Annotated in this window: 57 protein-coding genes, 4 tRNA genes and 1 riboswitch (2 of these 62 cut by a window edge); of the genes, 19 read left to right on the top strand and 42 right to left on the bottom strand. The window is 41.6% G+C overall.

Annotated features, from left to right (window positions below):
* Together L3V38_RS16440 and mgtE are read left to right on the top strand one after the other, a co-directional pair.
* Window positions 1-156, top strand: the 3' portion of a protein-coding gene (locus L3V38_RS16440) for an HPr family phosphocarrier protein (protein WP_062568552.1). The gene continues 117 nt to the left of window position 1, outside the view; only the last 156 of its 273 coding nucleotides appear in the window; its start codon lies off the left edge, out of view; the stop codon is at window positions 154-156.
* 210 nt (window positions 157-366) lie between these two features.
* Window positions 367-1,725, top strand: coding sequence for a magnesium transporter (mgtE, locus tag L3V38_RS16445; protein WP_237120043.1), 1,359 nt, complete (start codon window positions 367-369; stop codon window positions 1,723-1,725).
* A 40-nt stretch (window positions 1,726-1,765) separates the two neighbouring features.
* Here mgtE and L3V38_RS16450 read toward each other — a convergent pair whose 3' ends face one another.
* Window positions 1,766-3,943: a YgiQ family radical SAM protein gene (locus tag L3V38_RS16450; protein ID WP_237120044.1), complete on the bottom strand. Its 2,178-nt coding sequence runs from the start codon at window positions 3,941-3,943 to the stop codon at window positions 1,766-1,768.
* A 122-nt stretch (window positions 3,944-4,065) separates the two neighbouring features.
* Window positions 4,066-6,261, bottom strand: a complete 2,196-nt coding sequence (locus L3V38_RS16455; RefSeq protein ID WP_130149359.1) for an EAL domain-containing protein — start codon at window positions 6,259-6,261, stop codon at window positions 4,066-4,068.
* A gap of 256 nt (window positions 6,262-6,517) precedes the next feature.
* On the opposite strand from L3V38_RS16455, the gene L3V38_RS16460 reads away from it, so the two are divergent.
* Together L3V38_RS16460 and L3V38_RS16465 are read left to right on the top strand one after the other, a co-directional pair.
* On the top strand, window positions 6,518-7,024 hold the full coding sequence (locus L3V38_RS16460; RefSeq protein WP_130149358.1) for an SRPBCC family protein: 507 nt from the start codon (window positions 6,518-6,520) through the stop codon (window positions 7,022-7,024).
* Complete coding sequence (locus L3V38_RS16465) at window positions 6,993-7,880, top strand: TIGR03899 family protein (RefSeq protein ID WP_237120045.1); 888 nt, start codon at window positions 6,993-6,995, stop codon at window positions 7,878-7,880. The genes L3V38_RS16460 and L3V38_RS16465 overlap by 32 nt, the downstream gene beginning before the upstream one ends.
* A gap of 30 nt (window positions 7,881-7,910) precedes the next feature.
* Here L3V38_RS16465 and L3V38_RS16470 read toward each other — a convergent pair whose 3' ends face one another.
* The 9 genes from L3V38_RS16470 to L3V38_RS16510 form a co-directional block, all read right to left on the bottom strand.
* Complete coding sequence (locus L3V38_RS16470; protein WP_130149630.1) at window positions 7,911-8,678, bottom strand: TIGR04219 family outer membrane beta-barrel protein; 768 nt, start codon at window positions 8,676-8,678, stop codon at window positions 7,911-7,913.
* A 4-nt stretch (window positions 8,679-8,682) separates the two neighbouring features.
* Window positions 8,683-9,669 (bottom strand): DUF2333 family protein, encoded by a 987-nt coding sequence (locus tag L3V38_RS16475; protein ID WP_130149356.1) that lies wholly within the window; start codon window positions 9,667-9,669, stop codon window positions 8,683-8,685.
* An 8-nt stretch (window positions 9,670-9,677) separates the two neighbouring features.
* Window positions 9,678-10,184, bottom strand: a complete 507-nt coding sequence (locus L3V38_RS16480) for a copper chaperone PCu(A)C (protein WP_130149355.1) — start codon at window positions 10,182-10,184, stop codon at window positions 9,678-9,680.
* A gap of 80 nt (window positions 10,185-10,264) precedes the next feature.
* Complete coding sequence (locus L3V38_RS16485) at window positions 10,265-10,591, bottom strand: hypothetical protein (RefSeq protein ID WP_130149354.1); 327 nt, start codon at window positions 10,589-10,591, stop codon at window positions 10,265-10,267.
* Between the two features lie 9 nt (window positions 10,592-10,600).
* Entirely contained in the window at window positions 10,601-10,807 is a 207-nt protein-coding gene (locus L3V38_RS16490; RefSeq protein WP_130149353.1) for a PspC domain-containing protein, read from the bottom strand.
* Between the two features lie 10 nt (window positions 10,808-10,817).
* Window positions 10,818-11,492, bottom strand: a complete 675-nt coding sequence (locus L3V38_RS16495; RefSeq protein ID WP_130149352.1) for a PspA/IM30 family protein — start codon at window positions 11,490-11,492, stop codon at window positions 10,818-10,820.
* 236 nt (window positions 11,493-11,728) lie between these two features.
* Window positions 11,729-12,706: a tRNA dihydrouridine(20/20a) synthase DusA gene (dusA, locus tag L3V38_RS16500; RefSeq protein WP_237120046.1), complete on the bottom strand. Its 978-nt coding sequence runs from the start codon at window positions 12,704-12,706 to the stop codon at window positions 11,729-11,731.
* 236 nt (window positions 12,707-12,942) lie between these two features.
* Window positions 12,943-13,422 carry a hypothetical protein gene (locus L3V38_RS16505; protein ID WP_237120047.1) on the bottom strand — a complete coding sequence of 160 codons (480 nt, stop codon included), beginning with the start codon at window positions 13,420-13,422 and terminating at the stop codon, window positions 12,943-12,945.
* A 98-nt stretch (window positions 13,423-13,520) separates the two neighbouring features.
* Window positions 13,521-14,141 (bottom strand): MarC family protein, encoded by a 621-nt coding sequence (locus tag L3V38_RS16510; RefSeq protein WP_130149307.1) that lies wholly within the window; start codon window positions 14,139-14,141, stop codon window positions 13,521-13,523.
* Window positions 14,142-14,236: 95 nt separating this feature from the next.
* On the opposite strand from L3V38_RS16510, the gene L3V38_RS16515 reads away from it, so the two are divergent.
* The 3 genes from L3V38_RS16515 (at window position 14,237) to L3V38_RS16525 (ending at window position 15,637) form a co-directional block, all read left to right on the top strand.
* The gene (locus tag L3V38_RS16515) at window positions 14,237-14,671 is read left to right on the top strand and encodes a transcriptional repressor (protein WP_062568536.1); all 435 of its coding nucleotides are present in this window, start codon (window positions 14,237-14,239) and stop codon (window positions 14,669-14,671) included.
* 76 nt (window positions 14,672-14,747) lie between these two features.
* Window positions 14,748-15,215: a chemotaxis protein CheX gene (locus tag L3V38_RS16520; protein WP_130149306.1), complete on the top strand. Its 468-nt coding sequence runs from the start codon at window positions 14,748-14,750 to the stop codon at window positions 15,213-15,215.
* Window positions 15,212-15,637, top strand: a complete 426-nt coding sequence (locus L3V38_RS16525; RefSeq protein WP_063702752.1) for a secondary thiamine-phosphate synthase enzyme YjbQ — start codon at window positions 15,212-15,214, stop codon at window positions 15,635-15,637. Before L3V38_RS16520 ends, L3V38_RS16525 begins: the two co-directional genes overlap by 4 nt.
* Before the next feature lie 77 nt (window positions 15,638-15,714).
* Here the strand turns inward: L3V38_RS16525 and L3V38_RS16530 are convergent.
* The 4 genes from L3V38_RS16530 to orn form a co-directional block, all read right to left on the bottom strand.
* Window positions 15,715-15,790: transfer RNA gene (locus L3V38_RS16530), tRNA-Gly, on the bottom strand.
* 80 nt (window positions 15,791-15,870) lie between these two features.
* A tRNA-Gly gene (locus L3V38_RS16535) sits at window positions 15,871-15,946 on the bottom strand.
* Window positions 15,947-16,114: 168 nt separating this feature from the next.
* Window positions 16,115-16,190 (bottom strand) — tRNA-Gly (locus tag L3V38_RS16540).
* 106 nt (window positions 16,191-16,296) lie between these two features.
* A complete protein-coding gene (gene orn, locus L3V38_RS16545) occupies window positions 16,297-16,842 on the bottom strand; it encodes an oligoribonuclease (protein WP_054554138.1) in 546 nt (181 codons plus the stop codon).
* A gap of 123 nt (window positions 16,843-16,965) precedes the next feature.
* Between orn and rsgA the strand changes: the two genes are divergently transcribed.
* Both rsgA and asd read left to right on the top strand, forming a co-directional pair.
* A complete protein-coding gene (gene rsgA / locus L3V38_RS16550; protein WP_237120048.1) occupies window positions 16,966-18,024 on the top strand; it encodes a small ribosomal subunit biogenesis GTPase RsgA in 1,059 nt (352 codons plus the stop codon).
* Window positions 18,025-18,042: 18 nt separating this feature from the next.
* Window positions 18,043-18,909, top strand: coding sequence for an archaetidylserine decarboxylase (asd, locus tag L3V38_RS16555; protein WP_237120049.1), 867 nt, complete (start codon window positions 18,043-18,045; stop codon window positions 18,907-18,909).
* 73 nt (window positions 18,910-18,982) lie between these two features.
* Here the strand turns inward: asd and L3V38_RS16560 are convergent, their stop codons facing one another.
* The 8 genes from L3V38_RS16560 to L3V38_RS16595 all read right to left on the bottom strand — a co-directional run bounded on the left by L3V38_RS16560 (window position 18,983) and on the right by L3V38_RS16595 (window position 26,519).
* Window positions 18,983-19,738: a HesA/MoeB/ThiF family protein gene (locus tag L3V38_RS16560; protein ID WP_237120050.1), complete on the bottom strand. Its 756-nt coding sequence runs from the start codon at window positions 19,736-19,738 to the stop codon at window positions 18,983-18,985.
* Window position 19,739: 1 nt separating this feature from the next.
* Complete coding sequence (gene thiE, locus L3V38_RS16565) at window positions 19,740-21,263, bottom strand: thiamine phosphate synthase (protein WP_237120051.1); 1,524 nt, start codon at window positions 21,261-21,263, stop codon at window positions 19,740-19,742.
* Between the two features lie 15 nt (window positions 21,264-21,278).
* Window positions 21,279-22,061: a thiazole synthase gene (locus tag L3V38_RS16570; protein ID WP_237120052.1), complete on the bottom strand. Its 783-nt coding sequence runs from the start codon at window positions 22,059-22,061 to the stop codon at window positions 21,279-21,281.
* Between the two features lies 1 nt (window position 22,062).
* The gene (thiS, locus tag L3V38_RS16575) at window positions 22,063-22,260 is read right to left on the bottom strand and encodes a sulfur carrier protein ThiS (RefSeq protein WP_054554133.1); all 198 of its coding nucleotides are present in this window, start codon (window positions 22,258-22,260) and stop codon (window positions 22,063-22,065) included.
* 8 nt (window positions 22,261-22,268) lie between these two features.
* Window positions 22,269-23,273, bottom strand: a complete 1,005-nt coding sequence (locus L3V38_RS16580; RefSeq protein WP_237120053.1) for an FAD-dependent oxidoreductase — start codon at window positions 23,271-23,273, stop codon at window positions 22,269-22,271.
* A 68-nt stretch (window positions 23,274-23,341) separates the two neighbouring features.
* Window positions 23,342-25,294 carry a phosphomethylpyrimidine synthase ThiC gene (gene thiC / locus L3V38_RS16585; protein WP_237120054.1) on the bottom strand — a complete coding sequence of 651 codons (1,953 nt, stop codon included), beginning with the start codon at window positions 25,292-25,294 and terminating at the stop codon, window positions 23,342-23,344.
* Between the two features lie 144 nt (window positions 25,295-25,438).
* Window positions 25,439-25,539: riboswitch (TPP riboswitch) on the bottom strand.
* A gap of 65 nt (window positions 25,540-25,604) precedes the next feature.
* Window positions 25,605-25,940 (bottom strand): META domain-containing protein, encoded by a 336-nt coding sequence (locus tag L3V38_RS16590; RefSeq protein ID WP_346729920.1) that lies wholly within the window; start codon window positions 25,938-25,940, stop codon window positions 25,605-25,607.
* Between the two features lie 189 nt (window positions 25,941-26,129).
* On the bottom strand, window positions 26,130-26,519 hold the full coding sequence (locus L3V38_RS16595; protein WP_130149295.1) for an acyl-CoA thioesterase: 390 nt from the start codon (window positions 26,517-26,519) through the stop codon (window positions 26,130-26,132).
* 151 nt (window positions 26,520-26,670) lie between these two features.
* On the opposite strand from L3V38_RS16595, the gene L3V38_RS16600 reads away from it, so the two are divergent.
* Entirely contained in the window at window positions 26,671-28,770 is a 2,100-nt protein-coding gene (locus tag L3V38_RS16600) for a TonB-dependent receptor (RefSeq protein WP_237120056.1), read from the top strand.
* A 69-nt stretch (window positions 28,771-28,839) separates the two neighbouring features.
* On the opposite strand, the gene epmA is transcribed toward L3V38_RS16600, so the two are convergent.
* Together epmA and efp are read right to left on the bottom strand one after the other, a co-directional pair.
* Complete coding sequence (gene epmA, locus L3V38_RS16605) at window positions 28,840-29,814, bottom strand: elongation factor P--(R)-beta-lysine ligase (RefSeq protein ID WP_237120057.1); 975 nt, start codon at window positions 29,812-29,814, stop codon at window positions 28,840-28,842.
* Window positions 29,815-29,879: 65 nt separating this feature from the next.
* On the bottom strand, window positions 29,880-30,446 hold the full coding sequence (gene efp, locus L3V38_RS16610) for an elongation factor P (RefSeq protein ID WP_062568522.1): 567 nt from the start codon (window positions 30,444-30,446) through the stop codon (window positions 29,880-29,882).
* 41 nt (window positions 30,447-30,487) lie between these two features.
* On the opposite strand from efp, the gene epmB reads away from it, so the two are divergent.
* Window positions 30,488-31,501 carry an EF-P beta-lysylation protein EpmB gene (epmB, locus tag L3V38_RS16615; protein WP_237120058.1) on the top strand — a complete coding sequence of 338 codons (1,014 nt, stop codon included), beginning with the start codon at window positions 30,488-30,490 and terminating at the stop codon, window positions 31,499-31,501.
* Here the strand turns inward: epmB and L3V38_RS16620 are convergent, their stop codons facing one another.
* Window positions 31,502-31,714 carry a hypothetical protein gene (locus tag L3V38_RS16620; protein ID WP_062568520.1) on the bottom strand — a complete coding sequence of 71 codons (213 nt, stop codon included), beginning with the start codon at window positions 31,712-31,714 and terminating at the stop codon, window positions 31,502-31,504.
* Window positions 31,715-31,786: 72 nt separating this feature from the next.
* On the opposite strand from L3V38_RS16620, the gene L3V38_RS16625 reads away from it, so the two are divergent.
* Complete coding sequence (locus tag L3V38_RS16625; protein WP_054554123.1) at window positions 31,787-32,077, top strand: hypothetical protein; 291 nt, start codon at window positions 31,787-31,789, stop codon at window positions 32,075-32,077.
* 126 nt (window positions 32,078-32,203) lie between these two features.
* On the opposite strand, the gene L3V38_RS16630 is transcribed toward L3V38_RS16625, so the two are convergent.
* Window positions 32,204-32,707 (bottom strand): DUF3016 domain-containing protein, encoded by a 504-nt coding sequence (locus L3V38_RS16630; protein WP_130149289.1) that lies wholly within the window; start codon window positions 32,705-32,707, stop codon window positions 32,204-32,206.
* Between the two features lie 211 nt (window positions 32,708-32,918).
* On the opposite strand from L3V38_RS16630, the gene galE reads away from it, so the two are divergent.
* Window positions 32,919-33,932: a UDP-glucose 4-epimerase GalE gene (gene galE / locus L3V38_RS16635; RefSeq protein ID WP_237120059.1), complete on the top strand. Its 1,014-nt coding sequence runs from the start codon at window positions 32,919-32,921 to the stop codon at window positions 33,930-33,932.
* 136 nt (window positions 33,933-34,068) lie between these two features.
* Here the strand turns inward: galE and L3V38_RS16640 are convergent, their stop codons facing one another.
* From L3V38_RS16640 to L3V38_RS16650, 3 genes are all read right to left on the bottom strand, one after another.
* Window positions 34,069-34,491, bottom strand: a complete 423-nt coding sequence (locus L3V38_RS16640) for a hypothetical protein (RefSeq protein WP_237120060.1) — start codon at window positions 34,489-34,491, stop codon at window positions 34,069-34,071.
* On the bottom strand, window positions 34,488-35,012 hold the full coding sequence (locus L3V38_RS16645) for a hypothetical protein (protein WP_237120061.1): 525 nt from the start codon (window positions 35,010-35,012) through the stop codon (window positions 34,488-34,490). Before L3V38_RS16645 ends, L3V38_RS16640 begins: the two co-directional genes overlap by 4 nt.
* A gap of 151 nt (window positions 35,013-35,163) precedes the next feature.
* Window positions 35,164-35,240: transfer RNA gene (locus tag L3V38_RS16650), tRNA-Ile, on the bottom strand.
* A 271-nt stretch (window positions 35,241-35,511) separates the two neighbouring features.
* Between L3V38_RS16650 and hemN the strand changes: the two genes are divergently transcribed.
* Window positions 35,512-36,885 (top strand): oxygen-independent coproporphyrinogen III oxidase, encoded by a 1,374-nt coding sequence (hemN, locus tag L3V38_RS16655; protein WP_237120062.1) that lies wholly within the window; start codon window positions 35,512-35,514, stop codon window positions 36,883-36,885.
* 73 nt (window positions 36,886-36,958) lie between these two features.
* Here hemN and L3V38_RS16660 read toward each other — a convergent pair whose 3' ends face one another.
* The 3 genes from L3V38_RS16660 to L3V38_RS16670 form a co-directional block, all read right to left on the bottom strand.
* Window positions 36,959-37,474, bottom strand: coding sequence for a DUF2489 domain-containing protein (locus L3V38_RS16660; protein WP_130149284.1), 516 nt, complete (start codon window positions 37,472-37,474; stop codon window positions 36,959-36,961).
* The gene (gene yihI, locus L3V38_RS16665) at window positions 37,471-38,070 is read right to left on the bottom strand and encodes a Der GTPase-activating protein YihI (protein ID WP_237120063.1); all 600 of its coding nucleotides are present in this window, start codon (window positions 38,068-38,070) and stop codon (window positions 37,471-37,473) included. The genes L3V38_RS16660 and yihI overlap by 4 nt, the downstream gene beginning before the upstream one ends.
* Window positions 38,071-38,823: 753 nt before the next feature.
* Window positions 38,824-39,456, bottom strand: coding sequence for a c-type cytochrome (locus L3V38_RS16670; RefSeq protein WP_130149282.1), 633 nt, complete (start codon window positions 39,454-39,456; stop codon window positions 38,824-38,826).
* A 283-nt stretch (window positions 39,457-39,739) separates the two neighbouring features.
* Between L3V38_RS16670 and yihA the strand changes: the two genes are divergently transcribed.
* Complete coding sequence (yihA, locus tag L3V38_RS16675; RefSeq protein ID WP_130149281.1) at window positions 39,740-40,387, top strand: ribosome biogenesis GTP-binding protein YihA/YsxC; 648 nt, start codon at window positions 39,740-39,742, stop codon at window positions 40,385-40,387.
* Window positions 40,388-40,391: 4 nt separating this feature from the next.
* Here the strand turns inward: yihA and L3V38_RS16680 are convergent, their stop codons facing one another.
* The 3 genes from L3V38_RS16680 to polA form a co-directional block, all read right to left on the bottom strand.
* Window positions 40,392-40,910, bottom strand: a complete 519-nt coding sequence (locus tag L3V38_RS16680; protein ID WP_237120064.1) for a DUF1285 domain-containing protein — start codon at window positions 40,908-40,910, stop codon at window positions 40,392-40,394.
* On the bottom strand, window positions 40,910-41,497 hold the full coding sequence (locus L3V38_RS16685; RefSeq protein ID WP_062568508.1) for a YceI family protein: 588 nt from the start codon (window positions 41,495-41,497) through the stop codon (window positions 40,910-40,912). The genes L3V38_RS16680 and L3V38_RS16685 overlap by 1 nt, the downstream gene beginning before the upstream one ends.
* Window positions 41,498-42,069: 572 nt before the next feature.
* Window positions 42,070-44,805: a DNA polymerase I gene (gene polA / locus L3V38_RS16690; protein ID WP_237120065.1), complete on the bottom strand. Its 2,736-nt coding sequence runs from the start codon at window positions 44,803-44,805 to the stop codon at window positions 42,070-42,072.
* Between the two features lie 511 nt (window positions 44,806-45,316).
* On the opposite strand from polA, the gene elbB reads away from it, so the two are divergent.
* The 3 genes from elbB (at window position 45,317) to L3V38_RS16705 (ending at window position 49,298) form a co-directional block, all read left to right on the top strand.
* Window positions 45,317-45,967 (top strand): isoprenoid biosynthesis glyoxalase ElbB, encoded by a 651-nt coding sequence (gene elbB, locus L3V38_RS16695; RefSeq protein ID WP_237120066.1) that lies wholly within the window; start codon window positions 45,317-45,319, stop codon window positions 45,965-45,967.
* A gap of 171 nt (window positions 45,968-46,138) precedes the next feature.
* Window positions 46,139-46,531 carry a cytochrome c5 family protein gene (locus L3V38_RS16700; protein ID WP_062568504.1) on the top strand — a complete coding sequence of 131 codons (393 nt, stop codon included), beginning with the start codon at window positions 46,139-46,141 and terminating at the stop codon, window positions 46,529-46,531.
* A gap of 202 nt (window positions 46,532-46,733) precedes the next feature.
* Window positions 46,734-49,298 carry a diguanylate cyclase gene (locus tag L3V38_RS16705; protein ID WP_237120067.1) on the top strand — a complete coding sequence of 855 codons (2,565 nt, stop codon included), beginning with the start codon at window positions 46,734-46,736 and terminating at the stop codon, window positions 49,296-49,298.
* Here L3V38_RS16705 and rep read toward each other — a convergent pair.
* Window positions 49,288-51,300 carry a DNA helicase Rep gene (rep, locus tag L3V38_RS16710; protein WP_062568502.1) on the bottom strand — a complete coding sequence of 671 codons (2,013 nt, stop codon included), beginning with the start codon at window positions 51,298-51,300 and terminating at the stop codon, window positions 49,288-49,290. The two genes, L3V38_RS16705 and rep, sit on opposite strands and share 11 nt — an antisense overlap.
* 111 nt (window positions 51,301-51,411) lie before the next feature.
* Here rep and L3V38_RS16715 point away from each other — a divergent pair, with 111 nt between their 5' ends.
* Entirely contained in the window at window positions 51,412-51,675 is a 264-nt protein-coding gene (locus tag L3V38_RS16715) for an accessory factor UbiK family protein (RefSeq protein ID WP_054561163.1), read from the top strand.
* Window positions 51,676-51,724: 49 nt separating this feature from the next.
* On the opposite strand, the gene can is transcribed toward L3V38_RS16715, so the two are convergent.
* The 5 genes from can to ilvD all read right to left on the bottom strand — a co-directional run.
* Window positions 51,725-52,387, bottom strand: coding sequence for a carbonate dehydratase (gene can / locus L3V38_RS16720; protein ID WP_062568501.1), 663 nt, complete (start codon window positions 52,385-52,387; stop codon window positions 51,725-51,727).
* An 18-nt stretch (window positions 52,388-52,405) separates the two neighbouring features.
* A complete protein-coding gene (locus L3V38_RS16725; RefSeq protein ID WP_237120068.1) occupies window positions 52,406-53,584 on the bottom strand; it encodes a methyltransferase in 1,179 nt (392 codons plus the stop codon).
* 49 nt (window positions 53,585-53,633) lie between these two features.
* Window positions 53,634-54,629: an ABC transporter substrate-binding protein gene (locus L3V38_RS16730; RefSeq protein WP_237120084.1), complete on the bottom strand. Its 996-nt coding sequence runs from the start codon at window positions 54,627-54,629 to the stop codon at window positions 53,634-53,636.
* 137 nt (window positions 54,630-54,766) lie between these two features.
* On the bottom strand, window positions 54,767-56,320 hold the full coding sequence (gene ilvA, locus L3V38_RS16735) for a threonine ammonia-lyase, biosynthetic (RefSeq protein ID WP_237120069.1): 1,554 nt from the start codon (window positions 56,318-56,320) through the stop codon (window positions 54,767-54,769).
* A gap of 2 nt (window positions 56,321-56,322) precedes the next feature.
* On the bottom strand, window positions 56,323-57,671 hold the 3' portion of the coding sequence (gene ilvD, locus L3V38_RS16740) for a dihydroxy-acid dehydratase (RefSeq protein ID WP_237120070.1). It continues 508 nt past the right edge of the window; only the last 1,349 of its 1,857 coding nucleotides appear in the window; its start codon lies beyond the right edge, outside the window; it ends in the stop codon at window positions 56,323-56,325.

Below are 57,671 nucleotides of genomic sequence, written 5' to 3' on the forward strand. Positions count from 1 at the left end.
GACAAAGAAGCTGAAGGTGACAGTGTACTTGCTCTAATGTTATTAGAGAGCAGTCAAGGTAAAGAAGTTCGAGTTGTATGCGAAGGCCCTGATGCAACTGCTGCACTTAATGCAATAGGTGAATTAATAGCACAACGCTTTCATGAGCAAGAATAGCATTTGCTAAGCACGAAAGATTTACGTTAAACTTAACTTAGATATTTAAATTTCTCTTAAATATCTTACTTTTAAGTCATTCGTTCATCTTATATAACAAATATTCTTAATATAATGGTTGCTTTAAACGATAACTCAGCAAATTTATTATTGTGCAACTATGCTGTATTTATTTAGCCAGAGCTAACTTTTTTAGTTGTAAGGACGCCAATGCCAGAAGCCTTTGAACAAGATTACCCACTACAACAACTTAAACAGGTGACCAAGTCACTTAATAGTGGTCAATTTGTTCAAGTGCGCGGTATGCTAGCTAAAACAGCACCTTGCGATACAGCACTGTTACTTGAGTCATCTCCTCATAAAATCCGCCGCATGTTGTGGCAACTCGTTGATCCGGATGTACGTGGTGACGTACTTGAAGAGCTGTCAGAAGATGTACGTCTTGGTATTATTGCCCAGATGGAACCTGAGCATATTGCCGCCGCAACTGAGGACATGGACGATGATGACTTAGGTGAAGTACTTCGTAGCTTACCTGATACTGTCTATCAAGATGTTGTCGGGGCTATGGATACGCAAGATAGAGAAAGAGCGACTCAAGCACTTTCTTATCAGGAGCGCTCTGCAGGCGCACTAATGAATAGTGATACTGTCACTATTCGCCCCGATGTTACATTAGACGTTGTACTGCGTTATTTACGTCTACGTGGTGAGCTACCTGAAGGTACAGATGATCTGTACGTGGTTGATAAACATAACTGCTTTTTAGGCGCCTTGTCATTAACGACACTTTTAACCAGCCCACCAGACAAAATTGTTCGCGACTTAATGGATGAAGAATGTGAGTCTATTCTCATTTCGATGGACGAAAGTGATGTTGCTCAACTATTCGAGCGTCATAACTGGATTTCCGCGCCTGTTGTGGATGATAACGCCCACTTGCTTGGTCGTATAACCATCGATGACATCGTTGACGTCATTCGTGAAGATGCAGAGCATAGCATGCTTAGCCTAGCGGGTCTTGATGATGAAGAAGACACCTTTGCACCCGTTCTGAAAAGCTCGCAGCGTCGCTCTATTTGGCTTGGGGTTAACCTATTAACCGCATTGTTAGCTGCCATCGTTGCAAGCTTCTTTGAAAACACCTTAGCAATCTTACCAATCCTGGCGGTACTTAATGGAATTGTGCCTTCAATGGGAGGAGTTGCTGGTAGCCAAACACTTACCTTAGTTATTCGTGGTATAGCCGTTGGCCATATTAATCAAACTAACCAACGCTTTTTATTACTCAAAGAGCTCGCGATTGGGGCGCTAAATGGTGTTATTTGGTCGATATTAATCGCCGGTGTTGTCGCGCTCTGGCAGTGGGACTTTAAGCTCGGTGCGGTGCTAGCCTTCGCGATGTTTATGAATCTCGTTGCTGCAGGTATTGCTGGTGCAAGCATTCCTTTAATCTTAAAGAAAATGAAAATTGACCCTGCTCTTGCAGGCAGTGTCGTGCTGACCACCGTCACCGATATTGTGGGTATTTTTGCCTTTTTAGGCACCGCAACCTGGTTATTAATCTAATTTAATATAAAAACGGCCCTTCTAAGGGCCGTATTTATATTTACTTTGCACGCTGCTTATTTTTACCCACTCTAGGTTTAGTATTGGCCTTTTTAAACTGGCTAAAACCAGTATGACGTGTCAGTGCTGCACGGCCTTTACCGCCCTTCCCTTTCGCTGCTTTCTCGTTGCGGCCCTCTTCAGGCACCAAGCAATTTGGTCCTTTACCAATTAGGTTCGCCTTACCCATTTTTTTTAGCGCTTCACGGATCATTGGCCAACCTGCTGGATCATGATAACGCAATATAGCCTTGTGTAAACGACGCTGGCGTGCACCTTTTGGCACAGCTACTTGCTCAGTATTGTTTTTAATATTACGCAGCGAGTTCATCTCAGTGTGATAGATCGTTGTTGCATTTGCCATGGGTGATGGATAAAAGTTTTGTACTTGATCAAGTTTAAAGTCATGAGACTTTAACCACAGCGCCATGTTCACCATATCTTCGTCTTTGGTGCCTGGATGAGCAGAAATAAAATACGGGATCAAGTACTGCTTCTTACCCGCTTCTTTCGAATACTTATCAAATAACTCTTTAAACTTATCGTAGGCACCCATACCCGGCTTCATCATTTTAGAGAGTGGGCCATCTTCAGTATGCTCTGGAGCTATTTTCAAGTAACCACCAACATGGTGAGTAACTAACTCTTTTACATAACGAGGATCTTCAACTGCTAAGTCATAACGAACGCCAGAGGCAATTAAAATCTTCTTCACACCTTTAACATCACGAGCCTTTTTATAAAGTTCGATAGTTGGCGTGTGATCAGTGTCCATATGCTTACAAATATCAGGGTATACACAGGATAAACGACGACACGTGCTTTCTGCCTTTTTGCTCTTACAGCGTAACTTATACATATTCGCTGTCGGCCCGCCTAAGTCAGAAATAACCCCTGTAAAACCTGGCACTTTGTCACGAATTTGCTCAATTTCATCAATGATAGATTGCTCAGAACGGCTTTGGATAATGCGCCCTTCATGTTCAGTAATCGAACAGAATGAACACCCGCCGAAACAGCCACGCATAATATTTACTGAGGTTTTGATCATCTCGTAGGCAGGGATTTTCTCATCACCATAACTTGGGTGTGGAATACGCTGATAAGGTAAACCGAATACCCCATCCATCTCTTCTGTTTCAAGTGGGAATGCAGGCGGATTGACCCAAATAGAACGATCGCCATGACGTTGAAATAACGCACGCGCACAGCCAGGGTTTGTTTCTTGATGCAAAATACGCGATGCATGGGCATAAAGTGGTTTATTCACACTCACTTGCTCATACGCTGGTAGCTTAACGTAGGTCTTTTCCCAAGGCTTGGGGCGCGCAGGCTGAATAGTAATTGGTTTAGCAGCCTCGGCGGTTAAATCAATACCCGCTTGTTTAAACTCAGACTTACTACAACCCACATCATCGGCACCGTACGGGTTTGGAATGGGATCAATCTTACCGATTTTATCGATGGCAGTGGAATCACTACCACGCCAGCCTGGTAAAGGCTCTTTACGAATAACCGCAGTACCGCGGATATCTTGAATTGTCTCTATGGCTTCGCCACCAGCGATGCGGTGAGCAACCTCAACTAGTGGGCGCTCGGCATTACCGTAAATAAGAATATCCGCTTTGGCATCAAACAACACACTACGGCGTACTTTTTCTTGCCAATAATCATAATGAGCAATTCGACGTAAACTCGCCTCAATACCACCAATGATCAATGGTACATCTTTATAGGCCTCGCGGCAGCGTTGACTGTATACAACCACTGCGCGATCAGGACGCTTACCGCCAACATTACCTGGGGTGTAAGCATCATCATGACGAATACGTTTTTCTGCGGTATAACGGTTGATCATTGAGTCCATGTTACCCGCGGTTACACCAAAGAATAAGTTAGGCTTACCTAACGCCATAAAAGCATCTTTAGAGTTCCAATCAGGCTGGGCAATGATACCAACACGAAACCCCTGCGATTCAAGCATGCGACCAATCACCGCCATACCAAAGCTAGGATGGTCAACATACGCATCACCACTGACGATAATAATGTCACAGCTATCCCAGCCCAACGCATCCATCTCAGCGCGAGTAGTGGGTAAAAATGGCGCTGTGCCATAGCATTCGGCCCAATATTTAGGATAAGAAAACAGGCCGCGCTCGGCTTTTAATGCGCTCATAAAATATACTCTGCTACCAAAAGGGGGCGAATTATACCCCACTATGAATCATTATTATAGAAAACAAAACGCCCTTCAATTTGAAGGGCGTTAGCATGTGAGTTTATTTTTTAAAGAGCCACTTAATGCTTGGCTTGCAAATACGTTATTAACTCTTTTTCTGGCATAGGCTTAGCATACATAAAGCCTTGTACTTCATCACAGCCAAGTTCTACTAGATAATCAGCTTGAGCTTGTGTTTCCACCCCTTCTGCGATGGTTTTCAAGCCGAGTCTTGCGCCTAAAGAAATAATTAATGCTGCAATTGCTTCACTATCCTTATCTGGTAAGTCTTTAACAAATGCCCTATCAATTTTTAAGCGATCTAACGGGAGTTGTTGTAAATAACTGAGTGATGAAAACCCTGTACCAAAATCATCAATCGCAATCTCTATGCCAAACTCTTTCAATTCTTTTAAGGTGGTAATAACACTAGCAAGTTCGTCCATAACCACGCTTTCTGTTACTTCTAACTCTATAAATTGCGGCTTAACCTGGTATTGGTTTAATGTATTTTTTACCTGCTGTGCGTAACCTTTCACTTTAAACTGAGGCACTGACACATTAACCGCTATACTAATTTCGATGCCCATAGCTTCTAGTCGCTTTTGCTGCATACATGCTTGTTCTAGTACCCATTGGCCAATATCAACAATTAAGCCAGCATCTTCTGCCATAGGCACAAAAATAGCCGGAGAAATATATTGACCATTTCCAGAGGGCCAACGCAACAATGCTTCACAGCCAATAATCTCAAGGGTCGTTAAATCAAGTTGTGGTTGAAACCATACTTCTAGCTTACGTTGCTCAAAGTCTTGACGTAACTGTCTGATAATTCCTAATCGCCACGCCATTTTTTCTTCCATATCAGGCGTATAAGTAACCACGGCTTCCATTGACTGCTTTTTAGCTTGGTTTAGCGCGATATAACCTAATTTTAAAGTCTCGATCCCTGCTTGCTGAAAATCACTTTGGTTACATAAACCTATTTTAAAATTAATAGGTAAAATATGTTCCCCTGCATTAAATGGTAAACTCAAATGCTCTCGAAGTAGCTCAAGATCATACTGCTCTTTTGGCAATAGCAAACCAAATACATCCGCACCAATGCGCGATATTAGCTCTGCATTAGGGTATTCTTGCTCAAGCCTTTCAACGATGGCCATTAACAACAGGTTGCCAATTTCTTGACCTAAGCCATTGTTTATATCTGAAAAATGCGCAACATCTATTAATAAAAATACGTAATCATTTTTATTTGGCTGGTAGAAGCGTTCAATTTTGTTCATAAAATCATTACGGTTAGGCAGGCCCGTTAAGATATCTTTATAGGCAGCATCACGCAGACGATTAAATAAACGAACATTATCTAATCCCACACTTACGTTGGTGAGGAATATTTCAGCAAACTGAAGTTGTGACGGGCTTGGAATATGCTCTGTTTCCAAATAGATTGCAGCTTGACGGTTTTTACTTTTCAGTAAGTAGGTGCTATCAATATCTGTATGTTGGTGCTGTGACTGCTCTAGGCAATTTTTAACTTGTAAAATAATGCGACCATCATCAAGTTGCTCAATACCTTGTCCAATAAAACTGTTATATTCTGCACAGCCCCCTAACACACATATTTGATTATCATCTTCTAAGGAGCCACACACGACCCCTTTCGGCTCACAATCTAAAATAAACGATAACTGTTTAATCACAGCCATCGTAAATGCTTTAATATCAGTAAACCCTAAAATAGCTTTTGAAGCATAAAGAATGTTGTTCAGCGCACGACTTTGAAACTCAAGCTGACAAACTTGCTCATACGAGCGAATAGCAGTAACCAGTGATGTAATTAGCTTACTACGTGTTAATTCTGTTTTCGTCTTATAATCATTAATATCATACTCACGAATTACTTTTTCTTCTGGGGCATAACCTGGTTGCCCTGTACGTAAAATAATACGTACGTTATGGTTATTTAGGCATTCGCGAACTTGTTTAACAACCTGCAAGCCTGCATCATCAGACTCCATTACAACATCAAGTAATACAACAGAAATAGATAAATTTTCTTTAAGGACAGTGAGCGCTTCGGCCCCTGAGTAGGCATGGTGAAAGCGTAACGTTTTATCCCAAAACTCTACACCAGAAAGAGCAAGTTTAGTCACAGAGTGTATCTCAGGATCATCATCAACAATTAATACATCCCAAAAATCCGAAACAGACTCCTCTAGCGGCTGCTCATCATCCTGATCACTAAATAAAAAGTCGTTACTCTCTGATGCCATTAATAATTCCTTAGACTACTCATCCAAAAACTGCAACGATGACTCCGTCCCATTTTACAGCCTTGATGGAAAATTCTACCACTTAATTTGACTATGATACATTGCTGATAACTTATATTGTGTAGATTATAGTCTATGATACGTATAATGTTATGAAAGCTATAAAATTATTACCTGAGGTGAGATTATTAAACTATTCGTTCTGTGTATAAAAACACTGTTTATATGTGCCCTTATAACTTTAGTGGTTGGGCTGATGCTTTCACAGCAATATACCGTAAATAAAGCAATAACAGTCACCGCGAAGCGTGATGATATTGCCTCGCTCGTTACGGACTTGAACCAGTGGCCACAGTGGCAACCTTGGGAAGCAGTCGATCCGAGTATTCAGTTTACACTTGCTGAGCCAAGTCAAGGTGTCGGTGCCCACCAATTTTGGGATAGCCGTTGGGGAGCGGGTGAAATGACAATTACACAAATGAACGACGAAGGAATGAGCTTTAACCTTTTATTTAATCAAGAACACATTGCTCGAGGTTCTATTCGTTACTTAAATCAAGGCAGTGATGTTGAAGTCATATGTACGCTTCATGGTGAGGTAAATACCCCAATTATAGGTGGCTACCTTGCCCTTTTAAGCCAATACATACTTAACAACACAGTAAAACTTGCGCTTAATAATATAAAAACACATGCGCAATTAACCACTACCGACAAGGCCAATGCCACCGATGACAGTCAAAACGGCACAAGCAAGAGTTAATCTTGCAAATATTATAGAAAACCAACTAGGGTATTCTATTCATAAATCTCCTTCTGCAAAAATTAATAACGCAGACAGTGATAGCTATTCTTCACAAGGCCAACAACAACTTCCCTACAAAATAAAGGCTGATGTGGGCTTATTAGAGCGAGCTCACACTCGTCAAGAGATTCAATTTATTAAACGCCAAGAAAATATAGAAACAATCATGGCTATGGCAATGGGCTTTTGCCCTGATGTAACAGGACGCCATCAACCTGACTCGGATTGGATAGAGCGTTTCATAAGTTTATGCGAAGATACGGCCAATACTTCAATGCAAAAGCTCTGGGCTAAGATATTGGCAGGTGAAACTGTTTCGCCTGGCACTTTTTCAATAAAAAGCCTGCAAACACTCAAGCATATGACTCAGCGTGAAGCTGACGCACTTCAGCGCTGCACATCGCTATGTGGTTTTAATGAAAAAGATAACAGTAACCTTATTTTGTTGGGCTTTTATAAAAAGCCTTCCTTGTTTGATTTACTACGTAAAGGTAACAAGGTGTCATTAAACTTAGGTAAAACACCTGTCAGTTTTCCTGATATTTTGACACTGATGGATATTAACCTGTTATACCGAAAAGAGATCGAATCGGCTGTTTTAAAAGCCGGACAGGAATTTAATTTAAGCTTTATGCATCAGCGCTTAACCCTAAAAGCAAAAAGTAATGACTTAGTACTGAGCTATTATAAATTTACACAAACGGGGGATGAGCTAAGAAAGCTTATTGCCTCACCTGTTAACAAGGCCTACAAACAAATAGTATCTACATCGTTGGAAGAGGAATTCGAAACTAGCTGGCAAGTAAACAAATAACCTGCCAGCTACTTTTACTAAGTAAAGTGTTTAGAAGTGTACTTGAATACCCGCAAATGGGCCTGATGCATCAATATCTGTATAAATATCATCAACATCATCAAGTTCTAAGGTCATTGAGCGGTAACCGGCTTTAACGTCTAAATCAACCGCAAGATTATCAAGTAACGCATACGCGATACCCACTTGGTAGTCTTGTACTTTGCTATCATCAATCGCAAGCATACTTCCTTCAAAGAAAACGCTCAGACCTGTCAGTGGCAAACCCACTTCCGCACGACCGTAAACTAAAGGAACGAAGCCAGAAAAATCAACACGTTCTGTTGATGCAGGGCCACCATTTTGTGACGTACCAGTGACAACGATATCACCATCAAATTGCTTAGCGTTTAAGCCTAAATCAATCGAAACGAGATCATTATCAAAAATCTCGTAATAAAGAATATAATCGATATGAGATAAATCACTCACCGTGCCTACTTGCGTACCAACAACATAATCAGCATCACCAAAACTAAATGTATCATCTAAGGTTGTTGAGCCATTTAGCTCAAGCTCAGTGTACTTAAATTTAAAGTTAGGAACTAAAGGCACCGGATGCTCTAATGCCGCGTAATAACTAATGAATGTCTCATCATCATAATTAAAGTTTTGTAAGTTGTCGTTTTGAGCAAAACTACCACTATTATCTGACCGCCAGCCATCAACACCCAAGTACAGGCCCAATAAAGTATCAGCTTGTGCTGTAGGTGCTAAACAGGCCATCGACAGCGCGGCCGCTAAACAGTACTTTTTCATCATTTTATCCTTGCGCTAAAAGTTCGCTAAGTTCAATTAGAGCCGCATTGGCTCGCGAAATATAATTTGCCATCACCAGTGAATGGTTTGCTACAAAGCCAAACCCACTGCCATTAAGAATCATCGGGCTCCACACAGTTTCTTGTGTAGCTTCTAATTCACGAATAATTTGCTGCAGGCTCACTCGAGCATTTTTCTTTTCTAATACATCGGCAAAATCATACTCCACCGCTTGTAAAAAGTGCAGTAATGCCCATGTTGCACCTCGCGACTCATAAAATACATCATCAATTTGCCACCAAGATGTTTTCACTTGATTTTGCAATGGGGTGTACGTTGCTTGATGAGCCGCTGTATCGCCGGCTAAATCCGTGTTTAAACGATCTTGACCGACACTAGCACTTAATCGTTGGCTTAAGCTACCAAGGCGCTTCTCAGCCTCTTTTAGCCAGCTACGCAAGTTATCTGCACGAGCATAAAATTGACTGTCTCTGTCATTTTGGTCGGCAATTTGGCTTCGGTAAACAATGAGGTAATTGATACCTTTTTGATACTCTGCTTCTGCACTTGGCCATGCCCACGCCTCAGAGCTAATATTAAATTGTGGTTGTGCCTTTTTAAGTGCTGCATGTTCTGTTGATTGGGATTGTGAACGGCTAAAGTCTTTTCGCATCGACAATACTAAGTCTCGCGTCATCTCAAGCGCGCCATATTCCCACGCAGGCATATTATCCATCATTACACTAGGTGGCATAATATCATTAGATAGATAACCACCCGGTTTATTTAACAGCGTATCAGCAACGTTGATCAGTGTGCTTGTCGTGGTATAGCCCGTCACAAATTTATCGCCGCGCATTTGTGCTTCTTGCTTCGCCTTGCTTACCACATCCATACGAGCAGGCTCACTGCTCCAATAAACGGCAATTGCATAAAAAACAATTAAGATTATAAGCAACGCACTGGCTATTTTTCCTTTGTGTTCAGACATATTATCTCCTAGTGATGTGAGTGCTCTTTACTTTTTTGCGGTTTTTCTTCTGACATTGTTTGTAAAGACACAACTTTAGCTTGAGTAAAAACTCGATTTCCATCATTAAAATATAGCGTGAGTTTTCGTTCTTGCCCTGCTTTTAGCTTATCTTCTGGCTCAAACACCATCAAATGATAACCCCCTGGTTTAAACTCAACACTGCTGTGGGCATCAATCTTTAATGACAAAACCTGCTCCATTTTCATCATACCATCCACATGTGTATGCTGATGAATTTCAACGCGCCCTAAACCATCTAGTTCAGCCTTCGTTAAAACAGCTGCATGATTGCTAGGGTTTGTGATAGTCATATAAGCAACACTGGCTTTGCTCGCGGGTAAAAACTCACGGACTTGTGCATTACTGACTGAAATTTCAGCGCTATCATTATGGTCATGACCACTATGAGCAAATGAAAAAGTGCTATAAAGCAAACTTGCAGTAAGAAAAGAGAGTGCGGGTAACAGCTTCATCGTGCTTTAATCCTTGTTAAGACATCAACTTACCCGCTAAATTTAGCATACTTTGTTTATTAAGGCAGTTTATTAAGGCGCTAAGCCGCCGATTTTTTGTTATCAGCAATCAGCCAGCATAATGCGGCGATTAACAACAATGGCCATGCAACCATCACTGAGCCAAATAGAAACGCAAGCACAACACCAATCAGAGCAACAACACCTGCGCCAAGTAAGCCAATAGTGAATAATGCAACACCAGCAACAACGACAATCACTGCCACTATCGCACCGATGACTTCAAGCCCTGCCCAGCTCATATCTGCAATTGATAACGGCAACTGCCATGAGTCAAACGATACGAATGACACTGCATCGGTACACAACAATAGCATTGCTAAGACGATGATAGCTAACGTTTTCATGTTCTACTCCTAGTAACCTTTTACTGGTAAAGAACAGTGAGCAATTAAATAACCCACGCCTATTAACAGCGGCATATTAATCAGTAGTATGATCATCACCAATCGCGTAGACCATACAGGAAACCCTAAACGCGCAGCGAGTCCGCTACACACACCCGAGATCTTTTTGTTACTTAGATCACGATACCAACGTGATGATGTATGATAAGTGTTCATTATTAACCTCCTAAGCTGACTGCTTCATCGTTGCTTTCAAGTCAGCAAGCTCTTTATCGATTGCTTCATCTTTCTCTAAGGCAGCGATTTGTGCTGCTGTTGAATTTGCGGCATCACCTTGTGTAAGTTCATATGCTTCAACTTGCGATTCAATGTTTTCAACACGCTGCTCTAAGTAGTCAAAACGTGCTAATGCATCTTCAACTTTACTGCTATGCAACTGCTCTTTTACTTTTAAGCGTGCTGTAACAACGCGCTCTTTTTGCATGTAAGTCAGCTGTTTGGCTTTTGCATCTGCAAGCTTGTTTTGTAAACGCTGACAATCATCAGTTAATTTAGATAGTGACTCTGCCACTTTATCCATTTCAGCTTGTTGCGCTTCGATTTCTGTCGTTAAACGCTGCTTTTCAACTAATGCTGCTTTGGCAAGATCGTCACGATCTTTACTCAACGCTTTTTCTGCTTTCGCTTGCCAGTCAGCTACTTTCGCTTGTTTCGCTGCAATTTCACGCTTCATTTGCTTTTCTTGCGTTAAAAATGTCGCAGCGGTTGCACGGCATTCAGTCAGTGCATCCTGCATTTCTTGCACGAGTAGATTAAGTAACTTTTCAGGGTCTTCCGCTTTATCGAGTGCTGCAGAAAGGTTTGCCTGAATAATGTCATTTACGCGATTTAATACACCCATGTGACTCTCCTGTTGATAATTGGGTTAATACAGCTAGGAGATTCCAATTCTTGTGCCAACTAACAAATAAATTAATTTTGTTATTTAGATACAATAAGTTGAGTTAATAGAATTTAGATTTTGACTGACTAGTGACTGAATGAGAAATAACTAATTTGACTAAAAAATTAACTTTTTCACCAAATTTTAGGATCAAAAAAAGCCACAAAATGTGGCTTTTTTAACGAGGTATATGATTAGGCTTCTGGGACAAAACTTAAGGCTTTATCCATAACAGTTAAGTTAGCCGTTTTACCATGCCCGTTCTCAGACAAATGACGTCTAAAACCACGCGCACCAGGTTGGCCTTGAAAAATTCCCAACATATGGCGAGCAATATGCCAAAAATTAGCACCTTTGCTCATTTCATCTTCAATATAGTCATACATAGCGCGCACAACCTGATGACGACTCAGCGTAAAGGCTTCATCACCATAAATTTTTTCATCCACTTCAGATAAAATAAACGGATTACTATACGCTTCACGGCCAATCATAATACCGTCAACATAATCAAGGTGAGCTATGCTATCAGCGATGGTTTTCACGCCACCATTTAAGCTTAAGTGCAGCTGCGAGTAATCTTTTTTCAACTGGTAAACGCGCGGGTAATCAAGAGGTGGGATCTCACGGTTTTCTTTGGGGCTTAGGCCATTTAACCATGCTTTACGCGCATGAATAATAAAGTCATCACACCCCACATCATGACTTGCTTCTATTAAGGCACACAAAAACTCATACGAGTCTTGCTCATCAATACCAATGCGTGTTTTAACCGTAACAGGAATCGTCACCTCGGCCTTCATTGCTGCAACGCAATCAGCAACAAGCTTCGGCTCAGCCATTAAACAAGCACCAAAGCGACCATTTTGCACGCGATCAGACGGACATCCCACATTTAAATTTACTTCATGGTAGCCTCGCTCTGCCGCTAATTTTGCACATTTAGCCAACGCTTCAGGATCTGAGCCACCAAGTTGCAATGCCACAGGCCCTTCATGCTCATTAAAGTGTAAGTAGTCACCTTTACCAAATAAAATAGCGCCGGTTGTCACCATCTCAGTGTAAAGCACAGCATGCTTAGTCATTTTGCGGTGAAAGGTTCGACAGTGACGATCAGTCCAATCTAACATGGGTGCCACGGAAAAACGGCGGTTTAATGTCGTTGTGCTCATAACATGGCCCCTTTAAAGATCAATGCATTTACTTGCAACTTAAATTACCTAATACGATTAACGCTTAATATAGCGATGACACATACCCTTTAGGTATGCACCGAAATGAAAAATTGCGACCATTATACCACCGAAGCTGGCTCGCGGCATGGCTTAATCGAAGATCAGATGATGAAAAGAGGCGAAGAAGTGTACTGCAATCTCACTTCTTTGAAGAATAAGATAAAATGTAAAGGCTACATTTTTACTTTACTAAGAAGGTGTTCAAGGTTTTGGCCCGTAAGCTCCAAAACAGTGATTTCAAGTTCTTTATAATCCTCATTTTTCAGATTAACTAATTTAGCTCCTACTGCAATGCGAGCAATTTTCTGAGCAGGGTCTATTTCTACAATTTCAATGGATGCATGTGTATCATGATCTTTTGACTGTACGTAATACTCGCTAAAGAAAGTACCATCAGCACGTACATTTGGGTTGCTATCGGAGACAGACTGCAAAAGCGTGCCCTTTTGAAGATCACTTTTGCGAATAGAAAAGCTGTATTCAGCCACATTAGCGTGGCCAACAATTACTGTAACAGCGCTCTCCCCATTAATTTTGAAATCGTGATCAGTTACTTCAATCACTTTTAGCTTACCACTATCATAGGTTGGCTCCATGCAAGCGCCCAAGCTAAAGATCAGAAAAATGGATAAAACAACATTTTTAATTAGCATTCTTTGTTCCTTAAATTTTATATTGCCTTCCTTTAAGTTAGATAAAAGAAGGCAATAATTCAAAATTTAAATCACTGAAAATGCACTTTAAATTTAAACTATGTTGGCACAGCTAAACCAAAGTAATGAGCAATACCACCTAAAATATTAGTTACCGCCACAGAAGATAAAATTAACCCCATTACTCGGCTAATAATACTTGCCCCACTGTCGCCAATTAACTTATGAACATGTGTGGCAAGCAGTAATAAAACCAGCACGATTACTAATACAAAAAGCATGATTGATGACGTTATAAGCTGCTCATACCAAGTGTATTCTGTATTTCGAGTCATTAGCACCGCACCAAGCATGGCTCCAGGGCTCGCAATAGAAGGAATGGCTAATGGGAAAATAGCCGTTTCGGTGCTATCTCGTACGCTTTTGATTTCAGTTTCTGGTTTACTTTCACCGAATATCATCGACAAAGCAAAAAGTAATAAAACAATACCTCCGGCAATCTGAAACGCCGAAAGCGGAATATTTATCGCATTTAAAAGTAACTCGCCCGCGACAACAAAAAATAATAGAACCAGTGCCGAAACACCAACTGCTTTTAAAGCAACTTTGCGCTTAAATTTGGCGTCATCCCAGCGTGTAACAGCAATAAAAACAGGCACTGTACCGATAGGATCAATAACAGCAAAAAAGAAAATGAATGCGGCAAGCAATTCATTCATTAAGAAAACTCCCTATAAAACGTGTTAGCGAATAAAAACACTGCAACTACAATACAGTATGTTAGTATATCACGGTAGCGTAAGGATAAGAGAAGATGAATATAGAATCACTCGTCAGTAAAGCAAAACAAGTCTGCGACAATCGTGGGGCACGTTTCACACCTATCCGTGAAAAAGTATTCCGCCTGCTAGCAAGTGCTCAGGGTGGCGTTGGTGCTTATGATTTATTAGAACAACTTAAATTAACTGAGTCAGGCGCAAAACCTGCCACTATTTATCGTGCTCTGGATTTCTTGTCAGAACTTGGCTTTATTCACAAAATTGAAAGCACAAACTCATTTATGTTGTGCCACCATTTTGATCACATTCACCCTGTACAGTTACTGATATGTGACAGTTGTGGCTATGTTAAAGAGTTACACTCAACCGTTATTTCACACGAACTAAATAATCTAGCGGCAGAGAGTGGGTTTATTGTCTCAGGACAAACTATCGAAGCACACGGTAAATGTGAAAATTGCAAAGATTAAGTGCGCTGTCACATACAGCCACTACACTTATAGTTAGAAAGGCAGTTTAACTGCGTAATCTGAGGGAAAATAAACAATGAATGTAGAGTTCATCAACCCTTTTTTATCATCATTATTAAATGTATTGAGCACCATGGCTCAAACAGAATTAAAACCGGGTAAACCTAGTTTAAAAAAAGATGAATTAGCCCGTGGCGATGTATCAGGTTTGATTGGTATGGTAGGGCCTCAAACAAAAGGCTCACTATCAATTACCTTTGATGAAAGCTTAGCATTAACTATTATGGAAAGAATGCTGGGTGAGCGACCAGACTCAGTCAATGAAGAAGTAACCGACATGGTAGGTGAAATTACCAACATGGTAACAGGCGGTGCTAAAAACTTACTCGGCGAAAAAGGCTATGAGTTTGATATGGCAACGCCGATTGTTGTGTCTGGTAAAGGGCATACAATCGCCCATAAATGTGAAGGCGCCAAGGTATTGATCCCATTCACGTCCGCTGATGGTAACGCCAATATTGAAGTTAGCTTTGATAAACTATGAGCTGGCAGCAAAAAACCATTCAATTGAAGCCTCGCTCGCGAGGCTTTCACATCATTGATGACGAGCTACTTCGTCAACTTCCAGAAATAACGCAATACAAAGTCGGTTTATTACACCTGTTCATCCAGCACACCTCTGCAAGCTTAACAATTAACGAAAATGCCGATCCCACTGTGCGAATGGATATGGAAAGTCACTTCAATCACTTTGTACCAGAACGACAAAGTTATTATCGTCATGATTATGAAGGTGATGACGACATGCCAGCCCACATAAAAAGCAGTACATTAGGTGCTGAACTCACCATACCTATTAACCAAGGCCGCTTAATGCTTGGCACATGGCAAGGCATCTATTTAGGTGAACACCGTGATCATGGTGGCGCTAGACGTATTGTCGCGACGATTCAAGGCCAGATCTAAAACTAACTGTAAGCTATAAACTAAACTTGGCATTAACTAAATTATTTAAGAAAGTGTTTTTGGAATTTTTTAGAGATTGGAGCGGCACACGAGGCTCGAACTCGTGACCTCAACCTTGGCAAGGTTGCGCTCTACCAACTGAGCTAGTGCCGCATCAAAAAAGTTTCTAGTTACAAGCTTCAGGTTAGTTACTTTCCCCTTGAAACTTATATCAATTTCTTTTGGTGAGAAATTGGAGCGGCACACGAGGCTCGAACTCGTGACCTCAACCTTGGCAAGGTTGCGCTCTACCAACTGAGCTAGTGCCGCTTTATAAGTAGTCAGTAATTTGTCCGTTGGCGCACAACCTTGAAGGTTGCGGTAAAACGTTCTGGCAACTGAGCTAGTGCCGCACAATAAATTACTAGTTTTAAGTTACAAGCTTCAAGTTAGTTACTTTCCCCTTGAAACTTAAGCCAATTCCTTTTGGTGAGAAATTGGAGCGGCACACGAGGCTCGAACTCGTGACCTCAACCTTGGCAAGGTTGCGCTCTACCAACTGAGCTAGTGCCGCAAATTTCAACTATAAAAGTTTAGCTAAAGACACACTAACCCCGCGGGGGTTAACGTCTTAAGCGGGGCAGGATTCTACAATAATCCGATGTGTTTGCAAATGTTTTTTACAAATTAAAGAATTTTTCTTGGTAAACCTTTAATTCCATGATCGAATCTTTGATATCGTCGAGAGCTAGATGTGAACCTTTTTTGTTCACTTGTGCTAATACGTCAGGTTTCCAGCGACGCGCAAGTTCTTTAACTGTACTCACATCAAGGTTACGGTAGTGAAAGTAGTCTTCCAATTCAGGCATGTACTTATTCATAAAACGGCGGTCTTGGCCGATAGAATTACCACACATAGGTGAAGCACCCGCTGGTACCCATTGCTTTAGAAATGCCAATGTTTGATCAATAGCATCTTGTTCAGTGAATGTGCTTGCTTTACAACGAGCTGTTAAACCAGATTGACCGTGCTGAGTCGTACACCACTCGTCCATGCCATCAAGCAGTTCATCGCTTTGATGAATAGCAATAACAGGGCCTTCAGCCAAGATGTTTAAATCACTGTCGGTGACAACAGTGGCAATTTCGAGTATTTTATCTGTTGCTGGTTCGAGGCCAGTCATTTCCAGATCGAGCCAGATAAGATTTGATTTATGAAAAGACATAGTTACCTTAGCGGTGCTTTCCTTTAGATCCAACGCATTTAGATATATCATATTAGTATCATCAGTCGACCTAAAGCTTTTTTTTTCAAAAAGCCCGACATTTACTCAAGTTATAGGCCAAAAGTGGCAAAACAAAAGAAATTAAGTAAAGGCCAATCGCGTCGAATTAAGGCCAATCATCAAAAACGCCTCTCTAATGCAGACAAAAAGCAACAGAAAGGGGCAACTGTGCAATGGCAAAATGACAATTTAGGCCCTGCCGAAAATGCGGTTGTGATCAGCCGATTTGGTCAACATGCTGACATCGAAACCGAATCAGGCGAAGTGCTGCGCTGTAATATACGCAGAACAGTATCGAGCCTTGTATGTGGTGATGAAGTTATTTTTCGCCGTGCAAAAGTTAGCGAAGGCGACTTAGCTGGCGTTATTGAAGCAACCCATGAACGTCGCTCACAATTAACGCGCCCTGATTTTTATGACGGCGTGAAAGTCGTCGCTGCCAATATCGACCAAATTTTAATGGTCTCGGCAGTGTTGCCTGAGTTTACGCCAAACATTATCGACCGCTATTTAGTTGCCTGTGAAGACATGGGTATTGAGCCTATTTTAGTGCTTAACAAAATAGATTTAATTGACGATGAAGGCCTTGCTTTTATTGATAAAATTCTCGATATCTATCGTGAGCTAGGTTATCAAGTACTATTAGTCAGTAATAAAACGAGTCAAGGCATTGATGAGCTTAAACAAAAACTGGTCGATAAAAACAGCATTTTTGTTGGTCAAAGTGGTGTGGGTAAATCAACCTTAGTGAACACTGTACTGCCTGATGCTGACATCTTAACCCAAGAAGTCTCAGAGAACAGCGGCCTTGGTCAACACACAACAACCGTGTCGCGATTACACCATTTACCAAGTGGGGGGAACCTAATCGACTCACCGGGGATTCGTGAGTTTGGCTTATGGCATTTAGATGTTGAGCGCGTTACGTGGTGCTTTAAAGAGTTCCGTGATTTTATTGGTGGCTGTCGTTTTCGCGATTGTAAGCATTTAAACGATCCTGGCTGTATAATTCGCCAAGCTGTTGATGATGGTGAAATTTCAGAACTTCGCTTTGACAGTTACCACCGAATTTTAGAAACTATGGCCGACGGCCGTGCTGGTGCACGCGCTCCTCGCGTATAACTATTTAGGAAATAACAAGTGAGTTTAGATAAATTCAAAATTGCTATGCAATATGCCATGCCAAAACATTTCATTTCGCGCATGGTTGGCAAGTTAGCAGCAGCAAAAGCGGGTGGCTTAACAACGGCCTTAATTAAATTGTTTATCAAACAATACAAAATTGATATGAGTGAGGCTAAATACCCAGATCCAGCTCATTACAAAACTTTTAATGAGTTTTTCACTCGCCCATTAAAAGAAGGTATTCGTCCACTTTCTGAAGAAAGCGACATTATTGCTCACCCAGTTGATGGTGCAATTAGCCAATTAGGCGATGTAGTAGACGGTCAAATCATCCAAGCAAAAGGCCATGACTACAGCTTACAAGCACTCCTAGGTGGCAAAGAAGAAGACACAGCGCCGTTTTTAGGCGGTAAATTTGCCACTATTTATTTAGCGCCTAAAGATTATCACCGTATTCACATGCCTGTTGATGGTACGCTGAGCAAAATGATCTACGTACCGGGTGATTTATTTTCGGTCAACCCGTTAACAGCGCAAAATGTACCTAACCTATTTGCTCGTAACGAGCGTGTTGTGGCTATCTTTGAGACCGAAATTGGCCCGTTAGCCATGGTACTTGTAGGTGCGACAATTGTTGCTAGCATCGAGACTATTTGGGCGGGCACAGTCACGCCACCAGCAGGTAAAGATGTATTTAGTTGGAATTACCCAACCACAGGTGACAACGCGATTACTCTGAAGAAAGGTGAAGAAATGGGTCGCTTTAAATTAGGCTCTACCGTTATTTTAGCCTGGGGTGCAAATCAAGCTGAGTTCTTATCAGATCAACACCCAGAAACAGTGACGCGCATGGGCACACCATTTGCGAAAATTAACGATTAATAAGTTCAATTAAGCACAATTAAGCAAACCACTTTAGCAAAAGTGGTTTGCTTAAATTCACAATAAACCGCGCCTATACCCCACGATTACACTCTGAGCATTCACTATCTTTTTGAATATTAAAGCGCTGCTGCATTAGTGTTAGCCCATCAAATTGAATAAACTCGCTGCCCGTTTTGTGGCCAAGCAATATATTGATAGCCAATAAACTTTGCATGCTTCCCATAACACCCAGTAACGGGCTCAATACCCCAACATTGTCACAATTAAGTGCTGTTTGCTGCTCCGTTTGCGGGAATACACAGCCATAACAAGGGCTCTGTTCATCACGAAAATCAAAACTCATCACCTGCCCCTGCGTTGCAATAGCAGCAGCTGATACAAGTGGGATAGATTTAGCTAAACAATAGCGATTAACCAAATAGCGAGTAGCAAAGTTATCACTGCAATCAAGGATAATATCAGCACCTTCAAGAAGCTCAGCACAGTTACTTTCATCAAGCTTTTGACATAGAGGTTTAACCGTAATTTGATTATTTAAACTGCTTAACACCTTGGCAGCCGCCTGTGCTTTTGACTGCCCTAAATGGTTTACTTTATAGAGTATTTGTCGCTGTAAGTTTGAAAGCTCAACTTTATCGTCGTCTATTAAAGTGAGCGTTCCGATACCCGCCGCCGCTAAATAAAACAATGCTGGTGAGCCAAGCCCACCCGCCCCGACAACCACAATATGTGCAGACTTTAACTTTTGCTGACCCGCAAGCCCCACCTCTTTTAATAGCAAGTGGCGGCTATAACGAATTTGCTCTTTGTCGCTTAACGCGCTCATATTAAGACTGACCTTCGACCAGCAGTTTTAACTTGGCAATGGCTGCTTGGTAGTCTTCGGCTTCGGTAATCGCACGCACTACGGCAACACTGCCAACACCTGTGCTCGCAACTTGCTCAGCACGAGATATATCAATTCCACCAATCGCGACCGTTGGGTAATCAGCCATCAACGGCACAAATTTTTCGAGCTTTTCTAAGCCTTGAATTTGCCCCGTCATATCTTTGGTGGTGGTTGGATAAATAGCACCAAACGCCATATAACTTGGTCTGTAATTATGTGCACGCAGCATCTCATAAAAGCCATGAGTCGACACACCTAAGCGTAACCCCGCCTCTTTTATGGCAATTAAATTAGCGTTTTGTAAGTCTTCTTGCCCTAAATGCACACCATAAGCACCGTGTTTGATCGCCAGTTGCCAATAATCATTAATATATACCTGCGCATCATACTTCTGCCCCAGCATAACCGCACTTGCAATCGACTCATCAAGTACTGAATCGTCTGCATTTTTCATTCTTAATTGAACTGTTTTAACCCCTTCGGCTAAACACTTCTCTAACCAATCAACCGTATCAACAACGGCATATAGTCCAAGCTGTTTAGAGTTACACTCGGCAAAACCTGCTGCCATGGTAAAATCAACCGGGCAATCAAAGTCGAGCTCATCACCTAGCCAACTTCCCGCTTCGATGACTTGTGGGTAATCAGCTAGATTTGTTGGAAAGCAAGTGTGTGCAACGGGGCCAATCCCTTCACCATAACGAACGGCTGCTTTTAATCCTTGGTTTATATAGGCTTTCGCTAAAATAAAGGCATCTTTGAGTGGATACTGTTTGGCTAAACACGCAGCAATCACAGAAGCCATACTGCATCCAGTACCATGACTATGCGGAGTTTGAATTTTTTCGTTGCCAAGCCAATATGCCTGCTCACCTTGCACGCAGTAATCAATGCAGTAGCCACTTGGGTAATCCCAATGACCCCCTTTGATGATCACCGCTTTTGCACCATAGCCTGTTAACTTCTCGGCGGCTTCTTTCACTGCGCTTGGACCAATCAGGTAAACACCAGTTAATAACTGCGTTTCGTGGGTGTTCGGTGTTACAACATCGACTAATGGCAATAAACACTCTTTGATAGCACTAACAGTATCTTCTTCTGTTAATAAATCACCACTTGAGGCAATGGCAACCGGATCATAAACAACCAAAGGCGGCTCTGCCCAAGTTGCTTTGTAATGTTTTAAATGCTCACTAATAAGCTGTATTTGCTGCACATTGGCAAGCATGCCAATTTTAATCACGCTGGCAGGCATATCACTGGCTAAGGCTAATAGTTGCGACTCAATCACTTCTGTTGATATCGGGTTCAGCGCTTCTACACCTAAACTATTTTGTGCCGTTAAAGCAGTAATAACCGTACAGCCATGTACGTTAAAACTTTGCATTGCTTTGATATCGGCTTGAATTCCTGCACCGCCGCCCGAATCTGAGCCAGCTATGGTCCATACAACCTGATTCATGTTATTCCTCACATTTTATTCTTGATGCCAAAATGGCATTCCGAGCGTCGGCGTTGACGGGCTTGCGACGTCTTTTTCTGGCATCGCTTTAGCCACATAGCTATATCGACCCGCCTCTACAGCACTCTTAAACGCTTTACTCATCGTCACTGGGCAACCTGCACCCGCAATTGCCGAATTTAATAATACGGCATCATACCCTAATTCAAGCGCTTGGCAGGCATGAGATGGTAAACCTAAGCCCGCATCAACAATTAACGTATGGTTTGGCAAGCGCTCACGGATCATTTTTAGATTGTAAGGATTCAGCAAGCCTTTACCCGTGCCAATCGGTGCGCCCCAAGGCATTAGTACTTCGCAGCCTAAATCAGCGAGGCGCTGACACAGCACTAAATCATCAGTGCAATAAGGTAAAACTTTAAAGCCATCGGCCAATAAAATTTTAGTGGCTTCGAGCAGTGCGATTGGATCGGGCTGTAAATTATATTCATCACCAATCAACTCTAACTTGATCCAATCAGTGGCAAACACTTCGCGGCACATTTGTGCCAAGGTCACTGCTTCTTTCACGCTATGGCAACCCGCCGTATTTGGCAGCACCTTTAGCCCGGTGTTTTTTATCAATTGCCAAAAATCATCACCCGCAGCAGCGCTTTGCTGACGTCTCAATGAAACGGTGACAATTTCAGCCTGTGAGGCCACTATCGACTCTGTCATAACACTTGGCGAAGGGTACAGTGCTGAGCCAATCAGTAAACGACTCGTAAATTGCTCACCATAAACCGAAAAACTATCCATCTTAGCCTCCTTGAATTGGCGACAATAGCTCAATGCTGTCGCCTTCGTTGAGGGGTTTAGCATCGCATTGGCTGCGCGGTACAAAGTCACCATTAACGGCAACGGCAAATGGAGGTCTTGCGCCAAACTGGCTCAACGCCTGAGTGAGCGATGTATTGTCGTTCACTGTCACTGACTGACCATTAATTAAAATATTCATTTTTATCCTTAAGCAATTAAGCTCACTGCGTCATCAACCACCTGAGGCGCGAGTAAATAGCCATGACGGTACAAGCCATTAATACTGATCACTCGACCTTGCTTTGTGACTTTCGGACGGTTGTCTGCAAACGCTGGACGAAGCCCTGATTGCAAGCTCTCGATACGCCCTTCAGCAAAGCCGCTATGCACCGTGTAAGCAGCAGACAATAGCTCCAGCGCTGAGCGCACTGTGACTTTACCTCGGTCTTGCGATTCAATTTCAGTCGCACCAATCACAAATTGATGGTTTGGCTTAGGAGCAATATAAATTGGGTAACGCGGATGCATCAGTCGTATCGGTCTGGTTAGGTTCACCTCTGGTGCATATAAACGTGCTACTTCCCCTCTTACTCCGCGAAGTAAAGGCTCAGATTGTTTAGCACCTAAACCGCGGCAATCAAATACATAATCAAAGCTTTGACCATTCACTTGGTGGGCGTTCAATTCAACTTTACAGCCAAAGTTAAATTGCACTCCTTGCGAGGTAAGCTTTTTAAAACTCGCGCTATAAAATGCCTGATTATCGAGTTGCCCTTCACAAGGTAAATACACACCTTGATGGAACCGCCCAGCAAGTTCTGGCTCAAGGTCAGCGATTTGAGTACCAACCAATGCCTGTGCCTGATAGCTTTCAAGCGGTTTTAAGCGGCTCACAAAACTTTGTAAATCGCCCTTATCTTGCTGATGAGCAACCACTAAACTGCCTGTTTGTTGAAAATACACAGCGTCATCAAGCTCACTTAAAATTTGCTGCCAACGAGTGATGCTATTAAGCCCTTGTAGGGCTAAATCCTGTTCACACAGGACTGATTCCGCAAAGGGTGCCAACATCGCTGCGGCAACGCTGCCGGCACTGTTGCTAGCATGTTCATCATCTTGTTCAAACACCGTAACTTGATGCTGCTTACTTAACGCCAATGCCGCTAAGCGCCCCGTTAAGCCAAAACCAATCACTGCAATGTTGTAAGACATATTAACCTCAGCCTTAAACGATAAGATTTAAGCAAATAGCGCGATATAAAATCGCGCCTACAACTAGCCTAAATTGCTTTGTGGTAAATCTCAGAGCCTGTTTTTTTGAACTCATCTGATTTCGCTTTCATCTCGGCTTCGACATCAACCATTTTGATTTCAATGCCTTCACCCAAGGTATTAAAATCAATACCTCTTTGTTCAAGATCTTTAGCGTAATCACGTACCTCTTGGGTGATCTTCATTGAGCAGAATTTAGGACCACACATAGAGCAAAAATGAGCTATCTTGCCTGATTCTTGCGGCAGTGTTTCGTCGTGATATTCGCGGGCGCGTTCAGGGTCTAAACCGATGTTAAATTGGTCGTGCCAACGGAACTCGAAGCGCGCTTTTGATAGTGCGTTATCACGCTCTTGCGCACCTGGGTGGCCTTTTGCCAAATCGGCGGCATGGGCAGCAATTTTGTAGGTGATTAAACCTTCTTTAACGTCTTCTTTGTTTGGCAAGCCTAAATGTTCTTTAGGGGTTACATAACAAAGCATGGCACAGCCGTACCACGCAATTTGCGCAGCGCCAATGCCTGATGTGAAATGGTCATACCCAGGGGCGATGTCCGTGGTTAATGGGCCAAGGGTGTAAAATGGTGCTTCTTCACAGTGTTTTAGCTGCTCCTCCATGTTCTCTTTGATCATATGCATTGGCACATGGCCTGGGCCTTCGATAAACACTTGTACATCATGTTTCCAAGCAAGTTTTGTCAGCTCACCTAAAGTACGTAATTCACTGAATTGGGCTTCGTCATTGGCATCTGCAATAGAGCCTGGGCGCAAGCCATCCCCTAATGAGAAACACACATCATACTGTTTTAAAATTTCACAAATATCTTCAAAGTGAGTATATAAAAAGTTTTCTTTATGATGCGCTAAACACCATTTCGCCATGATTGAACCACCACGCGAAACAATACCAGTCACACGCTTTGCCGTCATCGGCACGTAACGCAGCAACACTCCTGCGTGAATAGTAAAGTAATCAACACCCTGTTCTGCTTGTTCAATCAAGGTATCGCGGAAAATCTCCCACGTTAGGTCTTCAGCCACACCGTTTACTTTTTCAAGCGCTTGGTAAATTGGTACAGTACCAATTGGCACTGGTGAATTACGTACCACCCACTCACGAGTTTCGTGAATATAACGACCCGTTGATAAGTCCATTACCGTGTCAGCCCCCCAACGAGTCGACCACACCATTTTTTCTACTTCTTCTTCGATTGATGAAGTCACCGACGAGTTACCAATATTCGCGTTCACTTTAACTAAGAAGTTTCGGCCAATAATCATCGGCTCAGTTTCTGGGTGATTGATGTTGTTAGGCAGCACGGCGCGGCCACGGGCAATTTCATCACGCACAAATTCAGGGGTAATAAAATCAGGAATACTGGCACCAAACGATTCGCCTTTGTGCTGGGCAGCGAGTAACTCTTCACGAATTTTAGCGCGCCCCATGTTTTCGCGGATCGCCACATATTCCATTTCAGGCGTCACAATGCCTTGTCGCGCATAATGCATTTGGGTAACGTTTTTACCCGCTTTTGCACGGCGGATCTTTGGTAGATGTTCAAAGCGGATATGATCTAACCCTTCATCTGCCATACGCTGCTGCGAAAATTGCGACGTAACTGAATCTAAAATTTCAGTGTCACCACGCTTTTCAATCCACTTTTCACGATATTTTTCAAGACCTTTACGTACATCAAGTTGAAAATCAGGATCAGTGTAAGGGCCTGATGTATCATAAACACGAATTGGTGCATTGGGCTCAAATACGGGGTTCTCTTCAGTACCACCAACAAAGGTATCGCTGAGGGTAATTTCGCGCATTCCCACACGTACGTTATCTTGTGTGCCTTCAACATAGACTTTATGTGAGTTAGGAAAAGGTTGACCGGTTAAGTTGTAAATATAATCAGATGCAGCCGCACGAGTTTCGCGGCGAGACGGTTTAGTTGTTGTGTTTGACATGACTTACCTCATTGCTTTAAGGGTTGTCTTGTCAGATATTGCAAGCGCAATAGAGAGTGGCAAACGCCATTGGATCGTTAGTAAGATAAACACTTACTGTTGCAGCCTATGCCGCTTATGCCCCTATATTTGGCGCACAAGCGCCTAACGAGGCAGCTTGTTCCCTACGCAGGTGTTAGCCTGATCAGGTTCACGGATCCCGCTTTCGCGATCTCAGCCTTTTAAAGGCACTCCGACAAGTTTAAATTCGTTGTTTTATAAAAACACAATGAGTGTACGTGAGTTAAAAAATAGCTGCAAGCTAAGCGTTTTAGTTTTTAACGATAAAAGTGAAGTGATGCTCGCCTTGTAACACCAACTGTTCATCATTCAATGAAATTGTAGCGCCTTCCTTTAAAGTCATTAATAATTTCTGTTCTAGCTCATCCACTTTTTCACCGCATGACTTACGAGTCATACCTAGCTTATTTACTTTCAATGTGTCTTCGACGAGCTGCCCTTCACCAAAAAATTTATTACAACCCGCAAAGCCATTAATTTGCATGGCTTCAATAAAACGCATTGATGCACTTTGTGACACAGGGATAGATAAACCATTTATTTTTGATAGCTGCCATTGTGTGTATTTTAAGTGCTCGCTTGACACGCTCCCAGTTGATGAGCATCCCACACAAAATAATACAAAAAGAATTGGCAAGGCGACTAGCTTCATATATTTTTCGACTTTATTTTCAATTTAGTAATGATAACAATATTTAACGCGTTTGATCGTTAAAAAAACATGTTTTATCTGTAAAAAAATGTTCTAAGCTAGCTCTTTATAGAACAACAAGGGTTATTTGAATAACTTATCGATTTCTTCTGGTAAAAAAGGACGACCTTTTTCATTAACTGACGTGCCAATCACAAATGCTTGCAGCATCACTTTATCATCACATTTACGATAAATAGTTTGTCTAAAAGCAAATTTTATTCGGCTAACTCGCTCAGGTTCTACCACAACATAAAATTCATCGCCTGGTACTAAAGATGCTTTGTAATCCATTTCACTGCGAAGCACCACAAGATTCACTTTTTCTTTGGCTAATTTTGCAAAATCGATATCTTTGGCATGTAAAAACTCATGACGTGCGTGCTCAAGATAATTAAAATACACACTGTTGTTAACAATGCCTTGTAAATCGCACTCATAATCTCGCACTTTAAAGTCAACTTTAAAGGTCATAGTCGTATTCCTAATCAATTTACGTATAATTGCCTGCGTTTATATCATAAATACCTAAACAACCTAAAGATTCACTTTGTTTGGGTAGCAATAGCCATTTGGCCAGCAGGCTTGCTAGAATAGCAGTCCCTAAAATGGAGTTAAGAACCGCATGAAACGACGTTTATCATTATTATCTGCTGCTATTTTGCCATTATTTGCAGCATCAACAATCGCTTATGCTGAAGACGGTGAGCTAGAAAAAATTTTAGTCACTGGTGATTTCCAAAAAGAAAGTATTCAAACACTTAGCGCCAGCGCCAGCTTATTTTCTGATCATGAGATCAATCAGCGAGGCGCTAAGTTTTTAGATGAGATGCTAGCAAGTGCCGCGAATGTAAACTTTACGTCTGGCGCATCACGAGGTCGTTATGTGCAAATTCGTGGTGTTGGTTTGCGCTCACAGTTTGTTGACCCAATTAACCCATCTGTAGGTTTGGTGATCGACGGTATTAACTACTCTGGTCTTGGTGGTAGTTCATTATTATTTGATGTTGACCAAGTTGAAATTTACCGTGGACCACAAGGCACACGCTTTGGCGCTGATGCACTTGCCGGTATGATTCAAATGGAATCAGCGACACCAACACTTGATCCAAGTGTAAAAGTGCAGCTTGGTGCAGGTAATTACAACAGCTATGAGGCAGGTATTGCTGCCGGCACGGGTATTACTGATGACACCGCAGTGCGCGCTAGCATTTATCAACGTGAGTCTGATGGTTACGTTGAAAACCGTTATTTAAACAAAGATACCCAGCAACAAGATGAGCTCGTTTCTCGCTTTAAATTACACAGCCAGCTAACAAATAACTTACGCACAGAACTGAGTGTTCACTATATTGATATTAATAATGGCTACGATGCATTTACACTCGATAATAGCCGTTACAGTGTTGCTGATGAGCCAGGCGAAGATAACCAAGAAAGCATTGCAGTTGGCCTTGCCAATACGTACACCGGCTTCGATTTATTTGATGTAAGCCTTAATGTGTCAGGTATCGACAGTGAGCTACTTTACAGTTTTGACGAAGATTGGGTGTGTAATGATGAAGCTCAGCCAGAGCTTTGCGCCGCAGGTTTACATGAGTGGGGCTATAGCTCAACAGATACTTACTTGCGCGATCGTAAAGATCAAGCGGCCGAACTGCAATTTAATGGTAAGTCTGGCGAGTGGGTAGCGGGCATTTATTATCAAGGTCGTGAAGTTGACTTGGAACGCCAATACACATGGCTGACACAACCTTTTACCTCAAATTATGAAACCAGCAACATCGCTGCATACGGGCAAGTAGCAACCCCTATAGGACCAAAAACAACCTTAATTACGGGTCTGCGCGTTGAGCAATACCAAGGCGATTACATTGATAACAATGGCTTTATTGAAGAAACCGATGATGTCATGGTGGGTGGTAAACTTGCTCTTGAATACCAAGTGATTGATCGCACCATGATCTACACCAGTATTACTCGTGGCTACAAAGCAGGCGGTATTAACTCTGAAGCACTGGCAAAAGCAAAAGATGAAGGCTTAAATCTAGATGCTGATTTCTTTGCGAATCACACATCATTTGCCCCTGAATATTTATGGAGCGGTGAGTTTGGTGTAAAAGGCAGCTCTTTGGACGATAAGTTTGTGTTACGTCTCGCCGCTTTCTATATGTACCGCGAAGATATGCAGTTAAAGTCGTGGCAAGTTGAAGGTCAAAAGTTCACAGGTTATATCGATAACGCAAGCTCTGGCGAAAACTATGGTTTAGAAATTGAAGGCAGCTTCCAAGCTACTGACAACTTACTACTAACGGGTAGTGCAGGTTATCTACATACAGAAATCAATGACTTTGTTGCGCAATCAGGTCTAGATCAAGATGGTCGAGACCAAGCACAAGCACCTAAATACCAATATGCATTCACTGCGCGCTATAACTTTACGCCAGCACTTTACGCATCAATTGGTGTTGAGGGCAAAGACGATTACTACTTCTCTGATAGCCACAACTCAAAAGCGCCAAGCATTAACTTGGTGAATGCTTCGTTTGGTTATGAAAGTGATAATTGGAGCATTAATGCATGGGCACGTAACTTATTTGACGAAGACGTACCAACCCGTGGCTTCGAGTTTGGTAACGACCCTTTAGATGGTTACGCGACTCACACATACACACAACTTGGCGAACCTATGGTTGCCGGTGTGACATTTATTTACGAGCTATAAACCGTAGGCGCGACTTTATGTCGCGCTTTTAAAATCAACGAAAATCGCGAGGGAAACCCGCTCCTACAATTAAGCCCTTTCAACATCAAAGGCAATCACGTCTTTAATCTTTTGCTTTTTGGTTGCCAGCATAATGAGTCGATCAATTCCCAGTGCCACACCAGCACATTGTGGTAACCCATTTTCAAGTGCAGCTATTAAACGCTCATCCATTGGCACTTGTTTTAAGCCATTCGCTTCACGGTATTGATTATCTTCTTTAAAGCGAGCAGCCTGCTCTTTAGCATCCGTTAGTTCATTAAAGCCGTTTGCCAGTTCCATATTTTTAAAATATAACTCAAAGCGCCCTGCTACCCGCTCATCATGCTGGCAAATTTGGGCAAGAGCGGCTTGCGAAGCCGGAAAATGATAGACAAAACAAGGTTTTTCCTGGCCAATCGTTGGCTCTACCTTCATACAAAATAATAGCTGCAACAAGGTATCGCGATGTGTTTCATGCGCAGCAATATCGGCAAAGCCTTGCTCCGTTGCTAGTTGCTGCAATGTGCTAATATCAGCCGTTAAAGGGTCTACAGCTAATGCATTAATAAAGGCTTGCTGATAAGTAAGTCGCTCTGCGGGTTCTACGCAGAGCACTAATTGCATAAGCTCATCCATTTCATCCATAAGCGCAAATTCATCAAAACCTGGGCGATACCACTCAAGCATTGTAAATTCAGGGTTATGATGGCTTCCTGCTTCTTCATTTCGAAATGCTTTACAAAGCTGAAAAATAGCACCAGAGCCAGCAGCAAGTAAACGCTTCATGGCAAACTCAGGCGACGTTTGTAAATACAATGGCAAGCCACCAGCATGACCAGGACCAACAAACTCTGTGCTAAATGTGGCTAAATGTACATCGGTTACACTGGCAGCACTAAGACTTGGCGTTTCAACCTCCATTACATCCCGTGCATAAAAGAACTCGCGAATACGGCGGATGATGACGGCACGCTCGCGTAAAGTTTCAATATCGGCGCTTGGTTGCCAAAGAACATTAGACATAGTGTTTCCCAAAAAAAATCCCAGCATAAGCTGGGATTTTATAACAAATTGCTTAATTAAGCCTATTACTTAACACGGCTCACGTATTCACCGCTACGTGTATCAACTTTGATCACTTCGCCGATTTGTACGAATAGAGGAACACGAACAACAGCACCTGTGCTTAATGTTGCTGGTTTACCGCCAGTACCCGCTGTATCACCTTTTAGACCTGGATCTGTTTCAGTGATTTCTAATTCAACGAAGTTTGGTGGAGTCACAGCGATTGGGCTACCGTTCCAAAGTGTGATTGTACAAACGTCATTTTCAACTAACCATTTTGCATTGTCGCCAAGTGCTTTTTCGTCAGCAGCGATTTGCTCAAATGTTTCGTTGTTCATAAAGTGCCAGAACTCACCGTCAGTGTATAGATACGCTAAATCTGTATCCATTACGTCTGCACCTTCAACTGTTTCACCTGACTTGAATGTTTTTTCTAGTACTTTACCTGTGATAAGTTTACGAATACGAACACGGTTAAACGCTTGGCCTTTACCTGGTTTTACCATTTCATTTTCTAAGATGCTGCAAGGTTCGCCGTCTAACATAATTTTTAGGCCGCCCTTGAACTCATTGGTGCTATAATTCGCCATCGTTTCCTCTGTCTAAATAATTTCGAGTAATCTACGTGTCAATGATACAAAGAAATGAAGTAAATTTGCATAAAAACTGGCAAAAAGAATTGGCAAATGTTGTCACTTGTCCTGAACGCTTGCTAGAAATGCTAGGATTATCAAGCAAAGTAGACGAAAAAGACCTTAAAGCACGCAGTCTTTTTCCTGTCCGCGTGCCGCTGCCTTTTATCAAAAAAATGCGTTATGGCGACATCAACGACCCACTTTTGCTGCAAGTGATGCCAAGGCACCAAGAATTTTTAGCACAAACAGGATACGACAAAGATCCATTAAAAGAGCAAGATAACGACCAACCTGGTTTATTACACAAGTATCGCTCTCGTGTTTTGGTCATGTTTAAAACAGGCTGTGCGGTCAATTGTCGTTATTGTTTTAGGCGCCACTTTCCGTATCAAGAAAATCAATTGAATAAGCGCAGCTTAATTGAAGCCCTCGCCTATATAAAAGCAGATACCAACATCAACGAAGTTATTTTAAGTGGTGGCGACCCATTAATGGCCAAAGACGATGCTGTTAGTTGGTTTATGGATGAGTTAGAACAGCTTCCACAAATTAAACGCCTACGTATTCATAGCCGCTTGCCTGTGGTGATCCCAGCAAGAATTACCGATGAGCTGTGTGCCCGTTTTGCAGCATCACCTTTAAAAGTGGTGTTTATCAACCATATTAATCATGCAAACGAAATTGATGATGACTTTAAAGCTGCTATGCAAAAGCTAAAAGTAGTGGGGGTCACTTTGTTAAATCAAGCGGTGTTATTAAAAGATGTGAATGATACAGCAAGGGCACAAATAGCCCTCAGTGAGGCTCTATTCGATGCTGACATACTGCCCTATTACTTGCACCTACTTGATAAAGTGGAAGGGGCGAGTCATTTTGATATACCTGAACAACTAGCAAAACAAATAATGTCAGATATGCTAGCAGCATTACCTGGGTTTTTAGTACCCAAACTAGTTAGAGAGATCGGTGGAGAAAAAAGTAAAACTCCTATCGACCTCAATCTAGTTTAGTTACACATATACGTTTATGTTATTACCCAACGTTGCGGTTACAGACTTTGCAGGTGTTTGCGCGGCGCTCGAATTTACTGCAGCACCTTCAATAAGAGCAAGTGCAGCAGCGCCTTCAGCTTTTTGCTGTTTTTTTGCAAGAGCAGCACTATAAAGCTCCGCACTTTCACCACCGCCACTCATTGCCGGTAAATTTGATCCTGATATATTCATAGTTCACTACCTGACTTTTTATAACAATCCACGTACTATATCGGCATTGCAGTCTAAAGCTTTAGGAAAAAAATGGATTCAATTATTGAACAACTCAATGCTAACCTAAAAATCGTTTATCGTCAGGCACTTGATGCTGATAAAAAATTAGATGATTTACAGCAGCAAGGCCATGGCAAATTCAAAGCCTTATTTGCAAAAGATGCAGGCTTTGATTTTGAAGCCAAACGCTTTAAACCTTATGTTCTCGATGTTGCTGCTGATGTAGAAAGCTTAAGCAACGACGGGATGGACGAAGAAAAACTGAAAAAAACCGTTATTAAGCTTCAACAGTTATTACAACTGTTAGCGACGTTTAAGTAACGTAGAAGCCTCTATTTCATTTGTTGTAAATAGAGGCTATCGCGCGAAATAAATTTCACGCCTACATCAAACGTAGACGTCAAGCTTGCTTGGCGTGCCTGGCTGACGGCTTACAGCTTTTAGTGATTACTCGCCAAGGTTTAATGATGGTAATAGCTCATCTTCAAACCAATCAGTGATCAAACGTTTATCGTAATAATAGGCTTCATCACGGCCCATTTTCATACGATCCATAAAGCCCATGTCCTTGAGTTTTACATCACTGGCCTCGCTTAATACCTTGCCACTTTTGTCTGTCACTGAATAATTTAAATCGATTCTAGGAAAATAAATTGGCTTAATAATGCGCAGTTCGTTCATCGAACCAAAACGAACATCACCAGCAAGATCAAGATCCGTCACCTCAACATTAAGCGTATACCCTTCTGGTAGTTTTTCAGCAAGCTTGCTAAAGTGTTTTTCAAGGTTGTTCGCTACGCTTTTATGAAATGATCCTTTAGTTGAGTTATTCCCTGGGCGTACATCCCGATAATCATCAAAGTCGTGCCATTTTACCTTTGCCTCTCCCGCATAGGTGAAGGCTGGCAATACAAATATCATAGCGAGAGTTATTTTCTTTAATGTATTCATCTTTCTCTCCATCGAAATACGATTATATAAACTAAACAGTCACCTTTAACTATAGCTTAACCACATCGTTCACTTGTAACCAATATGGTATAAAATGTAACCCAAAGCAAGACAATAGGCTCCCCATACTATTGTAAATTTAGAATATAATTTTGCTACAAAGTATGATGAAATAGAGGCTATTCAACCACGTATTAATCTTAGAGCTTTTATGACCATTTTAGTCACCGGCGGAGCTGGATATATCGGCTCTCATACAGTGTTAGAGCTACTTCAACAAGGTAGTGAAGTTATTGTACTTGATAACTTAAGTAACTCATCCAGCGAGTCGCTTAAACGCGTTAAGCAAATTACTGAAAAAGAAATTACTTTTTATCAAGGAGATGTACAAGATAGAGAATGCCTTGATGAGATTTTCAAGCATCATAACATTGATAGCGTGATCCACTTTGCTGGTTTAAAATCTGTAGGCGAATCTGTTGCTAAACCTATTGAGTACTATCAAAATAATGTACAAGGTACCCTTACATTAGTGGATGCCATGCGTGATGCAGGTGTGTTCAAATTAGTTTTTAGCTCATCTGCAACCGTTTATGGCAACCCTGCAAGTTTACCTATTCGTGAAGATTTTCCTGTGGGTGGCACAACCAACCCATATGGCACATCTAAGCTTATGGTTGAAATGATACTGCAAGACATTGTTAAATCAGATGACCGTTTTGCGCTAGCATTACTACGCTACTTCAATCCTGTAGGGGCGCACAAATCAGGCCTCATTGGTGAAGACCCTAATGATATTCCAAATAATTTATTGCCGTATATTTCACAAGTTGCTGTAGGAAGACTCGAAAAACTCAGCGTATTTGGCGATGACTACAATACAAAAGATGGTACCGGTATTCGTGATTATATCCATGTGGTTGATTTGGCGTTAGGCCACTTAAAAGCATTAGAACGCATTACCGATAATACAGGCGCCCATATTTATAACCTTGGCACAGGAAACGGCTATTCAGTACTAGAGATGGTCAACGCCTTCGAGAAAGCCAGTGGTCAAGCCGTACCTTACCAAATATCACCACGTCGCTCTGGCGATATAGCCGCCTGTTACGCTGCAACTGAAAAGGCATTCAATGAACTAGGTTGGCAAGCTGAGCGAGGTATTGATGAAATGATGCAAGATACGTGGCGTTGGCAAAGCAATAATCCTAATGGTTATAAGTAACCAGCCAGTATTAGCACTTTAAATATGTTTTAAGCCGGTGTTTGTACCGGCTTTTTAAGCGGCGAATAATTTTTAATCTGCATTAACCCTTAGGCTGTATAAGTGAGGTTTACTTAAATGATTATTCAATATTGAATTAGTTTTCGGATGAATCATATTCCTCACGAGGTCTGTTTGATACTAACTTTTGCAGCCAATAGCCATCATGCTTTTCAAAAATATTTAGCCCTTCTCTTGTGTTCACTAAAATATTATTACCAACAGTCGTGTAATAAAGCGGGTTTGGGTCAATCGATATTAATGCATGTACTCTACCTATCATGTCATCAGAAAGGTGTTTTTCTAAAGAATTCACATCTTTGATGCCCGTTGTGATGTAATCATAAAGCTGTTTAACGGTTATGTCAGACTTTAACTTTTGTACAGAGGCGTCTGCCATACCCACACACTTATCATAAAAATCCACCCCTAGCATAGTTTGCTTATCCTCACACAAAGATAAATCTGAAAACTGTGCAAAGCATGTACTTGGTAATAATAAAACTAAAAATTTTTTCATTTTGCCACCTGATAACGCTCTTCGATGTTCCAGCTTCTCCAATCGGCGAATAATTTTTCAAACTGCTTGGGACTTTGCGCAAAGCTACTTTCAATCGCCTGTATATCCCACATAGTTTTAATTTGAATACCTGCACTTAATGCATTCAAAACAGCTGCTGTTTTGAATGCAGGTATACCAGTTTTTAATTCTAAAGTCTCGCCAGCGGCGTCAGCTGACGCTTCGGACATAAAAGCCACTTTAGATAAATCTGAAGTTGGATCTGCAGCAGATAATAATTTGGGTATTGCCTTTAATGTCATTAATTTTGTTAAATCTTGTGTTAATGACTGCTTAATTAGGAAACACTGCTGGCGATTATTAACAATATGGCTATATTGAGATTTAGATAGTTTTGCACCAGATAACATATCCGCGCTCGTTGCAATCGCAACACAGCCCATAACGGTTTTTGTATCTGCATTTCTAATTTTATCGCGCAATACACCTATATTTCGTTCGATCATTTTTTCAGTTGACATAACATTCCCTCGTTAATAAAAGAAAAAAGGTACATCAATTTTTGATTACTTTCTATACTTGAATGTTCTTGTTAGTCAAAAACAAATACAGCTCGTACAATAGTTTGGGTAATTTCTGTTAATAGGTCTTTACTTGGAAAGCTTGTAAAAATGGTGGCCCCTCCCAGACTTGAACTGGGGACCTAACGATTATGAGTCGTGTGCTCTAACCAACTGAGCTAAGGGGCCATGCTATTAGCGAAAGCTAATTTTTTAGATGCGTTTATAGACATAAGTCTCTAAAGCGGGTTGCAGTATAAAAACTTTTTTTAGCCTTGTCACTAGCAAAACTCTTTATTTTAACAATCAATACTCTAACTGCTCAAATAGTAAACTTATCTATTTTTCAATTACCTCTGCAATGTTGGCTAGTTTGTAGACGTTGATATTGTCCTAGATCAAATAGCAGAATGAGTAAACTCGCTAAAATAGCCACTCTATTAATTGCGGAGTGCTGACTGTGATAAATTTACCAAGCTGGGATCAATCTCTGATCAACAAGTACAATATTTCTGGGCCTCGATATACCTCTTACCCCACCGCATTGTCTTTAGCTGATGGTTATAAACAACAAGATATGATCAATGCGATTGCGGCCTCGAAGAGCCGTTCTTTATCTTTGTATATCCATATCCCTTTTTGCAGTCAGCTTTGTTATTACTGCGGTTGTAATAAAGTGATCACTCGTCATCAATCGAAAGCCGATTTATACCTAGATAACTTGGCACTTGAGATTGCAGAGCAAGCAACGCTATTTGCTGATTATAGCGTTGAGCAACTGCATTTAGGGGGTGGTACGCCAACCTTTCTATCGGCAGAGCAAATGAGCCGTTTAATGGCATTGGTTGAGCAACACTTTAATTTTGCTGATGATGCCGAGCGCGGTATTGAAATTGATCCTCGTTCTTTAGCTGATGGCATGCTAGTACACCTGCGCAAGCTTGGCTTCAATCGTGTCTCGTTTGGTATTCAAGACTTCAATGATGCTGTACAGCTGGCAGTTAATCGCCCGCAAAGCGTGCAGTCAGTAAAAGGTTTAATCAGTGAGGCTCGTGAGCTTGGCTTCAAATCAATTAATGCTGATATGATTTACGGTTTGCCATTACAAACACCAGAGAGCTTTAAAGAGACGATTTCGCAGTTAATTGAATTAAACCCAGATCGCGTGTCGGTTTTTAATTACGCTCATTTACCTGATAGATTCGCAGCGCAGCGTAAAATTAAAGATGCAGACTTACCGTCTGCTAGCGACAAGCTCACAATGTTTAAAAATACGCTTGAGCAGATGTTAGCTGCGGGCTATCAGTTTATCGGTATGGATCACTTTGCCCGTAAAGATAATGAGCTCGCCATTGCACAAAACAAAGGTCAATTACACCGCAATTTCCAAGGTTACACCACGCATGGTCAATGTGATTTATTAGGCTTAGGTGTGTCGTCAATTTCGCAAATTGGCAATGCCATTTTACAAAATGAAAAAGAGCTTAAGCACTATTATAAAGCTGTGCAAGAAGGTTTTGGCACCGCGGTATGTAAAGGTGTTTTACTCAGTGATGACGATACCTTACGTGCAGCGGTGATCAAACAACTGATTTGTCAGTTTGAGCTTGATATTCCAACAATCGAGCAACAGTTTAAAATTAACTTTACACATTATTTCCGTGAAGCTCTACTCGCTCTCGAGCCATTACGTGCTGATGGTTTAGTGTCAGTTAGCGAAGACAAGATCACTGTTACAGCCCGCGGTAACTTATTTATTCGTATTATTTGTATGTGCTTTGATGCGCACTTACAACAACAAATCAAACAAACACGTTTTTCACGGGTTATTTGATATTTTCACGCCCAAACTAAAAAGCAGAGCAATAAAATTGCTCTGCTTTTTTATAACAGCTTTACCAACCCGCTTAATTGAATACGACGTTTTCACTGCCAGGTGCGGCTTTAAACTCTTCGATTAAACGTGCGCAATCCGCTTTTATCTCGTCGCTATGTTGCTCTTCTGCACGCCAACGTGTTGTATCCATTTTGAAAACTTCTTTTTTAGAGTATTTTTTACGGGCATCGTGAGTTGGCATGTCTTTGACCACTTCGTACATTTTAAAAATGCCTGGGTAGCGCTCACTCAGCTCGAACTCTTCAGCAAAGCTATATTGAGACATCAATACCCAGATACGTAAGCAGCCTTCTGAAAATTCGCATTGCTCTTCATTCATAGCACGCGCTATCAAGTGAATGCTGTCAGCCAATTTTGCGTTACGCTTCATTTTTGATGCAGCAAGCTGCTGCTCATGCTCAGCTTGTTTTTTTGCGATCGACTTTTTTTGTACATTTAACTTATACAATAATTGCCCTGCATAAAATGCAAGTCCTGCGATAATTGCCGCTCCTATAACAATGGCAATAATCAAGCTCGTGCTCATCGCTCATCCTCATCGTCTTCATCAAACCACTCATTCGCTAAATCGTCTGATAAGTACTTATCAAAGTCAGACTCGCCTTCAGCATCAAAGTCATCTTCAAAGTCGTCTTCGTAATCATCTTCATCTTCGATACCTAAAAGCTCACAGAGCACTTGGTGACGCGCAATACGGCTATTAAAGTATTTAGCATCTTTGCCTGTTAGTAACTCGCCACGTTCATGACGCTCAACAAGCTTAAGCAGGCGCTCGTCACTTTCAAGTGCTTCTAACTCTTGCTCTGGCGTTAACTCAGGCTCAGCCACTTTCTTAAGCTCAACCATTGGTTTTAAGTTACGTTTCATTTCAACTTTTGGTTCAGCTTTTGGTGCTACCAATGAAACAGGCTTTTTACTGCCCGTTCGCTTATCTTTAGGCTGACTGTTTGTTGTCGCTTTATCATCTTTTAAAGCATCAGGTGCATTGCGAGTACCGGCTTTTGCCCCTTTTGTTTTCTTTACTCGCTGCTCTTTTAGTGCGCGCATTTCTCTAAGCTTTTCTTTACTTAGACGTACTGGACCATTTGATGGAATCTTACGCGACTTTTTCTTTCTACTCATATCTTGATCGTCTCACTTAAGAGGTTGTGCACAACGCCTCTAGGCATTGTAATGCTGGCATAACCAGAAGAATTTGGTATGTGCGGATGACGTTGGTCAACACGATGACCTGCGCACTTTTTATACTTATCGTATAAACGGGGGCTATTGTAACAGGACAAATAAAAAGGCGGTAGAGAAAACATCTCTACCGCCTACTAATCTGAGCGCCAATTATCTGGACACTTCTCCCTTCGACTTTTTTAGTCTTTATTATTTTTATTATTATTGTTTTCCATTTTGTTATTATTTTTACCTTCCGTGTAGCATTCCATTTTGTTTTTATTATTAGACTTCCATGAGCTTTTATTATTTTCGGTCAATCCTGACACTTTTTTGTTATTTCCTTTAGGACACCTAACCAGTGTCTACCCCTAAAGATTCGCCGCAGTTACTTTCCTTATTAACATTGTCCATGTTGTTCTATTGTTTCAGCGACAGTGGTTAATTTACTTATTAATAATTTTGTTACAACTAATTTATATAACTTTTCTTACATTGAAGATATTGAAACAAGCTCATTTCATTCAATAACAATAAGTTACATTTAAAAATAAAATAAAAATAAGACTTAGCTCACACCAAGGTATGGTCAATGTCTCACACAAGAGTAGGATATTTCGACACAGGATGTAGATAAAAAAAAGCAGCTTACGCTGCTTTTATCAAACTAAATAAATTTTAGTGCGAAACAATATAGCTCGCAATCAGACTTTAGTGTAAGCCACCTAGGTATTTCGAAAGTACTTCGATGTCTTCATCTGTTAGTTTTTTAGCAATGTCTTGCATCATGCCATTTAGGTCGTTATTGCGCGTACCATCACGGAACTTTTCAAGTTGCGACTTAATGTATTCAGGATGCTGAAACGAAATTTTCGGGAACTTTGCAAGTGATGTACCATTACCACGAGGACCGTGACATGCTGCACATGAAGGGATACCACGCTCAGCATCGCCTGCTTTGAAAAGCTGTTGACCCACTTCGACTACATCTTTAGGTGTTGTACCTTCAGACATATTTAAAGAAGAGAAGTAAGCTGCTAGGTCTTTCATGTCTTGATCGCTAAGCGGCATTGCCATGCCACTCATTACTGGATCCATACGACCTTCTTTGCCGCCAGATGTCATACCTAATTTAAACTCTTGTAATTGTTTATAGATATAATCTGCGTGTTGGCCTGCAATTTTAGGGTAGATAGTAACCGGTGCATTACCGTCTGGGCCGTGACAAGCCGCACACGTTGCCGATTTCTCTTTACCTGCGTTTACATCGCCATCAAATGCTGTTGCGTTGCTTGCTGACAACGTACCAAGCAATATAGTTAAAGATAGTGCTATTTTTTTCATGGTGAATTCTCTGTTTCCGACCCTGTATCATCTACAATATGGATGTTGTGATTTCTATATTCTACACGATAATAAATTCTCTGGCACGTTTTCTGCCCACATTAAGCTCATAATTTATAGGGATTTGACTTAGATTAAGTTTCTACCTAGAAATTTTCCTCATTCAAAGCCAGCTTAGCACCCCTAAATACGCTTTTGAATGCTGCTTTAATAGTATAAAATACGTGCCTTAGGTGGATTTAGGCCACTGACTACCATTATTTTTAAAAGACTAGGAGAGCCTGTGCTCAAATCTCGTATCAAATATAATACTGCGTCCTTTGTTACCAGCGCACCTGATATCTCACGCTTACCTGCTGATACGGGGATTGAAGTCGCGTTTGCTGGTCGTTCGAATGCGGGTAAATCCAGTGCCCTTAATACCTTAACAGATCAAAAATTAGCACGTACATCTAAAACACCAGGTCGTACTCAGTTGATCAATACGTTTGAACTTGATGCCGATAAACGTCTTATCGATTTACCAGGCTATGGTTTCGCTAAAGTTCCTATCGAAATGAAGAAGAAATGGCAAAAGTCGTTAGGTGAATACTTACAAAAGCGTCAAAGCTTAAAAGGTATCGTTGTTTTGATGGATATTCGCCATCCGTTAAAAGATTTAGACCGTGACTTAATTGACTGGGCTGTGGGCAGCGAAATTCCAGTGCTGGCACTATTAACCAAGTGCGACAAACTCAAACAAGGTGCGCGTAAAGCACAAGTTTTGCACGTTCGCCGTGAGTTAAGTAGCTTAGAGGGTGATATTACAGTCCATGCCTTCTCTTCATTAAAAGGCACAGGCTTACCTGAAGTTGCTAAAAAGCTAGATGAGTGGTTTTTAGGACCCATTGAAGTACACGCGCCTGAGTCTGACGAAACACCTGAAGCGTAACCTCTTAAGCCAAGTAATAACGCTTGGCCAACGATTCGATATAATAGCCCTGCTCGTCTGAGCAGGCTATTTCCGCCCACTGATAATAAACCTTTCTCGATACCCTTGCAGCCAATCCATGGGCCAATTGTAAGTAAGGTATACTCACCCCAGCAAATTCACATAGCTCTAATGGTTGTTTTTCAGAGACTAGCCAGTTGCGCTGTAAATTATCAACACAGCAAAGCGCACGACCTTGTTCAGTCTCTTCAAAACGCCAATCAACAATAATAAAGGGGACATCATCGACTGCGATAGCCATTTTCTCAACAGGCGTTTTTAAAAAATAGCTGTCAGCTTCTTTGCAAAGCACGGAGGCAAAGAGTTTAACCATTGCCTCGCGTTTTATTTCACTGCCGGCATAAAACCACTGTCCTTGCGCATCAATCGTTATTGGCAATTGCCCACAACTTTGTGGCTGCCATTGATCAAACGGTTTATCAGGTGTCTGAAGGGCGGCTTCTAACTCAGCAAGTGATTGCATTACTTTTCTTTATCAAGCGTAAGTGAAAAGGTAACAGGGACAGCTGTTGCAATGGATGGTAAACCCGCTAGCTTTTGTAATTCGCTGATGCCTTCTGTTACTTTGAAATCGCTTGCATTAATAATAACTGGCGTAAGAGATGACACAGTTACATCGCCTTTCGGTGACATGTTGGCAAGTACATCAATCGTTAACTCTTTCTTGTTCCCATGAAAGTCTAATTCAGCCTTTAAACCTTTAAGTACATGCTGGCCTGGTTTAAGGGTTGCTAGTGTTTTACTGAGATCTGCCGTTAAAATTGCGTTTGGAAATTCATGTGTTTCAAACAGTAATTTAGTCATGCGCTCGTTACGAATTGGAATGAGAGTTTCCACAGACGTCAGATCAATCATTAATTTTAATTGACCTTGCTCGTTCAAGCCACCTGACAGCTTTTTAAAATGGTGCGCTTCAGCGATTGAATTCTTCTTGATAGAGACAAAACTTACTTTGCTTTGCTCATTATTAACTTGCCAGTTTGCGCTGGCTAGAGGGGCAACTAATAAACTCGATAATGAAAAGGCAGCAATTGCCATAGATTTAAACATAACGCATTCCTTCGAAAGTAAATAAGAATCACTTTTGATGGTATCACTTGCGTATATTTGTGCAATGAATTGTATGATAAGAAAAGAAAAAGCGACTCACTCAACAAGGAGTGAGTCGTTATAGCAAACTGGGGAGAAGCTATCAATACGTTGCACCTTTTCAGATGCATCATCAACAGGATGTCCTACAGGATGAGGACGGCGCGGACTTTAGCAAATACTCAGTTAAAAATAAATTAAATCTGGTACTAAAAAACACGAATTGATAAACATATAACGAATCGATAAAACGGTCTTTTCTTGTTAACTTTAATTTTACAACAAAAGCCATTTTACATTATGGGTTATTCAAGTTATGGCGTAAGTAACTCGTCCTTTATAAAGGAAGGGTTTTGCCGTGAAGTACTTAATTATTTACGCGAGCAATCTTGTAGCTGTAAGTCGGCGTAAGGTGGGAGGAGCGATTGTATATCGCGCAATCTATAAAAGTGAAAGCGCGGGATAAACCCGCGACTACATTTTAATCCTGCAGAGCCACTTGTATTTTATACTCGCGGCTCCTAATTCAGCGATTAGTGAGCTTGTTGCCAGTTGTCACCACTGTCGGCTTCAACAATCAGTGGTACATCAAGCGTGGCGGCTTCAGACATTAGCTTACAAATTTCTGCTTTATAGTCGTCCACAGATTCTTCTTTAATTTCAAACACTAATTCATCGTGTACTTGCATAAGTAATTTAACAGAACCTTCAGCTTGTGCGTTCACCCACTGGTGAACTTTCAGCATCGCTTTTTTGATGATATCAGCAGCGGTGCCTTGCATTGGTGCATTGATAGCAGCGCGTTCTGCCGCTTTACGACGAGCTCCGTTTCTTGCGTTGATTTCTGGTAAATGTAATCGGCGACCAAAAATAGTCTCTACATAGCCTTTATCAGCTGCTTTTTCACGGGTTGTTTCCATGTACTCAAGCACACCAGGGAAACGCTCAAAGTATTTATCGATATAATGCTGTGCTTCATGGCGTGGCACATCTAATTGACGTGATAAGCCAAACGCCGACATACCGTAAATTAAACCGAAGTTAACTGCCTTAGCTTTACGGCGCATATCGCTGGTTACGTCTTCAAGATTTACCCCAAAGACTTCTGCAGCCGTTGCACTGTGTACATCTAAACCATTAGCAAACGCGCTAAGTAGGCCTTTATCTTGTGATAAATGCGCCATGATACGTAATTCAATTTGGCTGTAATCCGCAGCCACTATCTTATGACCCTTTGCAGCAACAAAGGCTTCACGAATACGACGCCCCTCTTCCGAACGAATTGGAATATTCTGCAAATTAGGATCCGTTGAGCTTAAGCGCCCTGTTGCTGTTACTGCTTGATGGTAAGAGGTATGTACTCGCTTCGTGCGTTCATTAACCATTAGCGGTAGTTTATCTGTGTAGGTTGATTTAAGTTTAGATAAACCACGGTGTTCGATAATCACCTTAGGTAACGGATAGTCATGAGCAAGCTCTTGTAATACTTCTTCTGCTGTTGAAGGCGCGCCTTTTGGTGTTTTCTTAATAACAGGAAGTTCTAGTTTTTCAAACAAAATTGCTTGCAGTTGCTTAGGTGAGCCTAAGTTAAACTTTTCACCAGCCATATCATAAGCTTCTTGCTCAAGCTCTAACAGGCGTTCGCCTAAACGTTGGCTATGAGCAGCAAGCATATTACTATCAATCGCTACACCGGTACGTTCAATATCAGATAGCACAGAAACGAGTGGTAACTCAATCTCTTCGAAGACTGATTTTAATTGGCTGTCAGCATCAATTTTTGGCCATAGTACTTGGTGAAGACGAAGTGTTATATCAGCATCTTCTGCGGCATACGGCGCCGCTTTTTCTAGCTCAATTTGATTAAACGTTAACTGTTTTTTACCTTTGCCTGCGATATCTTCAAAGCTGATATTTTTATGGCCTAGGTATTTAAGTGCCAATGAGTCCATATCATGACGGCTACCCACACTATTAAAAACATACGACTCCAACATAGTGTCGAACTTAATACCGTTTAATTCAAAGCCGGCGTTAGCTAATACGCTTTTATCGTATTTTAAGTTTTGTCCGACTTTGGCTTTGTTTTCATCCGCGAGGATTGGGCCAATTTTTGCCATAACCGTATCTAAGCTTAATTGCTCAGGCGCATCAGGGTAATCGTGAGCAACTGGAATGTACGCAGCTTCACCCGCTTTAACCGCAAAGCTCATGCCAACCAATTGCGCTTGCATATAGTCAAGGCTGGTTGTTTCAGTATCAAAAGCAAAAAGTTCAGCGTCATTTAATTGCTTTACTAAAGTATCAAGTTGCTCTTCAGTTAAGATTGTCTCGTAGTGAGCGTCAGCCACTTTAGGTAATTCGTTAGCCTCAGTAGGTACATCCAAGTGCGTGTCAGCGTCTTTAGGGTTATCCAGTAATTCAGCCAACCAACGGCGGAATTCACATTCGCCGTAGAGTGCAATCAGTTCATCACGATTAGGCTCTTGTAGTTTGAAATTTTCAAGCTCCGATTCAACTTCAACATCACATTTAATCGTCGCTAATTCATAGCTAAGTGGTAGATGATCAAGTGCTGCAGCAAGCTTTTCACCAATCTTGCCTTTGATTTCACTAGCATGATCAATCACCCCTTGTAATGATCCATATTTTTGTAGCCATTTCACCGCAGTTTTTGGACCACAACCATCAACACCTGGAATGTTATCGACTTTGTCGCCCATTAAGGCAAGGTAATCAATGATCAGCTCAGGCCCCACACCAAATTTCTCAACCACGGTTTCTGGATCTGAAATGCTATCGGTCATCGTGTTAATAAGCGTTACGTGCTCATTAACAAGCTGCGCCATGTCTTTATCGCCCGTCGAGATCAGCACATGACGTTGTTGTTCAGAGGCAATACGTGCAAAAGTACCAATCACATCATCCGCTTCAACACCTTCAATACTAATAAGTGGAAAACCCATTGCTTTAATAATGTTATGCAGTGGTGCGATCTGTGTGCGTAAGTCATCCGGCATTGGCGGACGGTTGGCTTTATATTCGCTGTACATGTCATTTCTAAAGGTTTTACCTTTGGCATCGAACACTACCACCATGTGTGATGGATCATATTGTTTGATCAAACTTTTCAGCATATTAACTACGCCATAGATTGCGCCTGTCGCTTCACCTTTTGAGTTAGTAAGGTGTGGTGGCGAATGATATGCACGGAATAAATAAGAAGAACCATCAACAAGAACAAGTGGATTTTCAGGGATCTGAGCCATGGTGAAATTGGATCCTAATTGAATAACATTAAATTGTCTGTAAGCATGCCATAAGGCTATGAAGAAAACGACTGTGAATTATTAACCAATAACGGTTTCTATAATAGCAAGCTGTGGATAACTTTGTAGATAAAACCCACAAGCAAACCTCCCGAAGTAGATTTACACTTAGGAATTTTATATAAGCCTATGTTTTTATTTAAAAAAGATAATACGAGGTTCTTTTTTTATTATTTTACCCAATGTGGAAAACGGTTTTATCTATTCACGTCCTGTGTCTATTCGACAACGAATATAACGTCCCTTTCCATAACCGGAGGAGTATTCTAGCACAATGGATCAAAGATCATAGCGATCCTTTATACTTTTTTTAACGTTAGTATTTTATGAAAAGGCATAAACAGCGATTCATCGTGTGTTGCGAGCATTTTAACGACAAAATTATTTTATTTTGTGGTCTTACTTAGATACTTGCTACACTAAACCCAGTTGCATTAAGGAGAGATATCAAATGAAAAAAGTGGCTGTTATTTTAGCTGGTTGCGGTGTTTATGATGGCGCAGAGATTAACGAAGCTGTACTTACCCTGTTGCACATTGCAAAAGCAGGTGCATCTTATCAATGCTTTGCACCCGATATTGCCCAACTACACACAATCAACCATTTAACCGGTGAAGAAATGGCACCTAATCGTAATGTGTTAGTGGAAGCTGCTCGTATAGCTCGTGGTGATATAAAAGCAATTACAGAGTTAAAGGTAAGTGAATTTGATGCGTTAATTGTCCCAGGTGGCTTTGGTGCCGCTAAAAACCTATCTGACTTTGCAGTAAAAGGCCCTGAAGCTCAGATGCAAAATGACGTACTAAAAGCTTGTACAGATTTTGTTAAAGCTAATAAAGCCGCAGGTTATATGTGTATTGCGCCCGCTATGCTACCTCTTATTTACGGTCAAGGTGTTAAAACAACCATTGGTAATGATGCAGACACAGCCTCAGCCATCGAAAAGCTAGGCGGCGATCACCAAGCGTGTGCTGTTGAAGATATTGTTATTGATGAGCAACATAAAGTCGTCACCACACCCGCCTATATGTTAGCGCAGAGTTTATTAGATGCTGATGCAGGGATTCAAAAACTCGTTAAAAAAGTACTCGAATTGGCATAGTGCGCTATTTAAGCAGCTAATTTTTATTGCGCTAACGCAAAAAATGACGCTTTTTATAAAGAAAAAGCCTTTCAGATCATTTTATAAATTGTGGCTTAGCGTTATAATCGTTCTAATTTCCGTCATATATATCGTGATTGATCACGTTCAAATCGAAGTGAGCAAGGCAAAATGAAAAAACTATCAGCTGCATTATTACTGCTAGCAACAACGGCATATGCGCAAGCATATGACAACTCTTTGACTGAAGATGCCATTAAAAAGCGTCTAGCGCCAATTGGTTCTGTATATCTAGAAGGTGATAAAGCGGCTGCTGCTGCTGAGCCAACAGGTCCACGTTCTGGTGAACAAGTTTATCAAGCCGCATGTTTTGCATGTCACGGCACGGGTGCTCTTGGCGCACCTAAATCAGCAGATGACTGGGCTCCTCGAATTGCCAAAGGTAAAGATACCTTATTAGATCACGCAATCAATGGTTTCAATGCCATGCCGCCAAAAGGTACGTGTATGGACTGTTCTGATGAAGAAATCAGTGCAGCAATCGACTTTATGACTAGCAAATAATTGCTAAATAAATAACGACGAAGGGCCTAACTCTGTTAAGCCCTTTTTTTTGCTCTTTAACTCCTCTCAACCCCAAGCAATTCGTACCTATAATCGCATATCTTCACTACTAATAGAGACCATCATCTACTTGACGATCTACGAAAAAAGTGGAACTATAGAGAACAATAAATAAACAAAAATAATAACTGGTTCTAAATCATTGGAAGATTCAGCAACACACATTGAAAAGCTAGCCCATAAAAATGCTCGCTTAAAATCGCTTATAAAGAAATATAAGCAATCACATCACTTGCAGCATGCTCTACTACAACTTTCAGAGCAAGCAAGTACTGTTGCCGAATTAACCCTACTCTACCCTGCTATTCATAATATTCTACAAGACTTTATACCCAGTAAAAGCTTTTATGTCGTACTAAATAACCCTGTTACAGATAACCTTGAACTTTCTTATTTTGCCGATGAAAAAGATGGTCTGTCTGTACCTCTAAAATATGAACATTTCTTCAAAGATGGTTTAACTGGGTACGTATTTAAGCACGGCAAAACAAGCTATTTTTCTAAACAGCAAACACAAGAAGCCGTTGAGAAGGGGTTGTTTAAAGCATACGGCACGCCAGCAGAGCATTGGGTGGGCGTACCCGTTTACCGTGAGAAAGCCATCATTGGTGTCATGGTCGCGCAAAGTTATGACAAGGCACAGAACTATACAGAGCAGCAAATAGAACTACTAGAAGTCATGTCGCTTTACCTTGCAACAGCAATCGAACGGGTGAAAAAACGCGAGTTACTTGAGTCTGAAGTAAAAATTCGCACCCGTGCACTGACGCAAAGTAACCAAGCTTTAAATGATGAAATTTTACAACGTAAAAAAGCACTCGATCGCCAACAAATTTTATTCAAAATCTCAGAACTGGCAACTTTGAGTAAAAACGTTGAAGACGTCTATGCCCATGTGCATGAAATTATTAAAACCATCACCTATGCCGATAACCTATACATTGCCTTGTATGATCAAACAACTAATTGGTTAAGCTTCCCCTATTGCGTAGATGAATTTAATGACAACGCAAAACCTAGGCCTTTCGCCAAAGGCTACAGTGAATTAGTACTTAGTACAGAAAAGTGCCAAGTGATAGATGAGCAAAGAGCAAAAGATTTAATAAAACTAGGCGTCATTGAACGCCCTATCGATGTCCCACCACAAAGAAGAGCAACCAGTTGGTTAGGCGCACCACTAAAAACGTCACAAGGGGTCATTGGTCTTATTGTTTGCCAAGCTTATTGTAATAAACATGAATTTAGCCAAGATGATTGCGAATTAATTACTTTTGTATCACATCAAATAGCAAGCGTAATTCAGGCTCATTTAGCAAGCCAAGAGTTAAAGCTGAGCCACCAAAAACTTGAGCAACGAGTTACAGAAAAAACGAAAGAGCTCCGCCAAGCAAATATGCATTTACAAATGCAAATTGAAGAGCGTAAAAAAATAGAGCAACAGCTATATCATGATGCACATCATGACTCACTAACCAGCTTGCCCAACCGTAGCTTATTCTTAACTCAACTTGAAAAAACATTACAACATTATCAACGTTATCCTGAGCAACAATTTGCGGTTTTATTTATTGATTTAGATAAGTTTAAAGATATAAATGATCAACTTGGTCACCAAGCAGGGGATCAATTTTTAATTGGTGTTGCCGAGTCTTTCTCACATTGTATAAGAGAGCACGACTTATTAGCTCGCTTAGGCGGTGATGAGTTTGTGGTACTGTTAAATCATTTAACCGAAAGACAGCAAGCAGAAGATGTTGCAAAACGTATTATTGAGATAATGAAAAAGCCTTTTTGCATGAAAGGTCAGTGCGTTCAAAGTGGCGCAAGTATTGGTATTACTTATTCAAAAGCAAGTTATAAACATACCGATGAAATTATTCGTGATGCAGATGCTGCAATGTATTATGCAAAAAATGCAGGGCGTAACCGTTTTGAGTGCTTCCATCCTTTATTGAATACAACTACTTCTCAACACGAAACCGAGAGTATGCATCATCTTGATGACCTGCCAATGCATTTTAGAAGCGCTGAAATCATTACGCTCAACGAGGAGTCTAGAGCTGAGTCATTATTGGAAGCATTTGGTGAACACCCTGTGCTTGGCAGTACTAGTTTTGAAGTATTGAAAAAGTTTGCAACTGATAGAGTTCAACATTTCGAAGTGGAGCTTAGCTTGTTGAAGCAAGCGTTCGAATTAGCCCATAATGCTAACTTACAAAAAGTACTCTTCCCATGCTCAGGGTTAGTATTAGAACGTATTAATTTTCAATCGTTACGCCAGTTACTAAAGGCAAACAATGCACAAAGAATGTGTTTACTGTTTAATGAACAAGAGATCCGTTACGCATCTGCGGTACAAATTGAAAACTTAAAAAGTTTAATTGAACAAGGGTTTTCAGTTGGACTAAACGAGTTCGCAAAAGACAGATGTGAGCTTAATTTACTGACTGAGTTTAACTTTGATTACTTACTACTTAGTTCTACCTTTAGTAAACGTGTGCTCCAACAAGATAATTATCACCTTCAATTGCAAGGCGTGTTGGCCATTACGAATATCCAAAATATTCAGGTAATCGCCAAGGGGCCATCGATTTTTAACTATCGCACTTTGTTAGATAAGCACGGTCTATCCTTGTTTATAGGCAAACAACACGCCCTAGCCCCTTTTAGTCCTTTTTCACAAACAGTACAAAGTATTACTTCTTAAGCATAGCTCTTAGATTAGCTACACGGGCTTGGCCTTTTTCCATGCGCTCAGCCTGTGAAGACGGTGGTTTTTTCGCTTCAAAGGCTAGATCATCTTGTGGTAACTCTTGCACAAAGCGACTGAGCTCAGTATCTGAAGTTTCACCAAATTGACGGCGTAACTTAGCATAGGTCATTACCAGCTCTTGCTGAGCACGCGTTATCCCTACATAAGCAAGACGGCGCTCCTCTTCAACGTTATCTTCATCAATACTTACTTGGTGCGGTAATAAGCCCTCTTCCATGCCAACCATGAACACATACGGATACTCCAAACCTTTTGAAGCATGTAGCGTCAGTAATTGTACCGCGTCAGATTCATCTTCTTCTTCGTTGCGCTCAAGCATATCGCGCAAGGTCAGTTTACTGACCACCTCAGCAAGGTTCAGCGGTGGATTGTCTGCATCCCCTGTAAGCATGTCAGTGATCCAACGATAAAGCTCTGAAACGTTCTTCATGCGCATTTCAGCGGCTTTTGCACTCGGTGATGATTCATATAGGTATGCTTCGTAGTTAATTTGCCTAACTAACTCTTTTACAGCTTCAAGGGTATCGCCCCGTACCGCATTATCAGAAAGCTCAACCACCCAGCGAGCAAAGCCAGCTAAGGCATTAAAGCCACGGCCTTTTAATCGGTGCGCAAGCTCAGGCTCAAAACAGGCAGCAAATAAGCTGATATGCTTTTCATTAGCAAGCGTACCTAGCTTTTCCAGTGTGACCGTACCAATCTCACGGCGTGGCGTATTAACAATACGTAAAAAGGCATTATCGTCGTCTTGATTCACCAGTAAACGTAAATACGCCATGATGTCTTTGATTTCTGAACGCGAGAAAAATGACATGCCGCCGCTGATTTTATAGGGAATGCGGTTGCTCATAAGTGCTTTTTCAAACACGCGTGCTTGGTGATTACCGCGATATAAAATCGCGTAATCTTTATAGCTGGTGCGTTTCATGAATTTATGAGAAATGATCTCTGCCACCACTCGTTCAGATTCATGCTCTTCATCACGACAGCCAATCACTTTGATAGGCTCACCATAGCCAAGCTCACTGAATAGTTTCTTATCAAACTCGTGAGGGTTATTGGCAATCAAAATATTCGCCGCTTTAAGAATTCGCCCAGCACTTCGGTAATTTTGTTCAAGCTTAATTAAACGTAAGCCCGGAAAATCTTTACTCAATAGCACAAGGTTTTGAGGCTTAGCACCGCGCCAAGAGTAAATTGATTGGTCGTCATCGCCTACCACGGTAAAACGAGCGCGTTCACCCACCAATAGCTTAACCAGTTGATACTGACTGGTATTAGTATCTTGATACTCATCCACCAGCAAGTAACGAAAACGCTGTTGCCAACGCTCACGTGCCGTAGCATTTTGGCCCAGCAACAAAGTAGGGATCATGATCAGATCATCAAAATCAAGGGCATTATAAGCACGTAGTTGATTTTGATAGCGAGCATACAGCTGAGCAAACAAGGCTTTTTGCGGCTCACGGGCTTCCCGAATAGCACGCTCAGGTAGAATCAATTCGTTCTTCCAACTACCTATTTGCATCTTCAGTAGGTTGAGTAAGTCTTTGTCTTTTTTAAGTTCTTCTTCGGTTAGCTCAGCTAATAACTGGTTGGTATCTTGATCATCAAATAGTGAGAATCCAGGTTTAAAACCTAACGTCGTTAACTCTTTTTTGATGATCTCAAGCCCAAGGGTATGAAACGTTGAAACCCATAAGCCTTTCGACTCTTGTTTACCCAGTGTTTGCGTTACACGCTCACGCATTTCTTTTGCCGCTTTATTGGTAAAGGTTACCGCAGCAATATTGCGTGCTTGATACTCACACTTTTGCACCAAGTAAGCGATTTTATTAGTAATAACACGCGTTTTACCTGAGCCCGCACCAGCTAATACTAAGCACGGCCCACTAATATACTTTACCGCTTCATCTTGTTTTGGGTTGAGTTTCATAAGCCCCTAAAGAAATTATCCAAAGACAGGACGGGCAATTTTACCGTAATCACTACACTACGCCTAGCCAATAAGGTAAGATTGTTTTTTTACGTGACTCAAGGGACGAAGATGATCAACCCAGCAAAACTTGAAGAAATCGCTAAGCAAATCACCGATAACATGCCGCAAGGCGTGAAAAACCTTGCCGAAACAGTCGAAGGCAAAACCAAGCAAGCTATTCAAAACAAACTTGCTGAGATGGACTTTGTAAGCCGTGATGAGTTTGATATTCAAAGCCAAGTACTTATTCGCACTCGTGAAAAACTCACTGAGCTTGAAGAAAAAGTGGCTTTACTTGAGCAGCAACTTGCTAGCAAACAAGACGAACAATAAAAAAGGAGAGCTTATAGCTCTCCTTCTTCTATCTAACTAGCTTTTGGTATTAGCTTTTTTCAGCAACACGTTCAAAAACGCGCTTTACTGCAATACCATAGGTATCACTGGCTTCTTCAGCACAGGTTACGACCGACTCTAGGTCGTTCAAATGACCATTTGCTAAACCATACACCCAACCATGAATTGTTAACTCTTGGCCTTTCGCCCAAGCATCTTGCACAATGTTAGTACGGCACACGTTACGTACTTGTTCGATAACGTTTAATTCGATCAAGCTATTTAAACGCTCTTGCTCAGGTAATGCATTGAGTTGTTCGATATGTTTTTCTTTTACATCACCTACATGGCGTAGCCAGTTATCGATTAAACCAAAGCGTGCTTCGTTTAATACCGCTTGTACACCACCACAGCCATAGTGACCAACAACCATGATGTGCTTCACTTTTAGTACTTCAACAGCGTATTGCATCACTGAAAGGCAGTTATGATCGGTATGAACAACCACATTTGCTACGTTGCGGTGAACAAATAACTCACCCGGCAACAAGTCTACGATTTCGTTTGCAGGTACACGCGAGTCAGAACAACCGATCCATAAGTACTCTGGATTTTGCTGCATTGATAGAATTTTAAAAAACTCAGGGTCATTTTCGCTTGTACGTGCTGCCCAACGTCTATTATTTTCGAATAAATTTTTTAACTTTCTCATTGCGCCTCTTTACGGTTTTTAATAATTAGCTTGGATCAAGATATTCCTTGGTGTCAGCTGTTTCTCACAAAACGTGCTCACCGTTACTTGATATCCTTGTTGTTGCAAATATAAAGCACGATCGAGCACGAGCCAAACTTCAATTGCCCTTCTGAACACATGTCGGACGAGTTCAACTCGCTCGGTGACCCTTTTGCGCTTTTTACCTATTTCTAAAAACTTATTGTAATCAATACCTTCAGGTAGAGATAATGATTTTTTCTCAGCTGCCCATAAACAAAATGATTCAAAAGAATCGGAGAAGATTGCTTTGTTCACTGACGGCACACTCACATAGTGTAATTCACCAGTGATTGATTTACGTAACGCATCAAATCCAAGACGCCATTCAACTTCTGTTTTTCTGACCTTATCAACTCGACTCGGTGCCGTTACGGTTTCTTGCAGCGCCAGTTTTAAATCGCGATGCGTAAGCGCAAGCTGACTTTGTTTTGCAGGCTCGCTCATTGCCTGATAAGCGTTATCTGTGAATAAATGATAACAACATGGTGAAAAGCTGATTTGCTGGGTTTTCGCTTTGCTTGCTTGCTGCATAAATGTTTGATGCAAACGACCACAAGCATGTAAAGCTACAGCATGCTGTTGGCTTTCAAAAAAGCCGTCAGTGTTGTCGGTTAATACATCTGCTTGTGAAAACTGCATCGCCAAGTGCTGTTGTGTAGCACTGTGCTGGCCTTGGTCACATAAGTGCTGTTGCAGCTCAATACTATGTACACTGGGCGCGCCATTAAATGCCAGCATACGACCTAAATGCCCTTTACCTGCACACCACTCTAAAACAGGCTGGTTTAATGGATGCTGACTAATCGCTGCAACAAAGTCTTGTAACTGCTCAAATTTACGACCTTTAATGCCATTACTTATCCAAAACGGAAATTCACTACGTGCAGTACTGATAGCTGGCAGTTCACATAACAGAGCCAACTGGTCGATACCCTCAATTGCCTCAGCAAAATAGCGATATAAAGCAGGCTGATCGGCATCAAGCTCGCTGACTTGTTGGTCATCCAGCGTCCATAGTAAGTTAGCTAATTCAGGCCAAGGAAGATCATCAAAATCGAAGGCGGTGCATTGCCAGTATTGGCGAGTTTTAAAAAGCAGCGTATCTAAGGCAATAAATTGCTGAGCAAGCGTCATAACTTCTAAACGACAAAAAATAAAACTGATTATAACAGTTTTTCACCCTTTAACGCCTACCACTGCTGATTAAACGGATATAAAGAGGGATGCATAAAATACTCAGTACAATAGCTAGAATAAGCATCCAAGATAATTCAAAGCCGCCATCGTCTTGATGTTGATACATAAAGTGTTTAAACGCGCGGTCAAACTCGGTTTGATCTAGACCATATAGATCAGCAATTAAGCGCCACTTTGCCATCGACATACTGCCAAGATTTACTCTTGGCGGCTTAATATAACTCGTTAATACATTTGCTTCATAAGCAAGCTCTTGTAAGCTTTTATGAGTAGCATAATCGTGTTTAGTTACAGCAATACTCTCTTCTAAATGCAATAACGCGTAACGCCAGCCTTTAATACTTGCATGATAAAAGCGCTCAACGATATCTGGATTTTTTTCTACCATCGCTTCGCTGGTATATAAAATATCGCCATAAACATTCAAACCAAACTTTTGTGGACAAATGAGTCGGTGACCCACTCCTTGTAATGTCATCGTGTATGGCTCATTGGTGACATAAACTTGCACCGCATCTAAGTCACCGGCAAGCCACTGTTCAATGCCCCCTTCATGGCTTGCAGCTATTAAACTTTGTTGATCAAGCCCTGCACGTTGCAACATCACTAACAACTCAGCGTTTTCAACTGAGCCGATTTTACTTAGCTTCTTATCGGCAAAGTCTCTGGGCTGAAAAATATCTGAGTTATTTTTTACCATCCAGCAGTAAGGTGAAAACTGCAGTATGGCTCCAAGGGCAACAACTGGTGCGCCTTGTTTGCGCTTTTGTAATATGCCTGAGTGAGTAATGGCGAAGTCGGCTTCACCGCTTAATACTTTAGGGAAGGTATCTGGCGCATTCGGATCGGCAGGTATAATAGAAACATCAAGGCCCGCTTCCTTATAAAAGCCTTTTTTTGCAGCCATATAATAGCCTGCAAACTGAAACTGGTGAGTCCATTTTAGTTGTAGGCTAACTTTATCAGCGCACTGTGCGCTCATAGATAGCAATAAACAAGTTAACCCTAGTAGGCTTTTTATACCTTGCACGCATCATCCTTGCTTGAAACCGTGCATTAACTATAGGAAAAATAGAGAGAAAATCAAGACTGCACATTAGCAGTCTTGATGATACTTAGCTACTGATTTGCCGCTTTAACTTCACTCAGTTCTTGACCTTGGCTGGTTAAGAACTGAGTGAAACATGGATTGTTCGTTTCATCTTGAACGTTGTATCCCAAACGGTTCAAATGCTCATTGAATACCTCATAATCACTCGGTTCAATCGCAAAAGCAGCCAGAACATTACCAATCGATCCACCATGATTACGATAATGGAATAAAGTGATATTCCAATTACTACCAAGAGTATCTAAGAATCGCGCCAATGCGCCTGGATACTCAGGAAACTCAAAGCGAAGTAAACGCTCATGAAGTTGGGCTGGCGCTTTACCACCCACCATATAACGAATATGCAATTTAGCCAGCTCGTTATCTGATAGATCGCAAAATGTATAGTCGTTTTCTGTCAGTGCTGCTTTTAATTCATCGAGCTCTTGTTGGCCTTGCCTTAACGCGATACCAACAAAAATTTGTGCTTCGCCTGGGCCTGCATAACGGTAATTAAACTCGGTGATAGCTCTGCCACCTAACGAGTTACAAAACTGCTTAAAGCTGCCCTTCTCTTCTTTAATCGTCACAGCAAGGAGTGCTTCGTTCTTTTCACCTAGCGCCGTTCGCTCAGCAACATAGCGTAAGCGGTCAAAGTTTAAGTTCGCACCCGATAAAATCGCAGCCACGTTTAAGCCTTTTACACCATTTTGTTGGCACCACTTTTTCAGCCCTGCTGTAGATAGCGCACCTGAAGGCTCAGCTATCGCACGAGTCGAAACAAAGATATCTTGCATTGCGGCGCAGATTTCATCGCCTGTAACAGTAACGACTTCATCACAAAACTTTTGCGCTAAACGAAATGTTTCTGTGCCGATAACTTTTACGGCTACGCCATCTGCAAAGCTGCCAACACGGTCAAGCTCAACGGGCTTGCCTGCTTCAAGCGCTGCTTTTAGGCAAGCACTCTCGTCAGCTTCAACACCAATGACTTTAATATCAGGACGTAACGACTTAATGTACACCGCCATGCCCGCAAGTAAACCACCACCGCCAACAGGAATAAAAACAGCATCAAGGTCATTCAGTTGCTGCATTAATTCACGGGCAACGGTACCTTGGCCAACAATCACATCGGGATCATCAAACGGTGGCACAAACACCCCATTACGCTGCTCTGTCAGCTCTAAAGCATGGGCTTTTGCAGCATCGAAATGATGGCCGTGTAATACCACTTCACCACCGAGTGAACGTACTGCATTCACTTTAATTTCTGGTGTTGTAACTGGCATCACAATCGTTGCTTTATGCCCTAAAAATGAGGCACTGAGTGCGACACCTTGCGCATGGTTACCCGCTGAGGCAGTGATCACATCAGAACCTTTTGGCAACTTGCTCAGTTTATGAAATGCACCACGAAGTTTAAATGAATAAACCGGTTGTTGGTCTTCACGCTTTAGCCACACATGGTTGCCTAGCCGTGCACTAAGATCAGCCATTTCGCTGACCTCAGTGACTTTTGCAAGCGGCTCCATGTTCGCTTGAATGATAGCGCGAAAATAATCGAGCTCTTGAGAAACCATAATTAACTAAGCTCCTCAAGTTTTGCTAAATCGCGAACAGCTCCTTTGTCTGCACTGGTTGCAAGTAACGCATAAGCTTTAAGTGCAGATGAAACATAACGGTCACGATCAAGTGGTTTATAAGCATCTTTACCGCGTGCTAATTGCTTTTGTTTACGTGCTTCAAGCTCTTCATCAGACAGGGCTAGGGTGATTTCACGGGTTGCGATATCAATTACTATTTTATCGCCATTTTCAACATAGGCGATTGCACCACCGCTTGCTGCTTCTGGTGAAACATGACCAATTGACAAACCTGATGTACCACCCGAGAAACGGCCATCTGTGATAAGCGCACACTTTTCACCTAAGCCCACTGATTTTAAGTAACTCGTTGGATACAGCATTTCTTGCATGCCAGGGCCGCCTTTTGGTCCTTCATAGCGAATAACAACCACATCACCCGCCTTCACTTCACCGTTAAGAATGCCTTCAACCGAATCATCTTGTGATTCGTATACAACTGCGGGGCCTTCAAAGTGCAGCATTTCTTCAACGACACCGGCACTTTTAACAATACAGCCATCAAGGGCTAAATTACCTGATAGTACAGCTAAGCCGCCATCTTGACGAAAGGCATTTTCAACACTGCGGATACAGCCGTTTTCACGGTCATTATCAAGTTCAGGCCAGCGGCATTCTTGGCTCATTGCTTTTGTAGTACGGATACCTGCAGGGCCTGCTTTATAGAATTTTTGCGCCACTTCATTATTAGGATCGGTCGCATCCCATTTAGTCACCATTTCAGCCATAGTATGGCCTGCCACGTGATCAACCGATAAATCGACAAGGCCAGCCTTACCTAGTTCACGGATAATTGCCATCATGCCACCAGCGCGGTGTACATCTTCAATATGATATTTATTGGTTGCGGGTGCCACTTTACAAAGGAAAGGAGTTTTACGAGAAAGCTCATCGATGTGCGACATATCAAAATCAACACCTGCCTCTTGCGCTGCAGCTAATAAGTGTAAAACCGTATTTGATGAACCACCCATGGCAATATCAACCACCATTGCATTCATAAAGGCGGTGCGATTAGCAATAGCACGTGGTAACACTGCTGCATTATCTTTTTGATAATACTCACGGCATAAATCAACAATGCGCGCACCCGCTTCAACATAAAGTTGTTTACGGTCTTTATGTGTAGCAAGTGTAGTACCGTTACCCGGCAGTGCTAAACCAATCGCTTCTAATAAACAGTTCATTGAGTTGGCAGTGAACATACCTGAGCATGAACCACACGTAGGACACGCAGAGCGCTCTACTTTTTCAGAGTCTTCATCGCTTACTGAGGTATCAGCGCCTT

This window comes from Pseudoalteromonas sp. L1 (assembly GCF_021728095.1).
GTDB lineage: Bacteria > Pseudomonadota > Gammaproteobacteria > Enterobacterales > Alteromonadaceae > Pseudoalteromonas.

What these genes read in the sequence shown, in the direction of transcription:
- mgtE (WP_237120043.1), top strand. Translation starts at nt 367, where the DNA reads ATGCCAGAAGCCTTTGAACAAGATTACCCACTACAACAACTTAAACAG.
- L3V38_RS16450 (WP_237120044.1), bottom strand. Translation starts at nt 3,943, where the DNA reads ATGAGCGCATTAAAAGCCGAGCGCGGCCTGTTTTCTTATCCTAAATAT.
- L3V38_RS16455 (WP_130149359.1), bottom strand. Translation starts at nt 6,261, where the DNA reads ATGGCATCAGAGAGTAACGACTTTTTATTTAGTGATCAGGATGATGAG.
- L3V38_RS16460 (WP_130149358.1), top strand. Translation starts at nt 6,518, where the DNA reads ATGCTTTCACAGCAATATACCGTAAATAAAGCAATAACAGTCACCGCG.
- L3V38_RS16465 (WP_237120045.1), top strand. Translation starts at nt 6,993, where the DNA reads ATGACAGTCAAAACGGCACAAGCAAGAGTTAATCTTGCAAATATTATA.
- L3V38_RS16470 (WP_130149630.1), bottom strand. Translation starts at nt 8,678, where the DNA reads ATGAAAAAGTACTGTTTAGCGGCCGCGCTGTCGATGGCCTGTTTAGCA.
- L3V38_RS16475 (WP_130149356.1), bottom strand. Translation starts at nt 9,669, where the DNA reads ATGTCTGAACACAAAGGAAAAATAGCCAGTGCGTTGCTTATAATCTTA.
- L3V38_RS16480 (WP_130149355.1), bottom strand. Translation starts at nt 10,184, where the DNA reads ATGAAGCTGTTACCCGCACTCTCTTTTCTTACTGCAAGTTTGCTTTAT.
- L3V38_RS16485 (WP_130149354.1), bottom strand. Translation starts at nt 10,591, where the DNA reads ATGAAAACGTTAGCTATCATCGTCTTAGCAATGCTATTGTTGTGTACC.
- L3V38_RS16490 (WP_130149353.1), bottom strand. Translation starts at nt 10,807, where the DNA reads ATGAACACTTATCATACATCATCACGTTGGTATCGTGATCTAAGTAAC.
- L3V38_RS16495 (WP_130149352.1), bottom strand. Translation starts at nt 11,492, where the DNA reads ATGGGTGTATTAAATCGCGTAAATGACATTATTCAGGCAAACCTTTCT.
- dusA (WP_237120046.1), bottom strand. Translation starts at nt 12,706, where the DNA reads ATGAGCACAACGACATTAAACCGCCGTTTTTCCGTGGCACCCATGTTA.
- L3V38_RS16505 (WP_237120047.1), bottom strand. Translation starts at nt 13,422, where the DNA reads ATGCTAATTAAAAATGTTGTTTTATCCATTTTTCTGATCTTTAGCTTG.
- L3V38_RS16510 (WP_130149307.1), bottom strand. Translation starts at nt 14,141, where the DNA reads ATGAATGAATTGCTTGCCGCATTCATTTTCTTTTTTGCTGTTATTGAT.
- L3V38_RS16515 (WP_062568536.1), top strand. Translation starts at nt 14,237, where the DNA reads ATGAATATAGAATCACTCGTCAGTAAAGCAAAACAAGTCTGCGACAAT.
- L3V38_RS16520 (WP_130149306.1), top strand. Translation starts at nt 14,748, where the DNA reads ATGAATGTAGAGTTCATCAACCCTTTTTTATCATCATTATTAAATGTA.
- L3V38_RS16525 (WP_063702752.1), top strand. Translation starts at nt 15,212, where the DNA reads ATGAGCTGGCAGCAAAAAACCATTCAATTGAAGCCTCGCTCGCGAGGC.
- orn (WP_054554138.1), bottom strand. Translation starts at nt 16,842, where the DNA reads ATGTCTTTTCATAAATCAAATCTTATCTGGCTCGATCTGGAAATGACT.
- L3V38_RS16560 (WP_237120050.1), bottom strand. Translation starts at nt 19,738, where the DNA reads ATGAGCGCGTTAAGCGACAAAGAGCAAATTCGTTATAGCCGCCACTTG.
- thiE (WP_237120051.1), bottom strand. Translation starts at nt 21,263, where the DNA reads ATGAATCAGGTTGTATGGACCATAGCTGGCTCAGATTCGGGCGGCGGT.
- L3V38_RS16570 (WP_237120052.1), bottom strand. Translation starts at nt 22,061, where the DNA reads ATGGATAGTTTTTCGGTTTATGGTGAGCAATTTACGAGTCGTTTACTG.
- thiS (WP_054554133.1), bottom strand. Translation starts at nt 22,260, where the DNA reads ATGAATATTTTAATTAATGGTCAGTCAGTGACAGTGAACGACAATACA.
- L3V38_RS16580 (WP_237120053.1), bottom strand. Translation starts at nt 23,273, where the DNA reads ATGTCTTACAACATTGCAGTGATTGGTTTTGGCTTAACGGGGCGCTTA.
- thiC (WP_237120054.1), bottom strand. Translation starts at nt 25,294, where the DNA reads ATGTCAAACACAACAACTAAACCGTCTCGCCGCGAAACTCGTGCGGCT.
- L3V38_RS16595 (WP_130149295.1), bottom strand. Translation starts at nt 26,519, where the DNA reads ATGACCTTTAAAGTTGACTTTAAAGTGCGAGATTATGAGTGCGATTTA.
- L3V38_RS16600 (WP_237120056.1), top strand. Translation starts at nt 26,671, where the DNA reads ATGAAACGACGTTTATCATTATTATCTGCTGCTATTTTGCCATTATTT.
- epmA (WP_237120057.1), bottom strand. Translation starts at nt 29,814, where the DNA reads ATGTCTAATGTTCTTTGGCAACCAAGCGCCGATATTGAAACTTTACGC.
- efp (WP_062568522.1), bottom strand. Translation starts at nt 30,446, where the DNA reads ATGGCGAATTATAGCACCAATGAGTTCAAGGGCGGCCTAAAAATTATG.
- epmB (WP_237120058.1), top strand. Translation starts at nt 30,488, where the DNA reads ATGATACAAAGAAATGAAGTAAATTTGCATAAAAACTGGCAAAAAGAA.
- L3V38_RS16620 (WP_062568520.1), bottom strand. Translation starts at nt 31,714, where the DNA reads ATGAATATATCAGGATCAAATTTACCGGCAATGAGTGGCGGTGGTGAA.
- L3V38_RS16625 (WP_054554123.1), top strand. Translation starts at nt 31,787, where the DNA reads ATGGATTCAATTATTGAACAACTCAATGCTAACCTAAAAATCGTTTAT.
- L3V38_RS16630 (WP_130149289.1), bottom strand. Translation starts at nt 32,707, where the DNA reads ATGAATACATTAAAGAAAATAACTCTCGCTATGATATTTGTATTGCCA.
- galE (WP_237120059.1), top strand. Translation starts at nt 32,919, where the DNA reads ATGACCATTTTAGTCACCGGCGGAGCTGGATATATCGGCTCTCATACA.
- L3V38_RS16640 (WP_237120060.1), bottom strand. Translation starts at nt 34,491, where the DNA reads ATGAAAAAATTTTTAGTTTTATTATTACCAAGTACATGCTTTGCACAG.
- L3V38_RS16645 (WP_237120061.1), bottom strand. Translation starts at nt 35,012, where the DNA reads ATGTCAACTGAAAAAATGATCGAACGAAATATAGGTGTATTGCGCGAT.
- L3V38_RS16660 (WP_130149284.1), bottom strand. Translation starts at nt 37,474, where the DNA reads ATGAGCACGAGCTTGATTATTGCCATTGTTATAGGAGCGGCAATTATC.
- yihI (WP_237120063.1), bottom strand. Translation starts at nt 38,070, where the DNA reads ATGAGTAGAAAGAAAAAGTCGCGTAAGATTCCATCAAATGGTCCAGTA.
- L3V38_RS16670 (WP_130149282.1), bottom strand. Translation starts at nt 39,456, where the DNA reads ATGAAAAAAATAGCACTATCTTTAACTATATTGCTTGGTACGTTGTCA.
- L3V38_RS16680 (WP_237120064.1), bottom strand. Translation starts at nt 40,910, where the DNA reads ATGCAATCACTTGCTGAGTTAGAAGCCGCCCTTCAGACACCTGATAAA.
- L3V38_RS16685 (WP_062568508.1), bottom strand. Translation starts at nt 41,497, where the DNA reads ATGTTTAAATCTATGGCAATTGCTGCCTTTTCATTATCGAGTTTATTA.
- polA (WP_237120065.1), bottom strand. Translation starts at nt 44,805, where the DNA reads ATGGCTCAGATCCCTGAAAATCCACTTGTTCTTGTTGATGGTTCTTCT.
- elbB (WP_237120066.1), top strand. Translation starts at nt 45,317, where the DNA reads ATGAAAAAAGTGGCTGTTATTTTAGCTGGTTGCGGTGTTTATGATGGC.
- L3V38_RS16700 (WP_062568504.1), top strand. Translation starts at nt 46,139, where the DNA reads ATGAAAAAACTATCAGCTGCATTATTACTGCTAGCAACAACGGCATAT.
- rep (WP_062568502.1), bottom strand. Translation starts at nt 51,300, where the DNA reads ATGAAACTCAACCCAAAACAAGATGAAGCGGTAAAGTATATTAGTGGG.
- L3V38_RS16715 (WP_054561163.1), top strand. Translation starts at nt 51,412, where the DNA reads ATGATCAACCCAGCAAAACTTGAAGAAATCGCTAAGCAAATCACCGAT.
- can (WP_062568501.1), bottom strand. Translation starts at nt 52,387, where the DNA reads ATGAGAAAGTTAAAAAATTTATTCGAAAATAATAGACGTTGGGCAGCA.
- L3V38_RS16725 (WP_237120068.1), bottom strand. Translation starts at nt 53,584, where the DNA reads ATGACGCTTGCTCAGCAATTTATTGCCTTAGATACGCTGCTTTTTAAA.
- L3V38_RS16730 (WP_237120084.1), bottom strand. Translation starts at nt 54,629, where the DNA reads ATGAGCGCACAGTGCGCTGATAAAGTTAGCCTACAACTAAAATGGACT.
- ilvA (WP_237120069.1), bottom strand. Translation starts at nt 56,320, where the DNA reads ATGGTTTCTCAAGAGCTCGATTATTTTCGCGCTATCATTCAAGCGAAC.